Here is a 55,323-nt window from a genome sequence, read left to right as displayed (position 1 = left end):
CGGGTCGGGCCGTACCCCGGGGAGCCCCACGCCCCTGCGGCGTCCCCGCTCGGCACCCGCCTCGGCAGCACTCACGCGGCTCGGGACCGCGCCGTGAGCGAGTCGCCGAAGCACCCGCGCCGGCCGGCTCTCTTCACCCCGGCCGCCATCGAGGCTCACGCCGGTGGTCACGACCCGCTGAAGGAGATCGAGGCTGCTCACGAGACGGCAGCGGTGCTCGTGCACGCCGGTCGGTCGTCCCACGACCCCGTGCTGACGGCGCGGCTGGTCGCACTGGTGGAGGAGCTCGGTCTGTCGACCGTGGCCGACCTGTGGGCCCACCGCCCGGCCCGGAGCCTGCCGGGAGCGCTGTGGCGCCTCTACGTGCTCCGCGAGTGGGTACGCCGATCTCCCGAGGAAGCCAGCTCCGACTACTCCGCCGGGGTCCGTTTCACCGACGTCGACCACATCGTCGCCGGCGCCGCCGATCCCGTCGGCCCGCAGGAGGTCCGGGAGGTCGCCGACGCCATCCTCGCCGGCGTCTTCGCCGGGGATCTCGCCGTCGCCCTCGACCGGGCGGCGTCGTTCTGTCGGGTCGTCGCCGCGGGGCGGGGTGAGCGTACGGAGGGCGAGGAGTCGGCCGAGCGGGCGGCCCAGCTGCTGCTCACCGCTGACGACCTGGCCGCTGCCGCCGCCCTGTGGCGCCTCGACGACCTCATCTGATCCCGTCCGGGTTATCCTTGGGTGACGTCGGGCCGCGGATGCCCCGGGTCCCACATATAGCCGCTACGAGCGGCCTTGCACCGTGAGGTGCTCCCGGCCCGACGTCCCCCAACTGTCCCTGGGATGGTGGGATCAGCTGCGGTGGCACGCGAGCAGATGCCGGTCGAGGTCGGCCCGGGCCGATGCCCGGGCTCGTCGGCCCGGCCCGCGCCAGCTGCACTGGGTGCACCAGGCATGGTCGAAGGACCCGAGTGGTCCGATGCCCCTCGACGGGGTCGGGCTACGTTCCGGTGTCTCGTCGGCGACGATGTCGTTCGCGGTGCGAGCGTTGCTCGGGTACGTCGACATGTCCTCATCATGACTGCTTCCCGACCCGCGGGGGAAGGCATGACCCGTTGGGACCATTTCCTGCCCAGAACTGCTCAGGTGCCGGCGCACGGCCCCGTGAGGGCAGGTCCGCACCTAGAGTTGGGCCCTGTGAGCTCCCTTGACGACACCGAGCTGCGCGACGCCGCCTTGCTCGACGAGATCCACCTCGTCGGCGAGCTGATCATCGCGGCCAGCGTCTCGGACGGACCCCTGTCGGAGAGCCAGATCGACGAGGTCCTCGGCGTCCACGGCGCGGACGACGAGGATTCCTGAGCGGCTCAGCCGAAGCGACCGGAGATGTAGTCCTCAGTCGCGCTCTCGGTCGGGTTGTTGAAGATCTTGGTCGTGTCGCCGATCTCGACCAGCTTACCGGGCTTGCCGGTTGCCGCGAGGTTGAAGAAGGCCGTCCGGTCGGAGACCCGCGCCGCCTGCTGCATGTTGTGGGTGACGATGACGATCGTGAACTCCGACTTGAGCTCGTTGACGAGGTCCTCGATCGCGAGCGTCGAGATGGGGTCGAGGGCCGAGCACGGCTCGTCCATCAGCAGCACCTGCGGGCGGACGGCGATCGCCCGCGCGATGCACAGGCGCTGCTGCTGCCCGCCCGAGAGTCCGGCGCCCGGCTTCTTGAGCCGGTCCTTGACCTCGGTCCAGAGGTTGGCTCCCTTGAGGGAGGCCTCGACCGCCTCGTCGAGCTTGGCCCGGTTCTTCACGCCGTTGAGGCGCAGCCCGGCGATGACGTTGTCGTAGATCGACATCGTCGGGAACGGGTTGGGGCGCTGGAAGACCATGCCGACCGAGCGACGGACGGCGACCGGGTCGACCGACTTGGCGTAGAGGTCGATGTCGTCGAGCCGCACGCTGCCCTCCACGCGCCCACCGGGGATGACCTCGTGCATCCGGTTGAGGGTCCGCAGGAAGGTGGACTTGCCGCAACCCGACGGGCCGATGAAGGCGGTGACCGTGCGGGGCTCGACGGTCATGGTCACGCCCTCGACGGCCTTGAAGTCGCCGTAGTAGACGTTGAGGTCCTTGACGTCGATGCGCTTGCCCATGGGTGTTGCTCGCTTTCGTGGGGCCGCGGTCAGCGGCTGACCGAGCCGAACCGGGCGATGACCCGGCCGAGGAGGTTGAGGAGCAGGACGAGCAGGATGAGGGTGAGTGCTGTCGCCCACATGCGCTCGACGGCCGGGGCGATGCCGAGCTCGGTGCGATCCTGGTTGATCATCGTGGGCAGCGTCGGCATGTTGCCACTGAACAGGTTGGTCGCGATGCTCTTGGTGTAGGGCCCGAGGATCAGCAGGGGAGCGGTCTCACCCATGATGCGAGCGAGACCGAGCAGGACCCCGGTGATGATGCCAGAGAAGGCCGTGGGGAGCACGACCCTGGCGATCGTCCTCCACTTGGGCACGCCCAGAGCGAGCGACGCCTCACGCAGCTCGTTGGGCACGAGCTTGAGCATCTCCTCCGTGGACCGCACCACGACCGGGACCATGAGCAGCATGAGGGCGAGGGACACGGCGAGCCCGGTCCGCCCGAAGCCGAAGGTGGTAACCCACACGGCGTAGATGAAGAGGGCGGCGACGATGGACGGCACGCCGGTGAGGATGTCGACCATGAACGACGTCACCCGCGCCAGGGTGCCCCGGCCGTACTCCACGAGGTAGACCGCGGTGAGGATGCCGATCGGCACCGCCACGACCGCGGTGGCGGCGGCCTGGAGCAACGTTCCCTGGATGGCGTGCACCGCGCCACCACCGACGTCGATGGAGTTGATGTTGCGCTGAGACTGGGTCCACCAGCTCGAGGTGAGCAGGAGTGCGAGGCCCTTGCTGACCACCGTGTACAGGATCCAGACCAGGGGAACCATGGCGATGCCGAACGAGGCCCACATGACGACCCGAGCGATCGCGTCCTTGATGCCGCGAGCGGCAGACTTCTGTCCCAGGTCCAGCGGGTCACCCGTGAGCGTACGACCGGCCTGCGCAGCGTTGGCGCGAGCGGTCGATCCGCTGGTCTCTGCTGAGGCGGTCATTCGGTGAAGGCCTTCCTGCGTTCGATGACGACTCGGGCGATGGCGTTGACGATGAACGTCAGGAGGAACAGCACGAGGCCGGCCGCGATGTAGGCGCCCGTCTTGAGCGGGCTGTCGAACTCGGCCGCGTTGTTCGCGATACGCGAGGCGAAGGTCTCGCCGCCGTTGAAGATCGACCAGGTCCAGGCTCGGCCCGGCGCGAGGGTCGATACGAGGAAGGTGACGGCGATCGTCTCGCCGAGGGCGCGTCCCAGGGCCAGCATGGCTGCGGAGATCACGCCGGGACGGCCGAAGGGCAGGACCGAGGTGCGGATCATCTCCCACTTGGTCGCACCCAGGGCCAGCGCGCCCTCCTTGTGCGTGATGGGTGTCTGGTCGAACACCTCGCGTGAGAGCGCCGTGACGATGGGGAGCACCATGATGAAGAGCACGATGCCGATGAAGAAGATCGTGCCGCCGCTGATGTTGGTCTTGGCGAACAACGGGATCCAGCCGAGCACGCTCTGGATGGCGTCCTCGACCGGCTTGACCACTCCGCGGAAGGTCAGGGCCCCCCACAGCCCGTAGACGATCGAGGGGACGGCCGCGAGCAGGTCCACGAGGCTGGCGGCCGGCCGCTTCAGCCAAGCCGGGGCGTACTGCGTGATGAAGAGGGCGACGGCGATCCCGACGGGGACGGCGATGGCCATGGCGATGATGGAGGCCATCACCGTCGTCCACAGGAGCTCGACGATGCCGAACCGCGGGTTGTCGCCCCCGGGTGACCACTCCCTCGAGGTGAGGAAGTTGGCGTTGTTGGCCAGGAGGGCCGGGACCGCCTGGGCGACGAGGAAGACGCCGATCAGCGTGACCATCGCGATGACGATGAGGCCCGCTCCCTGGGCGGCGCCGAAGAAGAGGCGGTCTCCGAGCCGGCCGGTTGAGCCGAGCTCCCCGGCGGGGGATTCTCCGTCGGGGAGCTCGGCTACCGGCACGCCGGTCACTGATGTCACGCGATCAGTCTTCCCTTGCTGCCGGGTGATGTGGGGGGTCTGCGGGCTCTGATTGCTGGGTCAGCCGATGGCCGCGATGGCCGTCTTGACCTTGGTCGCCACCTCGGCGGGAAGGGGAGCATAGCCGAGCGCCGAGAGCGACTGCTGGGTGCTGTCGGAGGCGAAGCTCGTGAGGAACGACTTGACGTTCTTGCCCACTGCCGGGTCAGCGTACTTCGAGCACACGATCTCGTAGGTCACGAGGACGATGGGGTAAGCCCCCTCCACCTTGGTGGCGTAGTCGAGCTTGAGGGCGAGGTCATTGCCTTCGCCAGCCTGTGTCGCCACCGCGATCGCCTTGCCGGCCGACTCGCCGGTCAGCTCGACGGGGGCGCCGCTGCCGGTGTCGACCTGCGCCATGGAGAGCTTGTTCTGCTGGGCGTAGGAGAGCTCGGTGTAGGTGATGCCACCGTCGGTCTGGGCGACGGCGGTCGACACCCCGGCCGACTTCTCCTTGCCCTCACCCTTGCCGGCCCACTTCTTGGCCGGGTCCGCGGGCCAGGCGTCGGGGGCGACGGCCTTGAGGTACTTGGTGAAGTTCTCCGTGGTGCCCGAGTCGTCGGAGCGGAAGAACACCTTGATGGCGGTGGACGGAAGGGTCGCGCCGGAGTTGAGGGCCTTGATGGCCGGGTCGTCCCAGGTGGTGATGACGCCCTGGAAGATCTTGGCCATCACCTCGGCGTTGAGCACGAGCTTGTCGACGCCCTTGACGTTGTAGACCACGGCGATGGGGCCGGCGACCATGGGCAGGTCCCAGGCGGGCGAGCCGCAGGTGGCGGTGGCGGCGGTCTGCTCGGCGGGCTTGAGGGCCGAGTCGGAGCCGGCGAACTTGACGTTACCGGCGGTGAACTGCTTGATGCCGGAGCCGGAGCCGGTCGCGTTGTAGTTGATCGTCGCGTCGCTGCAGGCCTGCTGGTAGGTCTTGATGGCCTGCTCGATGGCGGTCTTCTGGGCGGTCGACCCCTCGGCGTCCAGGGTGCCCGAGAAGCAGTCACCGGCCGTGACGGACGCGGAGCCGTTGGAGCCGGACCCGCCGGTCGAGGTGTTGTCGCTGCCACAGGCCGAGAGCACGAGCGCTCCCACGATGGCGACGGCGCCGACGGCACTGGAACGGGTGATGCGCACGGGGGATCCCTCTCGAAAGACGATGTCTGGGCGGAGGCCGGGCGCCATGGCAGTCAGCGCGGCCTTCGCACAGAACATAAGGGAGCCCGGTGAAGGGTTCTGCCCGACGGGTTAACGCAAGGTGAACGGCCAGAGACATTCTGGGGTCCCGACCCGGTCCCCCGTCCTGGCTCGTCCCGGCCCCTCTCGGCTCAGGGCAGGTGCCGTTCCGCGGCGACCACCCTGGCCGCGCTCCCGGTCGATACGACGTGACACAGGAGCACCTCACCCTTGGCCATGGAGCCTCGGGCCGATGCGGCGAGCAGCTCGGCCGCCTGCTGCCCGGCCCCGCAGGCGGTGTCCACGTGCTCCTCGACCGTATGGAGCAGGGAAGGCAGCACCGGGCCGTGGCTGCAGATGGCCGACGGCCGCCCGCGCTCGAGGGTCCGGCGCAGGTGGTGGGGCGCCCGGTCGGGGCGCTCACGGAAGCCCTCCTCGGACAGGCCCTCCTTGACCTTGATCGTGGTCGCCGTGGCAGCCGCATACGGGGTGAGGGTGTCGAGGCAGCGGCGGGCCGGCGACGAGACCAGCCGCGTGACGCCGTAAGCCGCCAGCAGGGGCCCGGTCGCGGCCGCCTGCCGCACCCCGCGCGCGTCGAGCGGGCGCAGCTGGTCGGCCCCGGTCCAGCCTGCGCGGGGGCGGGCCTTGGCGTGCCGGACGAGAGCCAGGGGCCACGTGGTGAGGATGCCGTCGGCGTCGGCCCGCATCAGCGCCCGCAGCTGGTCGCGGTCGCGGGTGTAGTCGAGTCGGTGGTGGGCGGCGACGACGTCGAGCCAGACGACCTCGTCGATCTCGTGCTCGAGGGTCCCATCACCACCGACCACCTCGGCCGCCCAGTAGTGCACCTCCTTGGTGCACGGCAGGCCCTCGCGGTCGAGCACGGTGTAGGTCGCCGACGGCAGGGGCAGCCCGAGGTGCACCTCGAGCCCCGTCTCCTCGAGCGTCTCGCGCACGGCGGCCACCGGCGCGAGCTCACCGGGCTCGAGCTTGCCCTTGGCCCACGACCAGTCGTCGTACTTCGGGCGGTGGACCATGGCGACCTCGAGCTCGCCCCGGCGACGCCGCCAGGGCAGGGTCCCAGCTGCAGGGATGACCGGCATGATGGCGAACCTATCGGCGCCGGGCCTTGCGCCGTCGCTTGGTGGCCGTCTCGATGGTCTGCGACTGGATGTCGAGCAGCGGCTGCCCCTCCGGGCCGCGGTGCACGCGAGTCCACCGACCGTCTCCCGAGAGCTCCCAGCGCGAGCTGTCGGGGGCGAAGCCGAGGCGCAGCATGCCGCGGATCTCGTCGAGGTGACCCGGGTCGGTGATGCGGACGAGGGCCTCGACGCGGCGGTCGAGGTTGCGGTGCATCATGTCGGCGCTGCCGATGTAGACCTGCGGGTCGCCGTCGGCATAGAACCAGAAGACGCGAGAGTGCTCGAGGAACCGGCCGAGGGTCGAGCGCACGGTGATGTTCTCGCTCAGCCCCGGCACCCCGGGTCGGAGCGCGCAGATCCCGCGGACCCACACGTCGACCGTCACGCCCTCGCGCGAGGCGCGGTAGAGGGCGTCGATGATCCCCTCGTCGACGATCGAGTTGACCTTGATGACGATGTGCCCCCGCCCGGAGCGCTGCTGGCGCTCGGTCTCCTCCTCGATCAGCTCGACGAGCCCGGTGCGGACCGTGCGGGGAGCCACCAGCAGCCGCTTGAAGCGGCTGCGCGGAGCGATGCCCGACAGCTGGTTGAACAGCCGGGTGAGGTCCTCGCCGACCTGCGGGTCGCAGGTGAGCAGGCCGAGGTCCTCATACATCCGGGCGGTCTTGGGGTTGTAGTTGCCGGTGCCGATGTGGCAGTAGCGCACCAGCCCCTCGGACTCCTGCCGCACGACGAGGCAGAGCTTGGCGTGGGTCTTCAAGCCCACGATGCCGTAGACGACGTGCACGCCGGCCTGCTCGAGCTTGCGCGCCCAGCTGATGTTGTTGACCTCGTCGAAGCGGGCCTTGATCTCGACGACGGCGAGCACCTGCTTGCCCGCCTCGGCGGCGTCGATCAGGGCGTCGACGATCGGCGAGTCGCCGCTGGTGCGGTAGAGGGTCTGCTTGATCGCGAGCACCCGCGGGTCGGCTGCCGCCTGCTCGATGAAGGCCTGCACCGACGTCGAGAAGGAGTCGTACGGGTGGTGCAGGAGCACGTCCTTGCTGCGCACGGCGGCGAAGATGTCGCCGGGCTTGCTCGACTCGGTCGGCGCGAGGTCGGGCTGGGTCATGGGGACGAACGGCGGGTCCTTGAGGTCGGAGCGCTCGATGTCACCGACGATGAAGAGCGAGCGCAGGTCGAGGGGAGCCTGCATCCGGTAGATCTCGGACGGCACGACCTGCAGCTCGCGCGCGATGAGGTCGAGCACGTGGTCGTCGATGTCCTCCTCGACCTCGAGCCGCACCGGCGGGCCGAAACGCCGCCGCGTGAGCTCGCGCTCGAGGGCGGTCAGGAGGTTCTCGGTGTCGTCCTCCTCGACCTCGAGGTCCTCGTTGCGGGTGACCCGGAAGGTCGTGTGCTCGTGCACCTCCATGCCGGTGAAGAGCTGGTCGAGGTGGGCGGAGATGACGTCCTCGATCGGCACGAAGCGTACGGAGTAGGACTCGGCCTGCACGACCGGGCCGACCTGCAGCAGCCGGGGCAGCGACGGCGGCACCTTGACCCGCGCGAAGTGCTCGTTGCCGGTCTTGGGGTTGACCAGCGTCACCGCGAGGTTGAGCGACAGACCGGAGATGTAGGGGAAGGGGTGCGCGGGGTCGACCGACAGGGGGGTGAGCACCGGGAAGATGGTGTCGATGAAGAGCCGGTGCAGCGGCGCCTTGTCGTCGTCGCTGAGCTCGTCCCACCGCGAGATGGTGATGCCCTCGTCCTCGAGGGCCGGGCGCACCTGGTCGCGGAAGACCTGCGACTGCAGCTGGCTGAGCTGCTGGGCCACCTCGGAGATGCCCTCGAGCACCTCGCGGGGCTCGAGGCCCGCAGCCGAGCGCACGGCCAGCCCGGTCGCGATCCGGCGCTTGAGACCGGCGACGCGCACCATGAAGAACTCGTCGAGGTTGCTGGAGAAGATGGCCAGGAACTTCGCCCGCTCGAGCAGCGGCACGTCCTCGTCCATCGCCAGCTGCAGCACGCGCTCGTTGAACTGCAGCCACGAGACCTCGCGCTCGAGGAAGCGGTCGACCGGCAGCTCGGCCTCGTCGTCGCCGTCGAGGGTGCTGACGAAGCGCCCGTTGGCGGCGCGCGGCTGGAAGGGCCGGTGGGCCGGGATGGCGCTGGCCAGTGACCGGACGCGGCTGCCGCCCTCGTCGGGCGCGTCGCTCGCGTCAGCAGAGGTGAAGGCGGCGGGCGCCTCGGCGAGGTGCTCGGCGGAGACGGGGTCGGCACTCATGGGCTCATCGTCGCACCATCCGCACCCACCCTGCTGTCCGTGGCGTGCGTGCGCTCGTACATCCGGTCGACACCGAGAGTCCCGAAGCCGAGGGAGCGGTAGACCCGCAGCGCCGCCGGGTTGTCGCCGTCGACGTAGAGGATCACCGTGCGCAGTCCCGCCCGCTCGAGGTGGTGCAGCCCCAGCAGGGTCACGGGCCGCCCGAGCCCACGCCCCTGGTAGGCCGGGTCGACGGCCACGACGTAGACCTCGCCGACCGGTGCGGGGCCCTTGTCACCCGCGGGGTGCACTTTGGTCCAGTGCGACGCGGCGACGGGGTCATCGGAGCCGTCGGGGCAGACCAGCAGCAGCCCCGCCGGGTCGAACCAGTCCTGCGTCATCAGCTCGTCGAGGTCGGCCCGGGTCAGCCGCCCCTGCTCGGGGTGGTGGACGAAGGCGGCGGCGTTGACCCGCAGCCACTCCTGCTCGTCGCGTCCGGGCACGAAGGCCCGGGCGTGCAGCCCGTCGGGCAGCACGACCGGGGGCAGCGGTGCTCCGCCGGCGGCGCCGAGCGGGCGCTCGAGCACGAACAGCTCGCGGGCCACCGCCAGGCCGAGGGCCGCCGCGAAGGCCGCCGCCGGTGCGAGGTCGCCGTGCGCCCACACCCGGGCCTGCGGCGCGACCGTATGAAGACCCGCCAACAGCGCCGTCCCCACGCCCTGCCGGCGGTGCTCCGGGTCGACGACGAGCTCGGCCGCGTCGTCGCGGGCCTGGGCGTATCCGCGCAGCTGCTCCCCGGCATACGTCAGGAGGTGGCGGGGGCCGTGAGGGTGGCGCAGTGCGAGCAGGAACTGCTCCGAGAGCGGGGCCGCGCCATCGGTCGTGGTGGCGGCGGCCACCAGCGCCTCGACGTCGCGCAGCTGGGCGGAGGTGAGGGCGCGCGCGTCGGGGTCGACGACGGGGGGAAGCGGCGGCATGCGGGCATTCCACCACGGGGGTCCGACAGGGTGTCGACCGCAGGCTGGCGCGGGCTCCAGCCCGTTACCCAGTCGTTGCCCAGCATTCTCCCAGCGGGGCTAAGGTGCGTCCAGCCGCACCTCACCGCCACCCGTTGACGCCCGGTCCGGCGACCCCCACGTCGATCCTCGACCCCCCTTCAGGAGCCTCATGAAGCCCGTCACCCGTACCCGCGGCGGCCGACGCCGTCTCGTCGCCGTCGTGGGGGTCGCCGCCTGCGCGCTGGCCGCTGTCGCGGCCGCCGGCCCGACCCGCGCCGCCGGCCCGACCCCCGACCCGGCCCGGCCCGACAAGGACGGCAACGTCAAGATCCAGGTGCTGTCCTTCAACGACTTCCACGGCAACCTCGAGCCGCCCGCCGGCTCGAGCGGCCGGGTCGTGGTCGATCACCGGATCGACCCGGTCAGCGGGCTGCCGGTCGACGTGACCCAGGACGTGGGTGGGGCGGAGTACCTCGCGACCACGCTGAAGCAGGAGCGCGTGGGGCACCCCCTGTCACTGACGCTCGCCGCCGGCGACCTCATCGGGGCCTCGCCGCTGCTGTCCGCGGCCTTCCACGACGAGCCGACGATCGAGTCGATGAACCTCCTTGGTCTCGATGCCACCGCCGTGGGCAACCACGAGTTCGACGAGGGCTACCGCGAGCTGCAGCGGATGGCCGATGGTGGGTGCCTCAACGACGGTGCCGGCGCCAACAACCAGAACTCCTGCGCTGACCACACCTTCGCCGGGGCGAGCTTCGACTACCTCGCGGCCAACGTGAAGTACTCCTTCGACACCAAGGGCCACAGGGCCGGCGACACGATCCTGCCCGCCTACACGATCAAGCAGGTCGGTCCGGCCAGGATCGGCATCATCGGCATGACGCTCAAGGACACGCCGACCATCGTCACGGCGTCGGGCGTCAAGGGCCTGTCCTTCACCGACGAGGTCGACACCGCCAACGCGCTCGTGCCCGTGCTGAAGCGCCAGGGCGTGCAGGCCATCATCGTGCTCATCCACCAGGGCGGCGTGCCGTCCCCGCAGCAGTGGACCGACCCGGCGACGGGCACGGCCTACGCGGTCAACCCCACCTACGACTACACCTGCGGCGGGGGTGGGAGTCTCATCCCGGCCAGCTCGCCGATCCTGCCGATCGCCTCGAAGCTGTCCCCCGAGATCGACATGGTCATCTCCGGTCACACCCACCAGCCCTACGTGTGCTCGGTGAAGGACCCGGCCGGCAAGCCGCGCCTGCTCACGTCAGCGTCGTCGTTCGGCCGGCTCATCACCGACACGACGCTGACCTACAACACCAAGACCAACGACATCCTGCGCGGCTCGGTCGCCGGCTCCAACCTCACCGTCGACCGCACGCTGCCCAAGGACGCCGACCAGTCCTCGCTCATCGCGACCTACAAGACCCTGGTCACGCCCATCGCCAGCAAGGTGCTGGGGTCGGTCACCTCGGACGTCACGCGCGCCGGCAACCCCGCGGGCGAGTCGGCGCTGGGTGACCTCATCGCCGACGCGCAGCTCGCCGACCCGTCGACGACCACGGGCGGCGTCGCCCCGGTCATCGCCTTCATGAACCCCGGTGGCATCCGCGCCGACCTCACCTACGCCAGCTCTCCCTACGGTGAGGCGCCCGGCGCCATCACCTACGACGAGGCCTTCACGGTGCAGCCCTTCAACAACTACCTGGTCTCGATGACGCTGACCGGGCAGGACGTCTACGACCTGCTCACCCAGCAGGTGACCGGGCTCAACGCGGGCGCCGTCAAGACGCTCCAGGTGAGCACGGGCTTCAGCTACACCATGACGCCCACCGGGCCGGTCGACGGATCGGTCGCGATCAACGGCACCCCGATCAGCAGGACCGGGAGCTACCGCATCGTGACCAACAACTTCCTCGCCGGTGGCGGAGACAACTTCCCCTCCTTCCTCAAGGGCACGGGCACCTACTTCGGTGGCCTCGACATCGACGGCTTCGCGTCCTACCTGCCGACGATCTCGCCCTATGCCCCGACCGTGCCCAGCCGCATCGCCGGCACGGCCACGCCGTAGCCACGGTCGCAGTCCCCCGTAGGCAGTGAGCCCCCGTCCAGCGCTGCTGGACGGGGGCTCACTCCTCGACGGAGACGGCCTCCTGGTCGTGGGGCCGCTCCGAGACGAAGCGGTAGCCGACGTTGCGGATCGTGCCGATGAGGAACTCGTGCTCGTGGCCGAGCTTGGCCCGCAGCCGGCGCACGTGCACGTCGACGGTGCGGGTGCCGCCGAAGTAGTCGTATCCCCAGACCTCCTGCAGCAGCTGCGCCCGGCTGAAGACCCGGCCCGGGTGCTGCGCGATGAACTTCAGCAGCTCGAACTCCTTGTAGGTCAGGTCGAGCTGACGACCGCGCACCTTCGCGGAGTAGGTGGTCTCGTCGATGGTCAGGTCTCCGGCGCGAATCGGCCCGGACTCCTCGATCTCGACGACCTCGGTGCGGGTGACGGCCAGCCGCAGCCGCGCGTCGACCTCGGCCGGCCCGGCGCTGTCGAGGATGACGTCGTCGATGCCCCACTCACTGGTCAGCCCGGCGAGGCCCCCCTCGGTGAGCACGGCCAGCAGGGGGTTGGTGAGGCCGGTGGCCCGCAGCACCCGGCACAGCGACCGGGCCTGGGCCAGGTCGAAGCGGGCGTCGACGAGCACGACGTCGCCAGCGGGGGCGTCCACGAGGGCGGTGGGCTCGGCGGGGAGGATGCGCACGTGGTGGCTGAGCAACCCGAGGGCCGGCAGCACCTCGGCGCTGGGGGCCAGCGCGTTGGTGAGCAGGAGGAGTGCGGCCATGGGCCCGAGGATAGTCGCTGGCTGCCCACCCACCCCCCTGCGTCTGCGGGCTGGGAGCCCGTGACGAGTCCCTGGCCTCGACGTGGTGAGAGACTGATCCACCTGCGGCGCTGCTGGGCGCTCGCTCCATACCGTTGGCCGAAGGGAGCCCTCGTGTCCGTCACCGTGCGCTACTGGGCCGGAGCCCGAGCCGCCGCCGGCGTGGGTGAGGACACCGAGGTGCCGGGCGAGACCCTGCGCGAGGTGGTCGCCGAGGTCGTGCGCCGCCGCCCGGCGCTCGCCCCCGTGGTCGCGGTGGCCACGCTGCTGGTCGAGGGGGCCCGCGGGGTCCTCGACCAGCCGGTGGCCGCGGGGGTGGTCGTCGAGGTGCTCCCGCCCTTCGCCGGCGGGTGATGCGAGGATGCTGTCCGTGACGCAGGCCGACGGTGTCGACGACGTGCCGACGGTGACGCTGGCCGGGCCGCAGACCCGGGCGGCTGCCCGCGCGGCGCGCGAGGCGGCGGCTCGCGGCGAGGTCGCCAGACCGGCGTCCGAGCACCCCACCGGTCCCGGTGGGTCGAGCGACCCGGCCGTGGCGGTCACCTCGGTCACGACGGTCGGCGTGACCGCCGCGCTGGCCCTGCTCGTCGGGTCGAGCGCCGCATCCGGCCCCCTCATGACGGGGGTCGCGGTCGGTTTCGTCGGCCTGGTGCTGGCCTGGGGGTGGCCGCGGCTGCTCTCGGCACCGACCCCGCGCTGGTCGGCAGCCGTCGTCGGCGCCGGCTCGCTGGCCCTCGGTCTCACGGTCGGGCTGACCCGCGATGAGCCGATGCTCAGGTGGCTGCCCGCCACCATCGGCGTCAGCATCGTCCTCGCCTTCCTGCAGCAGCTGCTGCGCCGGGAGCGGTCCGGGCTGACGCTGGGCCTGTCCTCGAGCGTCGCCGGCCTCGCCCTGGCCACGGTCGGCGCCCCACTGGCGGCGCTGCCGGCCTACTCCCGCGGACCCGGTCACGTCGCCGTGGCGATGGGGGCGGTGGCGGTCGCCGCGCTCGCCGACCTCCTGGCCCACGTGCCGGCGCTGCGCCGCTGGGTCCTCGTGCCGGCCGCGGTGGCGGGGGTGCTCGGCGCCCTGCTCGTCGCCCGGCTCGTCGGGGTGGTCGACCCCGTGCCCGCAGCCGTCCTCGGGGTCGTCGCGGGCGTGGTGTCGCACATCGTGCGGCGAGTGCTCGCGCCCCTGCCCGGCGCCGGGAGCCTGCCCGCCCGGCTGTCGCAGGGGGCGGCCTCCGTGCTCGTCGTCGGGGTGCTGGTCTACCTCATCACCCGGCTCTACGTCGCCTGACCCGAGCCTGACCGCGGGTCTAGTAGACGAGGGCCTGCACGTCAGGGGCCAGGACCTCCTCGACGAAGGAGGCCGCACCGGCGATCCGCGCGCCCGGCAGCAGGTCGTCCTGCGTGAGGTCTCGTCGAGCCGCGCACTGGCTGCAGACCGACACGCACCCGGCGGCCAGCAGCGCGTCGCGCAGGTCGGCGAGTGGGGCGGCATGCGGCAGGGTGAAGTCCTCGGCCCGACCCCGGACGGCGAGCCACGTCGCCTCGCCGGTCAGCCACAGGCTGACCGACGCACCCGCCGCGAGGGCGGTCGCGGCGATGGTGACCCCCTGGGAGAAGCGCTCGGGAGCCTCGGCGCCGGCGGTGACCTTGACGACGAGCGGGCGGATGGCAGCGGGGGAGGGGCTCACGGGGTCAGGCTACGATCCGACGCGTGTTCATCCTCGATGCCGACCTGCCCGAGCGGCTGCGCCCCCTGGCCTGGATGGTCGGGCGCTGGGAAGGCGTCGGGGTCGTCGGCTACCCCACCATCGAGTCGGTCAACTTCGGCCAGGAGGTCGTCTGCTCCCACGACGGGCGTGGCTTCCTCGAGTGGAGCAGCCACACCTGGCTGCTCGAGCCCACGACGGGCGAGCGGGTGCGGCCCCTCGCGACCGAGCTCGGCTTCTGGCGGCCCGGTGAGGACGGCGCCGACGTCGAGCTGCTGCTCGCCCACCCGACCGGCGTCGTCGAGATGTACTACGGCTCCATCGAGCCAGCCAAGGTCTACCTGCGCACCGACTCGGTCGTGCGCAGCCCGTTGGCCAAGGAGTACAACGCCGGCAGCCGGATGTACGGCCTCGTCGACTCTCAGCTGATGTGGGTCATGGACATGGCCGCGGTCGACCAGCCGATGCAGAGCCACATCTCGGCCACGCTCACCCGGATGGAGTAGGACTCCCTCGGCGGTGCGAGGACGTCGTACGCTGGGGTCGTGCCCGACCTCGGAGACGCCCTGCGCGCCCAGGGCAAGCGGTTGACGCCCCAGCGGCGTCGGATCCTCGACGCCGTCAGCCACCTCGAGCACGCCACCCCCGACCTCATCGCCAAGGTCGTCGGCCAGGACGGCGGGGCCGAGCTGCCGCAGTCGACGATCTACCGCGGTCTCGAGGTGCTCGAGGAGCTCGGCTTCGTGGCGCACACGCACCTCGACCACCGGGCGCCGAGCTATCACCGGGCCGGCCACGCGACCCACATCCACCTCGTCTGCCTGGGCTGCGGGGTCGTCGGGGAGGCCCCGATCGAGACCGCTGCGGCGTTCATCGGGAATCTGCGGGCGGCCCACGGCTTTGAAGCAGACGTCACCCACATGGCGGTCCACGGGTGGTGCGCCGAGTGCGCGCGCGAGCCCGGCCGCCACCACGGCGGGACACCCGTTGTCACGTCGACCAGCGTCGGTGGGGCTCACGCATCCGCCGACACCCCAGCCGGCTCCGCGCCGGAGTCACGAGGACCGCATGAGCACCCCCACCCAGAGCACTGACCCCACCCCGAAGGCCTCGGGCCCCGGGTCGCCGCTGCTGCGCGCTCCCGGCGCCGTGGCGGGCGAGGGCCTCGACGCCCCGGTGGCCGCGCACTACGGCGACCCGCTGCGCGAGCAGCGCCTGCTCGCCGAGGGGCTCGCGGTGGTCGACCTGTCGCACCGTCCCGTGCTCACCGTGACCGGCCCCGACCGGCTGTCGTGGCTGCACTCGCTGACGACCCAGATGCTGCTCGGCCTCCCCGCGCGCGAGTCGCGCGAGACGCTCGTGCTCAGCCCCAAGGGTCACGTCGAGCACGACCTGCACGTGGTCGACGACGGCGAGACGACCTGGGTCACCACCGAGCCCGGCGCCGCCGGCCCGCTGCTCGCCTGGCTCGACTCGATGCGCTTCATGCTGCGGGTCGAGGTCGCCGACGTCAGCCACGAGCACGCCGTGCTCGGTGAGCCGTATGCCGCCGAGTCTCTCCCCGGTGAGCCCCTCGCCTGGCGTGACCCGTGGCCCGACCTCGTCGGTGCCACCGGTGACACGGCGGCTTACGGGCCGCTGGAGGGTCACCCCGGCACGGGACGAGCGTGGCGTGAGCTCATCGTGCCGCGGGCCGATCTCGTTGCTGCTGTTGGTGATCGGCCGCTGGCCGGGTCGTGGGCCGCAGAGGCGCTGCGGATCGCGGCGTGGCGGCCCCGTCTCGGGTACGAGACCGACCACCGCACCCTCGTGCACGAGGTCGACTGGCTGCGCAGCGCCGTGCACCTGCACAAGGGCTGTTACCGCGGGCAGGAGACCGTCGCCCGGGTGCACAACCTGGGGCGTCCGCCGCGTCGGCTGGTGTTCCTGCACCTCGACGGCTCCGGCCACCTGCTGCCCGACCGGGGGAGTGAGCTCACCCTCGACGGACGAGCCGTGGGCTTCCTGACCTCGGTGGCCCGCCACCACGAGGACGGCCCCATCGCCCTGGCCCTCATCAAGCGCAACACCCCGGTGGACGCGGTCCTCGTGGCCGGCGACGTCGCCGGCGCCCAGACGGTGGTCGTCACCCCCTGACCCCCTGGAACCTCCACTTGTTGCGGTGAGCGCTGCGTCTGACGCGAGTTCTGTCGCAGTTGTCCGGCGCTCACCGCAACAAGTGGGAGGGTTGGGGTCATGAGCAGCGCCGCCCACACCCTGATCACCGTCGCGCCGACCGGGGCCGAGGTCGCCAAGGCCGATGTGCCCCAGCTCCCCACGACCACGGACGAGCTCGTCGAGACCGCTGTGCGCTGCGAGGCGGCGGGGGCCTCGCTGATCCACCTGCACATCCGTGACGACGAGCACCGGCCGACCCTCGACGGTGCCCGCCTGCGCGAGGCGGTCGACGCCGTGCGCGAGGCGACCGACCTGATCGTGCAGCTCTCCACCGGCGGCAGCGTGCACGACCCGCTCGCGCAGCGGCTGACGGTGCTCGACGCCGAGCCCGACTCGTGCTCGCTCACCTGCGGCACGACGAACTTCGGTGACGACGTCTTCCTCAACCCCTGGCCCTTCGTGGTCGAGCTCTACCGGCAGAGCATCGCGCGCGAGGTCGTCCCCGAGTTCGAGCTCTTCGACCTCGGGCACGTCGCGTCGCTGCGTCGGCTGCTCGACCAGGAGGGGCTGCCCTACGGAGGGCGGGTGCACGTCGACCTGGTCACCGGCGTGCCCGGCGGTATGCCGGGCACCGCTGCCGCCGTCCTCGCCGCCGTCGCGGCCCTGCCGGCCGAGGTGACCACGTGGTCGGCCACCGGCATCGGCCGCTCGCACCTGCCCGTGCTCGCCACCGCGCTCGGCGCCGGTGGGCACCTGCGGGTGGGCATGGAGGACAACCTCGTCTACGCCCGGGGCCAAGAGGTGCGGCACAACGACGAGCTGGTGGCCCGCGCCGCCGAGATCGCCACGACGCTGCAGCGCCCGCCGATGACGACGACACAGGCCCGCGAGGAGCTCGGCGTCAAGCGCCGCTGACCGGCCAGCTCCCCTTTCGTCTGGTGGCGCCCGACACGACCTCTCTGCTGGCCCAGGAGGCCCACGAGCGACGGTATGAACCAACAAGCTGACGGTGGGGGTGTTCCCGAGGCGGCTGTGGGCTACCTCACGCTGCCTCTGGTTTGCACTTGCTAACCAGAGCAAGCATGATGGAGGCATGAGCAAGTTGTCACCGCACGAGCTGGGGGCGTTCCTGCGCGAGCAGCGCCAGAGCGCCCAGCTCTCGCTGCGTCAGCTCTCCGACCTGGCTGGAGTCTCCAACCCCTACCTCTCGCAGATCGAGCGGGGCCTGAAGAAGCCGAGTGCCGAGATCCTCCAGCAGCTCGCCCGCGGGCTGCAGGTCTCGGCGGAGTCGCTCTACGTCCAGGCCGGCATCCTCGATGCCGTGCCGTCGCCCCCCGGCTCGCCGGGGGTCCTCGAGGCCATCGCCGCCGACCCGGGGCTCACGCCCCGCCAGCGCGCCGTCCTCGTCGACGTCTACGCCTCGTTCGTCTCCGGAGGCAGCGTGCCCCCTGACGGCACTGACTCCACCGCCACCAGCCTGACCCAGCCCGGGGACGACACCCCGGCACCGCGCAGCGCACCGTCGCGCCGGCGTACCCCGCCCCAGAGCTAGACCACCACACCGTTCCAGGAGGAACCACCATGTCCTTGACCACTGACCTCAAGAAGACCGCCACCGGCACCGGAGAGGCCCTCGTCGGCATCGTCGACCTCGCCGTCGAGAAGGTCCGCGACGCCAGCGGCCAGGTCGTCGCCACCCGTCGCGCCCTGACCAACATCGACCCCAAGGGCCTGCAGAAGGAGCTCGTCAAGCAGGTGCAGGAGGCCCCTTCGCTGGCCATCCGCACCGGTAAGGAGCTCATCGGGAAGGTGCACAGCGACGTCGAGAGCACCGTCGGCGCCCTCGAGGCCCGGGGCGACTCGCTCCTGACCCGCCTGCGCACCCAGCGCGCCACCAAGGATCTCGTCAAGCAGGTCGACAGCACCATCGCCGTCGGCCGCGGCGCGGTCACCACTGCTCGCCACGCGGTCGACTCGACCACCTCCAGCGCCAAGGCGACCTTCACCACCGCCCGCAAGGAGGCGACCAGGACGGCCGACACGATCGCCGAGACCGCGGAGACCGTCAAGGCCGACGTCGCCGAGGCCACCCCCAAGGTCAAGGCCGCCGTCAAGCGCACCCGCACGGCAGCCAAGCGCACCACCACGACCGCCCGCAAGGGCGCCGAGCGCACCACGTCCCGGGCCAAGGCCACCCGCACCACCGCCAAGAAGGCGACTGCCGCTGCCGTCGTGGCGACCGAGGACGCCGCCGAGAAGATCGGCGACTGACGCCCGCGGCGTCCACCGTTCTGGAGACGCCGCACCTCACCACCTGCACGCGAGACGTCCGCGTGGACGACCGGCCCGGTCGGGTTGCCACGCGGACGTCTGCGTGGGGGGAGGGCCCGGGGTCAGGCCGGTGGGGAGTGGTAGACGCCGAGGAAGGACGCCCCGGCGGCGGCGGTCTGCCCCGCTCGTGTTGTCGAGCAGGTTGGGGGTGACCACCTGCAGGTGGCGGATGACCAGCCAGCTCGACCCCTGCACGTCGATGCTGTTGTCGAGCACCGGCTTCGCGCTGCCGAGGTGGTCGACCACGATGGGGGCCGATGCTGTCCCGTGGGCGGTGATGGTCATCAGGCCAGGCCGATGGCGAGGAGGGTCCGAAGGGTTGAGGGGGTCGCGAGGCCCACGTCGGGATCATCCCAGTGAGGAGGCGGGCCCGGGGCTGGAAGACTGTGCCGGTGAGCACTCTCGAGCCCCTGCCGGTGTCCCCCGCACTCTCCGAGGCACCCGTCCTCGTCCACGTCGTGAGATCGGGGGTGGTCGAGAGCGTGCACCGGGTGAGCGTCGTCGTGACGGGCCCCGACGGCGAGGTCGAGTGGCAGCTGGGCGATGCGTCCGGCCCGGTCTTCGCCCGGTCGTCCAACAAGCCGGTGCAGGCAGCCGCGATGGTGCGCGCCGGTCTCGACCTGCCCCCACGCCAGCTGGCCCTCGCCTGTGCGAGCCACTCGGGCGAGCCCTTCCACCTCGAGGCCGCTCAGCAGATCCTGGCCGGCGCGGGTCTGACGCAGGACGACCTGCGCAACACCCCTGACCGCCCCTACGACGAGCAGGAGCGCGAGGCGTGGATCCGTGACGGTCGCCCGGCCTCGTCGCTCGCGCAGAACTGCTCGGGCAAGCACGCGGCGATGGTGGCGACCTGCGTCGTCAACGGCTGGGACCTGGCGTCCTACCTCGACCCCGAGCACCCCCTCCAGCAGGGGGTGCTCGCGACGATCGAGGACCTGTCGGGCACGACGGTCAGCGCGATCGCTGTCGACGGGTGCGGGGCGCCGCTGCAGGCCTACCCGCTCGTCGGGCTGGCCCGGGCCTTCGGCCGCACCGCCTCGGCAGCCGACGGCACCGCGGAGCGACGGGTGGCCGACGCCATCTCGGCCTTCCCCGAGATGCTCGGCGGCACCCGGCGGGCGGTGACCGCCCTCATTCGCGAGGTGCCGGGCCTGGTCGCGAAGGACGGCGCCGAGTCGGTGTATGCCGTGGGGCTGCCCGACGGTCGCGGGGTCGCCGTCAAGGTGGCCGACGGATTCCACCGGGCGGCGCCGGTCGTGGTCGCGGCCGTGCTGCGGCGCATCGGGGTCGAGGCGCCGACGGCCTTCGCCCAGCTGGAGCACGCACCCGTGCTCGGGCACGGCGAGCCGGTCGGCGCGGTCGTCGCCGTTGGTCTCTGAGGCTGCGCGTGCGCACCGTCCTGCAGCGCGTGACCTCGGCCCGGGTCTCGGTGGCCGGCCAGGTCGTCGGCGAGGTCACGCGGCCCGGGCTGCTCGCCCTGGTCGGGGTCGGGGTCGGCGACGGGCCGGCCCAGGCGGACGCGACGGTGCGCAAGATCGCCGGGCTGCGGATCCTGCGCGACGAGCGGTCGGTGACCGACGTGGGCGCGCCCGTGCTGGTCGTCTCGCAGTTCACGCTGCTCGCCGACACCCGCAAGGGTCGACGGCCGTCGTGGGGGGCAGCAGCGCCCGGCTCGGTCGCCGGGCCGCTGGTCGAGGCGGTGGTCGCGGGGCTGCATGCGCTCGGGGTCGAGGTCGCGACGGGAACCTTCGGGGCCGACATGGAGGTTCACCTGGTGAACGACGGTCCGGTGACCGTCGTCCTGGACGTCTGATCTGCGGGCTTTGCGCCAGATCTGTCCAGCGGCTGCCCCGACGACCCTAGAGTGGACACCATGCAGATCTTCAGCAACGTGCAGAGCACCCTGCTGCTCGTGCTCGGCGTGCTCGCCCTCGGGTGCGAGGTCTTCGCGATCGTCGACGCGCTCCGCCACAGCTCGCAGTCCTACGTCGCGGCCGGCAAGCGCACGAAGACGTTCTGGCTCGCGGTCCTCGGGGTCGCGGTGGCCGTGGGGGTCATCACCTTCCAGTACGTCCTCGGCTTCGTCGGCATCATCGCCTTCGTCGCGGCGGCGGTCTACCTCACCGACGTGCGCCCGGCCCTGCGCCAGGTGTCCGGTCGTGGTGGTCGCACGAACCAGGGCCCCTACGGCCCCTGGTGACCTTGCTGGCTCTGGTGGCCCTTGTGACCGTGGTGCCAAACCGGTCCAGCTGACCCACCCCATGGGTCAGACTTGGCCCGACGCCAACCGACGTAAGGGGAACGGATGAGCCAGCATCAGGACGTCAGCACGACGCGAGACGGCCAGGAGGTCGAAGGGCGTGACCCCTCGCACGACATCTTCGTGGCCACACGTCCCTGGGGGCAGTTCCAGCAGTTCGTCTCCAACGAGCAGGTCACGGTCAAGATCATCACCGTCCAGCCCGGCCAGCGCCTGTCGCTGCAGCGTCATGAGCACCGGGGCGAGATGTGGACCGTCCTCGACGGGCCGATGGACATCACCGTCGGTGAGCGCGAGTGGACGGCCCAGCCGGGCGAGACCATCTGGGCCCCGCAGGGTGACCGCCACCGCATGGGCAACAGCGGGCCCGCGCCGACCCGCATTCTCGAGGTCGCCTTCGGTCACTTCGACGAGGACGACATCGAGCGTCTGCACGACGACTACACCCGCTGACCCCGTCGGCCGGGCTGACCGGCGTCAGGTCCTGCTCGACGGGGCAACCGCGCCCCAGGCGACGGTCACCTCGCCCAACCGCCAGCGGCCGGGCCCGTCGAGCAGCGGCCACCCCTGGTCGCGCAACGAGCCCACGGCGGCACCCCAGCGCTGACGCACACCGTACGACGCCATCGGCGCGCCGACGTCCCAGGCGCGGTCGAGGGCGGAGAGCAGGTCGTGCACGCGCTCGCCGGGCACGTTGCGGTGGATCAGGGCTTTCGGGAGCCGCTCGGCCACCTCGGAGGGCCGCCCGAGATCGGCCAGCCGCACCGAGAGGGTCAGGCTGAGCGGCCCGTTCTCGTCGAGCGCGACCCAGGTGCTGCGCCGGCCGAGCTCGTCGCAGGTGCCTTCGACGAGCAGGCCGCCCGGAGCGAGCCGCGCGCACACGCGGGCCCACGCGGCGGCCACCTGCGGCTCGTCGTACTGACGCAGCACGTTGAAGGCGCGCACGAGCGTCGGACGGGCGCCGGACTCGAGCGGGATCTCGAAGCCGCCGAGGGCGAACGTCAGGCCGGGGCGCTCCAGCGGCCTGGCGGCGGCGACGCGTGCCGGGTCGATCTCGATGCCGACGACCTCGACGTCGGGCCGCACCCGACGCAGGCGGTCGTGCAGCTCGACGGCGGTGACCGGCGACGCGCCGTAGCCGAGGTCGACGACGACCGGTGGCGTGGGTGACCGCCGCAGCCGCACGCCCTGCGGCCCCGCGATCCAGCGGTCGACGCGGCGCAGCCGGTTGGGGTTGGTCGTACCGCGGGTCACGACCCCGACGGGCTTGCTGCGCGGCACGCACCGAGCCTACGGGGGTGCACGCAGCGTCACGTGGCCCCCCGTGTGCCGCCCACGGGAATCAGGGACCGCGGGAGGGTGTTGGCGAGGGCGTGACGACCGGCCGCATCCACCGCGTGGCGATGCTCAGCGTGCACACCTCGCCGCTCGCTCAGCCGGGCACCGGTGACGCCGGCGGGCTCAACGTGTACGTCGCCGAGGTCGCCCGGCAGCTGGCCGCGCGCGGCACCGAGGTCGAGGTCTTCACGCGGGCCACGACCGGTGCCCTGCCGCCTGTGGTCGAGATGGTGCCCGGGGTGACGGTGCGGCACGTGGTCGCCGGCCCCTTCGAGGGCCTGTCGAAGCACGACCTGCCGGGCCAGCTCTGCGCCTTCGCCGCGGGGGTCATGCGAGCCGAGGCGGCGAGGCCCCCGGGCTGGTACGACGTGCTCCACTCCCACTACTGGCTCTCCGGCCAGGTCGGCTGGCTGGCATCCGACCGGTTCGACATCCCGCTCGTGCACACGATGCACACGATGGCGCGGGTCAAGAACCGGCACCTGGCCGAGGGTGACACGCCCGAGCCACCCGGTCGCGAGATCGGTGAGGTGCAGGTCGTCGAGGCCGCCGACCGGCTGGTGGCCAACACCGAGCCCGAGAAGCGCGAGCTGGTTGACCTCTACGATGCCGACCCCGTGCGGGTCGAGGTCGTGCCGCCCGGCGTCGACCTCGAGGTCTTCACGCCCGGCGACCAGCGGCGGGCCCGAGCGGCTGTGGGGGTGGCGGATGATGCGGTCATGCTGCTCTTCGTCGGGCGGATCCAGCCCCTCAAGGCCCCCGACGTGCTGCTGCGTCTCGCCGCCGAGCTCGTGCGCCGCGAACCCGTCCTGCGCGAGCGGCTGGTCGTCGCCGTCCTGGGTGGGCCGAGCGGCTCCGGCCTGACCCGCCCGGAGGCCCTCGTCGAGCTCGCTTCCGAGCTCGGCATCCTCGACCTGGTGCGCTTCGTGCCCCCGGTCGACCGGCCTACCCTCGCCACGTGGTTCCGCGCGGCCGACGTCGTGACCGTGCCGTCGCACAACGAGTCGTTCGGGCTGGTCGCCATCGAGGCGCTCGCGTGCGGCACCCCGGTCGTGGCGGCCGAGGTCGGCGGTCTGCCGGCTGCGGTGGGCGACGCCGGCGTCCTCGTCGCAGGCCACGACACCGGGCGGTGGGCCGACGCCGTGGGCGGGCTCCTGGCCGACCCGGCCCGTCGGCGCGAGCTGTCGAGGCGGGCCGTCCGCCACGCGGCCCGCTTCGGGTGGGGCGCGACGACCGACCGGCTGCTCGAGGTCTATGCCGCAGCCCGCGACAGCCGACGCCGTGAGGGCGGGGTGCTCGATCTCACCGACCTCGAGGCCCTCGTGCGGGCCACCGGCGCTGCGTTCCCCTGACCGCTGTGGTTCGCTGGCGAGGTGACCTCGCCGCCCGACCGCCCCAGCCCGCCGGGTGTCCCGGCCGGCGACCTGCCCGCTGACGCTCCCAACGACGCTCCTGACGAGGCGCCTGACGAGGCATCCGCCGGGGGTGGTCCGGTGGCGCAGGCTTCGGCGCGCCTGCTGGCCTACGTCGCCGACGCCGGGCTGGAGCACGAGCCCGGTGGCCGGCCCGGTGAGGCGGTCGTCACCCTGCCGGGCGAGAAGAAGCTGCGCACGGTCGTGTCGGTGGTCATCCGCAGGTCGACGACCTACCTGTCGGCCTTCGTCATCCGCCACCCCGACGAGAACGCCGGCGAGTTCTACCGCTTCCTGCTCCAGCGCAACCTGCGCATGCCGGTGCTCGCCTACGCGGTCGACTCGACCGGCGACGTCTACGTGCGCGGCGAGGTGCCGACCGCGGCGCTCGACGACGACACCCTCGACAAGGTCTTCGGCGTCGTCCTCCAGGCCGCCGACACGCCCTTCAACGACCTCCTCGTGCTCGGCTTCCTCACCTCGATGAAGAAGGAGTGGGCCTGGCGGGTCAGCCGCGGCGAGTCGACCTACAACCTCGAGGCCTTCCGCCACCTCCTCGAGGTCACCGCGGCCCCTTAGGTGGTCAAGGAATCACCCCCCCAGTGGGCTGGAGGGGTGATTCTCTGACCACTGAGGGGCCGGACACGCGGAGTGACCGGCCCCCTGTCGTAGGGAGCGGGTCAGCGCACGTCGTAACGGTCGGCGTCCATGACCGTGGTCCAGGCCGCGACGAAGTCGGCGACGAACTTGTCGGCGGCGTCGTCCAGCGCGTAGACCTCGGCGACCGCGCGCAGCTCGGAGTTGCTGCCGAAGACGAGGTCGTTGCGGGTGCCGGTCCACTTCGTGTCACCGGTGGCGACGTCGGTCGCCTCGAAGACCGCCTCGCCCTCACCGATGGCGTGCCACTCGACACCCATGTCGAGCAGGTTGACGAAGAAGTCGTTGCTCAGCGTGCCCGGTCGGTCGGTGAGCACGCCGTACGACGAGCCCTGGTAGGTGGCTCCGAGGACGCGTAGGCCACCGACGAGGACGGTGAGCTGCGGGGCGCTCAGGCCGAGCAGGTTGGCCCGGTCGACCAGGTGGTACTCCATCGGGAGCCGCGTGCCCTTGCCGAGGTAGTTGCGGAAGCCGTCGGAGGCCGGCTCGAGCCAGGAGAACGACTCGACGTCGGTCTGCTCCTGGGTCGCGTCGGTGCGCCCGGGGGTGACGGGCACGGTGACCGTACGGCCGGCGTCGCTGGCCGCCTTCTCGACCGCCGCGGCGCCACCGATGACGACGAGGTCGGCGAAGGAGACGCGCTTGCTGCCGGACTGCGCGGCGTTGAAGGCGCTCTGCACGCCCTCGAGGGCGGTGATGACGCCGGTCAGGCGACCGGGCTCGTTGGCCTCCCAGCTGCGCATCGGCTCGAGGCGGATGCGGCCACCGTTGGCGCCACCGCGCTTGTCGCTGATGCGGAACGACGCGGCCGAGGCCCACGCGGTCGACACGAGGTCGGCCACGCTCACACCGGTGGCGAGCACGTGCGCCTTGAGGTCGGCCACGTCGGCGTCGGAGACCAGCTCGTGGTCGACGGCCGGCACCGGGTCCTGCCAGAGCAGCTCCTCCGACGGCACCTCGGGTCCGAGATAACGGTTCTTCGGGCCCATGTCGCGGTGGGTGAGCTTGAACCAGGCGCGGGCGAACGCATCGGCGAACTCGGCCGGGTTCTCGTGGAAGTGGCGGGAGACCTGCTCGTAGGCCGGGTCGACGCGCAGGGCGATGTCGGTCGTGAGCATGGTCGGCACGCGGCGGGGGGACTCGGGGGCGGGCCCGGGCACCGTGCCCGCACCGCCGCCGTCCTTGGGCTGCCACTGGTGCGCGCCCGCGGGGCTCTTGGTCAGCTCCCACTCGTAGCCGAAGAGGTTGTCGAAGTAGCCGTTGGACCACTGGGTGGGCGTGGAGGTCCAGGTGACCTCGAGCCCGCTGGTGATCGCGTCGGCCCCCTTGCCGGTGCCGTAGCCGTTCTTCCAGCCGAGACCCAGCTGCTCGATGGGCGCACCCTCGGGCTCGGGCCCGACGTGCGGGTTAGGGTCGGCCGCGCCGTGTGTCTTGCCGAAGGTGTGACCGCCGGCGATGAGGGCGACGGTCTCGTAGTCGTTCATCGCCATCCGCCCGAAGGTCTCGCGGATGTCGTGGGCCGAGGCGAGCGGGTCGGGGCGGCCGTTGGGCCCTTCGGGGTTGACGTAGATCAGACCCATCTGGACCGCGGCGAGGGGGTTGTCGAGGGTGCGCTCACCGGTGTAGCGCTCGTCGCCGAGCCACTCGCGCTCGGGGCCCCAGTAGATGTCCTGGTCGGGCTCGTAGACGTCGGCGCGGCCACCGGCGAAGCCGAAGGTGTCGAAGCCCATCGACTCGAGCGCGACGTTGCCGGTGAGCACGATGAGGTCGGCCCACGAGATCGACTGGCCGTACTTCCTCTTGATCGGCCACAGCAGACGGCGGGCCTTGTCGAGGTTGCCGTTGTCGGGCCAGGAGTTGAGGGGGGCGAAGCGCTGCATACCGGCGCTGGCGCCACCGCGGCCGTCCTGCACGCGGTAGGTGCCCGCACTGTGCCACGCCATGCGGATCATCAGGCCGCCGTAGTGACCGAAGTCGGCGGGCCACCAGTCCTGCGAGGTGGTGAGCATCTGCTCGATGTCGGTCTTGACCGCACCCAGGTCGAGGGCGTTGAAGGCCGCGCGGTAGTCGAAGTCGCCGCCCATCGGGTTGGCCACGGATGGGTGCTTGCGCAGGATCGCGAGGTTGAGCTGCTCGGGCCACCACTCGTGGTTGCTGCCGCCGGCGACCGGCTCGGGCAGCTGGCCGTGCGCGACGGGGCAGCCGCCGGGCGCGTTGTTGCTCGAGTCGTTGTCGTTCATGTGCTGCTCGCGGGTGTCGTGGTCAGTCACGCGGTGGTCCTTATCTGAGAGGGATCGGGCAGGGAGGAGCGGGACGGGCTGGAGGTGGCGCAGGCAGGGCACAGGCCCCAGTAGATGACCTCGGCCTCGTCGACGACGAAGCCCGGGTCGGTGGTCGCGGGCGAGGGGGTGAGGCAGGGCGCCTCGCCCACGGCGCAGTCGATGTCGGTGATCGCGCCGCAGCCGCGGCACACGGCGTGGTGGTGGTTGTCGGCGACCCGCGCCTCGTAGCGCGCGAGGTGGCCGAGCGGCTGGATGCGGCGCACGAGCCCGGCGGTGCTCAGCGCGCGGAGCACGTCGTAGACGGCCTGGTGCGAGACCTGCCCCAGCTCGACCCGCACGTCGCGCAGGATGGTGTCGGTGTCGCTGTGGGGTCGCGCGTGCACAGCGCCCAGCACAGCCATCCGCGGCCGGGTCACCCGCAGGTGCGATCCGCGCAACAGGTGCTCGAGGGTCTCGAGCGGGGGGGCGGCGGGCATGCCCCCACCCTCCCCCCTTTTCTTGAATCAGTCAAGACCAGTCCCGCATGGAGGGACGCACCGACCGTTTTGACCGTTAGGCGTAGAGTTGTGAATCGTGACGGCGCGACCTGGGCCGGTCTCGACCACATCGCCACGGCCGCCGGCCTCGCGCTCGCGGGTGTCGGTGTACTCGCCGGGCTGTGGCGGAACCTGCGGTCCGAGGGCCGCTTTCCGTGGGCCTCGGTGCTCGCCGGGTCGGGGTGGTACCGGCGCGGCCGGCACCGGGCCTGAGGGGGTTGTCAGCGGTCCGGGACCTCGGGCAGCTCCCGCGGTATCGACCGACCGACGACTCTTGCCTCAGGCTAAGAACCGCTATCGAGGGCAAAGCCACCCAGCCAGCGTGGGCAATGGCCGCAGGTCGGCCGGCCTGCCGGCCGGGCAGGATCAGGGGACGGGGGTCATCGCGAGCACGTGGAACGAGGTGCGGCAGGTGCCGCGGGCGAAGGTGCTGCCGATGTCGGGCAGGGTCAGGCCGGCGACGGGCAGGTCGAGGAAGTTCGGGTTGACCGGGACGGTCACGTGGTAGATCCAGGGCCTCGTCGTCGGGGAGGGCGTGGTCCCGAGGTCGGCGTAGGGCAGCCGCCAGGCGGAGACGAGCCGCGGGGTGGCCAGCTCGAACGGGTCGGTGGGCGTCGGGTAGGTCACGTGGGTCGCGGTCGTCGAGGCCGGGGTCAGCAGGTCGGGGATGGTGGGGACGGTCGGCGTCGTCGTCACGCTGTCGTCCGGGAGCACCTGGTTGAGCGAGAACGTGGTCCGTGGGTAGTCGTGCGTGACGTCGGGAGGCGGCGCGACGTCGCCGCAGGCCGCGGCGACGAGGAGGTCGACGGATTGCAGCACCCGCGGCGTGGGGCCGATGGGGATGGTCTGGCCCATGGCCACGACGTTGTCGGCGGCCCCCCGGGCCGAACCCTTCGGGGTGGGCAGCTGGAAGGGCACGCCGTCGATCATCACGGGTGCCGACCGTCGCAGCCGGGCACCGGAGAGCCCGAGGGCCCGCAGGGAGAGGTTGACCCGCTCGGGCGTGCCACCGAGGTCGGTGGCGAGGCCGACGGGGGCGGTGCTCCCGTCGGTGCTGACGATGCCGTGGTTGTTAAGGGCGTCCGCGAAGGACGTCGTGGTGAAACCGTTCACGGGGGAGCCGGTCAGCAGGTCGAGGCCCACGGCATACCCCTGGTCGTCCCGGCCGGTGACCGGGTCGAGGTAGCCGGTCGCGGTGTGGCCGCGCAGGGTGAGGGTGAGGCGGTGGGTGCCGCGGGTGAGGCGGCTCCCGCCCAGGTCGACCCACGCCTGCCCCGGGGCACTGGCGAAGCCGTCGAAGACCGTGGGGCCGACGGGCTGTCCGTCGAGGATGAAGTCGACCTTCGCGTGGTGCGGGCCCGTCGCCATGAGCGCGTTGACCGCGTAGCTGCCGTCGACGCCGACCACGAAGGTCGTGGTCACGCTCTGGCCCACCGGGCTGGTGGTGCCCCGGGCGGGCACGATGTGCAGCTGCGCGCCCGCGGAGGCCGAGGGCGCGAACTCGACGTAGGTCGCCGCGGTGCTGCGGCCCACGGGCAGACCCTCACCCTCGAGCCGGGTGGGCAGGACCCCTGAGCCGTTGCTGATGGTGGGGGCGACGTAGAACGTGTAGGCGGTGGTGCCGCTCGCGTTATGGGCACCGTCGAAGGCCGAGGTCCAGAGCGTGTGCCGGCCCGGCGGCAGGTCGGCCGGCACGGTGAACGTGGAATCGGTCTGGTAGCCGGTCCGGGCGCGGGGGTCGGACGCGTAGGTGCACGTGCCGGAGGCGAGGCTCGGCGGGGTCACGTCCCAGCCGAACGCGTACCCGGCTGCTGTCTGCGTGGACGACGCGGAGGTAGACGCGATGGTCTTGCCGACCGTGCCGCCGTACAGGTCGGGCGGGTAGTCGACGCTGGCCGACACCGGCGCGCCCGGCGCGCTCGTGTCGAGGACGAAGCGCTGCGTGGGTGACCAGGCGGAGACCTGGCGGGTGGTGCCCGTGCCGGTGACCCCGCGCACCCGCCAGGCGTACGTCCCGTCTCGGCCGAGCGTCGCGGTCCACGACACGGGGATCCCGTCCGCAGCGCCGGCCACCTCGTGGCGCGTCGGGACGCCGGTGCTGTCGCTGATCTCGAACTCCAGCGTGGGCCGGTGGTCGACGGGGTCGGTGGTCTCGGCCGTGAAGGTGGGGGTCGCCGTGGTGACGAAGGTCGGGGCGTTCGCGCACGCGACCCGCGCGTACTGCAGGCCCGTGGGCACGGGCAGGGGCGCCGCTGCGTCCTGGGGCCGGGAGCGATCAGGAACGTAGCACCGTGACGACCGCGGGCGCAGGCGTCTGGGCGAGACCGCCCTCGATAGGCTCACGCCCATGACCTCCACCCTCGTGCTGCTCCGCCACGGCGAGAGCGTCTGGAACGCCAAGAACCTCTTCACCGGCTGGGTCGACGTCGACCTGTCCGACAAGGGCCGCGCCGAGGCAGTCGCAGGCGGGCGGATGCTCACCGACGCCGGCGTGCTGCCCGACGTCGTCCACACCTCGGTCCTGCGTCGCGCGATCACCACGGCCAACCTCGCGCTCGACGCGGCCGACCGTCACTGGATCCCCGTCAAGCGCGACTGGCGCCTCAACGAACGGCACTACGGCGACCTGCAGGGCAAGGACAAGAAGCAGACGATGGAGCAGTTCGGCGAGGAGCAGTTCATGCTCTGGCGCCGCTCCTACGACACCCCGCCGCCGGCCATCTCCGCCGACAACGCCAACGGACAGGCCGGCGACCCGCGGTATGCCGGGCTCGGCGACGCGATGCCGTCCACCGAGTGCCTCAAGGACGTCGTCACGAGACTGATCCCTTACTGGGAGAACGAGATCCAGCCCGACCTGCGCGCCGGCAAGGTCGTCCTCGTCGTGGCCCACGGCAACTCGCTGCGGGCCCTGGTCAAGCACCTCGACGGCATCGGCGACGACGACATCGCCGCGCTCAACATCCCGACCGGCATGCCGCTGGTCTACGAGCTCGACGAGGTCGAGGGTGGCTTCGCCCCCGTCACGCCCGGCGGGCGCTACCTCGACCCGGAGGCGGCCGCAGCCGCCGCGGCGGCCGTCGCGAACCAGGGCCGCTGACTCCATACGGGCACGGCGGATGAAGCCACCCCCACTGGACCTTGTTGCGCCGGATCTGCTCGTCGAGCGCGTTCTGGGCCCAGAGACGGGCGCGTCCGGCGCACCAGGGCGACGTCAGGCGATGGGCTCGTCCTCCTGGTCCTCGCGGTCGAGCTCCTCAGGCTGGAACGCGCCCGTGACGAGGAAGACGACCCGGCGGGCGACCGAGACGGCGTGGTCGGCGAAGCGCTCGTAGTAGCGCCCCAGCAGGGTGAGGTCGACGATCATCTCGGGGGTGTAGGCCCCCCGCTCGGACAGCAGCGCCGCGAAGAGGTTGCGGTGCAGCTCGTCCATCTCGTCGTCGTCCCGCGCGAGGCTGAGGGCGGCCTCGGTGTCCTTCGAGGAGATGATCGAGCCGGCCTTGGCGACGATGCGCTCGGCGACCTGACCCATCTCGAGCACGTGCGACGTGAGGGTCGGCGGCACGGCCTTGTCGGGGTAGCGCAGGCGCGCGACCTTCGCCACGTGGCGGGCGAGGTCACCCATCCGCTCGAGGTCCGAGCTCATCCGCATCGACGTGACCACGATGCGCAGGTCGGTGGCCACGGGCTGCTGGCGCGCGAGCAGGTTGATCGAGAGCTCGTCGAGCTCCTCGCGGATCCTGTCGAGCTGCTCGTCGGCGGCGATGACGCTCTCGGCGAGGTGGACGTCGGCGTCGAGCAGCGCGGTCGTGGCCCGGGCCATCGCCGATCCGGCGAAGCGCGTCATCTCGACGAGCTGGTCGGTGATGGTGTCGAGGTCCTCGTGGTACGCGTCGCGCATGGCGGTGTCCTTGTCCCGAGATGTCGGCCGGGGGCGACCGGTGGTGAGCGGAGTGCGTGGTGCGGCGGGTGAGCCTACTGCGAGGTGGTGACCCGGGCACCAGCAGGCCCGACGGTGCCACCCCGGGGTGAACGGTTCGTGCCGGGAAGGTGAACTTCGCGCTGCCGGCCCTTCTCGGAGCGGCGCGACGGCCACGGCGGGGTGACACTCGGTCCTAGTCTTGTCGGGTGGACCCGTCGACTGCTGCCGTGCTCGGCTCCCTCGTCGGGGTCCTGGGAGGTGGTGGCGCCGCCCTCGCGCTGAGGACGACCCTGCACCGACGACCGGAGGACCCGAGCCACATGAAGACGACCGCGGCGCCCCTGCCGCCCGGCGTCGGCGACGTGCTCGCTGTCCTGCGCTCGAGCGGGGTGGTGCTCGACGCCTCTGACGCGGTGGTCACCAGCTCGCCCTCCGCCCTCACGATGGGGATCGTGCGCTCCGGCGAGCTCGGGCACCCCGAGCTGCTCGCGATGGTGCGGGCGGTGCGCCGCGACGGGGTCATCCGCGAGCACGAGCTCGTCCTGCCCCGGGGCCCGCTGGGTGAGGCGAGCATGGTGGTGGACGCTCGCGTCGCGCCGCTGGGTGACTCTCACGTGCTGCTGCTCGTCGACGACCGGAGCCAGGCCCTGCGGGTCGAGGAGACGCGGCGCGACTTCGTCGCCAACGTCTCGCACGAGCTGAAGACGCCCGTAGGCGGTCTGGCCCTGCTCGCTGAGGCCGTGCTCGAGGCGCACGACGACCCCGAGGCCGTGGCCCGCTTCGCCCGGCGCATGCAGGTCGAGTCGACCCGGCTCACCCGGCTGGTGCAGGAGATCGTCGACCTCTCGCGCATCCAGGTGGCCGACACCCTCAGCGACCCCGACCGCATCGACCTGCTCGGCGTCGCGAAGGAGGCCGTCGACATCTCGCGGCTGTCGGCCGAGACCAAGAAGATCGCCCTCGTGGTGGCGCACGACAGCGGACGGCACGAGGTCTGGGGCGAGCACGACCTGCTGACGACCGCCATCAGCAACCTCGTCGGCAACGCGATCGCCTACTCTGAGAACGGCACTCGCGTGACGGTCAAGGTCGCGACCGGCGGCGGCCTGGTCACGGTGGCCGTGACCGACCAGGGGCAGGGCATCCCGCTGAGCGACCAGGAGCGCATCTTCGAGCGCTTCTACCGCGTCGACGGCGCCCGGTCGCGCGCGACCGGCGGCACCGGCCTCGGGCTGGCCATCGTCAAGCACGTCTGCGCCAACCACGGTGGTGAGGTGACCGTGTGGAGCGAGCCCGGCCACGGATCGACCTTCACGATGCGACTGCCCGCTGCCGGCGACCACCCACCCACCCCGACCGAGCACCACGACCAGAGCGCGCCGGCCGATCCGGGCACCCTGGCCCACTCGGTCGTCGCCGAGCTAGACACGATCCCCCAGTCGCGCTCCGGTGCGCGAGCGGGCAACCGAACAGAGGTCTCATGAGCCGCATCCTGGTCGTCGAGGACGAGGAGTCCTACTCCGACCCGCTGTCCTACCTGCTGCGCAAGGAGGGCTACGACGTCGTCGTGACCGAGACCGGCCCCGACGGGCTGGCCGAGTTCGACCAGAACGGCGCCGACCTGGTGCTGCTCGACCTGATGCTGCCGGGGCTGCCGGGCGTCGACGTCTGTCGGGCCCTGCGCCAGCGCTCGACGGTGCCGATCATCATGCTGACGGCCAAGGACAGCGAGATCGACAAGGTCGTCGGCCTCGAGATGGGGGCCGACGACTACGTGACCAAGCCCTACTCCTCACGCGAGCTGCTCGCCCGGGTCAAGGCGGTGCTGCGCCGGCTCAGCGAGCCCGAGGACCTGCTGCCCCCGACCCTCGAGGCGGGGCCGGTGCGCATGGACATCGAGCGGCACGTGGTCACTGTCGGGGGGGAGCCGACGTCGCTGCCGCTGAAGGAGTTCGAGCTGCTCGAGATCCTGCTGCGCAACGCGGGTCGTGTGCTGACCCGCATGCAGCTGATCGACCGGGTCTGGGGCAGCGACTACGTCGGCGACACCAAGACCCTCGACGTGCACGTCAAGCGCCTGCGGGCCAAGATCGAGCCCGACCCGGGGCATCCGCGGCACATCATCACCGTGCGCGGCCTCGGCTACAAGTTCGAAGCCGTCTGACCGCTGGATCCGCCGGTGTCGGCGCCCTCAGCGCTGGCCTCGCGGGCCGGGGCGGCTCAGCCCGCGGTCGTCGGGGTCGTCGAGGGGGGTGTCGTCGGCGTGAGCGTGCTGTAGTACTCGGTCGGCAGCAGCACCGGCACCGAGGCCACGGCGGTGCCGTCGGAGGTCGTCATGCTCAGGGGCGTCAGGGCGCCCGGAGCGGCGGCCACCGACGGGATCTCCACGGTCGAGATCCGTAGCTGCTGGCGCGGCCGCAGCGTGATCGTCGTTGTCGTCGTCGGCAGGGCCGGCTCTGCGGCGGCGGCACCCGCGGCGGCGGCACCGGCGAATCTCACGGTGACGTTCTCGGTGCCGGTGTTGATCACCGACCCGGACAGCACTCCGGTCGCACCCTTGGCCGAGGCCACGATGAGCAGGTCGCGCGCCTTCACCGTGCCGACGTCGAGGGCGACGCCGTCGGCCGGCTGGTAGGGCACCAGCGTCTGGGACGGCGAGGTGGCGGTGCACCCCGCCACGAGGGCGAGGCCGGCGGCGGCCACGGTCACGGTGACGGCTCGGCTTGCCCGTCCCAGCCGGCGCGGGCCGGTGCTGCGGGGCGGTGCGCCCAGGCGCAGGTCGGCGGGGGTGCTGTCGAGGGATGCGGGCCGGGTCACGCGGGAGAGCCTACCGGGACAGGCTTGGCGAGCGTCGATCCGCGCTCGCGACAGGGGCCGTTCGGAGGGTGGGCGGCGACCGTTCCGGGCTTGTCCCGGGCCCGGTGGCCGGCCGCTCGTCGTCGACCTCTTGCACGCCGACCCGCCCTTTGTCAAGGGTTCACCTTGCGTCGGTATCGCTGCCGTCAAGGCTCTGACCTGCATAAACGTAGCCCTGACGGTTCCGCCGGGCGGCCAGGGCGTGGTACTCTGAAGGTCGCGAAAGGGGAAAACAGCACATGGTTTTCAAGGTCGGCGAAACGGTCGTGTACCCCCACCACGGGGCGGCACTCATCGAAGAAATCAGGACTCGTACCGTCAGGGGCGAGGACAAGCTCTACCTCAAGCTGAAGGTCGCTCAAGGCGATCTCACCATCGAGGTCCCCGCCGAGAACTGCGATCTCGTGGGTGTCCGCGACGTCGTGGGCCAGGAGGGGCTCGACAAGGTGTTCGAGGTGCTGCGGGCTCCGCACACCGAAGAGCCGACCAACTGGTCGCGCCGTTACAAGGCCAATCTCGAGAAGCTTGCCTCGGGCGACGTGATCAAGGTCGCCGAGGTCGTGCGTGACCTGTGGCGTCGTGAGAAGGACCGCGGACTGTCCGCCGGTGAGAAGCGGATGCTGGCCAAGGCGCGGCAGATCCTCGTCTCCGAGCTGGCGCTCGCCGAGAAGACGAACGAGGACAAGGCCGAGGCCATCCTCGACGAGGTCCTCGCGTCCTGATCAGTTCTCCGCCACTCCAGCCAGAGCCGCCGCCCCTCGGGCCGGCGGCTCTGGCTGTGGTGGTGGTGGCCGCGGGCTCGGGCTCGCGCCTGGGCGCGGGGGTGCCCAAGGCCTTCGTGTCGGTCGGTGGCGCGACCCTGCTCGAGCACGCCCTGCGACGGGTCCTCGGATGCCCTGCGGTGCAGCTGGTGACAGTCGTGGCCCCCGCGGGCCACCTCGTCGCCGCGCGTGAGGCGGTGGCCGCCGCGTCGGCTCCCACCGGCGTCCGCATCGTCGTCGTCTCCGGGGGTGTCGACCGCCGCGACTCGGTCGCCGCGGGTCTCGCGACAGTGAGCCCCGACTTCGACGTGGTGCTCGTCCACGACGCAGCACGCGCCCTGGCCCCGTCGTCGCTCTTCGCGTCGGTCGCGGCAGCGGTCCGCGCCGGCCACCCCGCAGTGGTGCCGGGCCTACCCGTCGTCGACACCGTCAAGGAGGTCGACGACGACGGCGTGGTCGTCTCCACCCCGGACCGGGCGCGGCTGCGCGCGATCCAGACCCCGCAGGGCTTCTCCCGCGCGGTGCTCGAGCGGGCGCACGCGCAGCTCGGCGCGGCGGTCACCGACGACGCCGCCCTCGTCGAGCGACTGGGCCTGCCGGTGCTCGTGGTGCCGGGCGACCCTCTCGCCGAGAAGGTCACCACCCCCCGCGACCTCGCGCACGCCGAGGCCGCCCTGCGCGCGACCTCCTCCTGACCCCTTCCCGACGCCCACCCGACCTCGTCGGGTACCCCTCACCACCAGGCGTGGTTGGATGATGACGCCTCGATCCCGGCCCTCCGCGTGCGCCGGGCCCTTGCCCAGGAGCCGCCCCATGAGCCCAGTCGCCGTCGTCACCGGGGGCGGCACCGGCATCGGTGCCGCCACCGCCACCCGGCTGGCGGCCGACGGCTTCGAGGTCATCGTCCTCGGCCGCCGTCTGGGGCCGCTGCAGGAGGTTGCCGCCCGGGTGCCGGGCGTGCGGGCGATGGTGCTCGACGTCACCGACAGCGTCGCCGTCGCCGTCGCGGCCGCCGAGATCGGCGTGTGCGACGTGCTCGTCAACAACGCCGGCGGGGCTCTCGGCGCCGATCCCGTCGCGACCGGCTCGGCCGAGCAGTGGCGGGCGATGTTCGAGGTCAACACCATCGGCACCCTCCTGGTCACCCAGGCCCTGCTGCCAGCGCTGCGCCGCTCGTCGGGGGCGACGATCGTCAACCTCAGCTCGACGGCGGGCCTGGGCACCTACGAGGGCGGCGGCGGCTACACCGCAGCCAAGCACGGGCTCAGCGCGCTGACCGAGACCCTGCGTCTCGAGCTCAACGGCACCCAGGTGCGGGTCGTCGAGGTGTGCCCCGGCATGGTCCGCACCGACGACTTCGCGCTCACGCGCTTCCAGGGTGATCAGGCCAAGGCTGACAAGGTCTACGAGGGCGTCGACCGCCCGCTGGTGGCCGACGACGTCGCCGCCTGCGTGGCGTTCTGCGTCGCGCTGCCGCAGCACGTCAACGTCGACCGCCTCGTCGTCAAGCCCGTCGCGCAGGCGGCTCAGCACAAGGTCTGGCGCCAGCCGATCCCGTGGGACGGCGCGGGTGACTGACGCCGGCCCGGCGGCCTACGGTATGCCGCGGGTGGGCGTGGGGGTCGACGTGCACGCCCTCGCCCCCGAGGGGTCGCCGCGCGAGCTCTGGGTGGCGGGGCTGTGCTGGCCGGGGGAGCGCGGGCTCGACGGCCACTCCGACGCCGACGTCGCGGCCCACGCGTGCTGCGACGCGCTCTTCTCGGCGGCCGGCATCGGTGACCTGGGGGCGCACTTCGGCACCGGTCGACCCGAGCTCGCGGGAGCCTCAGGCGTCACGCTGCTGACCGAGGCTGCGCGGCTGGTCCGGGAGGCGGGCTACGAGATCGGCAACATCGCCGTGCAGGTCGTCGGCAACCGACCCCAGGTCGGCACGCGGCGGGGCGAGGCCCAGACGGCCCTGAGCAACGCCGCCGGCGCACCGGTCTCTGTCGGCGGCACGACGACCGACGCCCTCGGCCTGACCGGTCGCGGCGAGGGCGTCGCGGCGATCGCCAGCGCGCTCGTCGTCCCGCGCACCCCGCCCCCGCCCCCGCCCTGACGTTCCGAACTAGGGAAACCCGTGGTTCTGGGGGTTCCCTGAGCCCAGAACGACGGGTTTCCCTAGTTCGGAGCGGGGGTCAGGGGGTGAGGGTGGCGGCCCAGGCTCGCACCAGGGGGAGCCAGGCGGTCTGCAGGGCGGGCTCGGCCTCCTTGACGGCGCGGACCACCTCGTCGACGTCGACCCCGCGGTCGCGGGCGGTCGCTCGGTCGATGTCGGCCCAGTGGAGCAGGATGTCGGCGCCGGCCTCGGGGTGCCACTGCACACCCCACGCGGCGGGGGCGAAGCGGGCGGCCTGCAGCTCGCCGTACGCGTTGCGGGCCAGTGCGGTCGCCCCGCTGGGCAGGCCGGTCACGATGTCGGCGTTCCACTGCACCGCGAGGCTGCCCCCCGCGTGCAGCACGGGGTCGCGGCTGCGCTCCGGCAGCCACCCGACCTGGGTGAGGCCGATGCGTGGGCCGAGCGGGTTGGTCACGACCTCACCCCCGAGGGCGACCGCCATCAGCTGGTGCCCGAGACACACCCCCAGTGCCGGTATGCCGCCGGCCGCCGCCTCGCGCAGCCTCGCCTTCGTCGTGGCGAGCCACCCGTGGCGGGCGTCGTCGTGCGCGCCCATGTGTCCGCCGAGCACGACGAGGCCGGCGTGGTCGGCGAGCGAGCCGGGGAGGCCGTCGCCGGCATACGGCCGGCGCACGTCGAGGAGCACCCCCTGCTCGCCGAGCCAGTCGCCGACCCAGCCGGGCGGGCACTCCTGCTGGTGCTCGACGACCAGGACCGGCCGCGTCGGGTGGGCCTCGCGCATGCGGACAGGCTACGGGGCTGGACCACCTGAAGGGGGGCGGATGTGATGTGCTGAGACCCGCACCCCACCCCGCTCTACCACCCCAAGGAGAAGGCAACATGCCGCAGACCGTCAAGGGCGTCGTCGCGATGACCAAGGGCGCCCCCGTCGAGCTCGTCGACATCGTCGTGCCCGACCCCGGGCCCGGCGAGGCCGTCGTCAAGATCGACGCGTGCGGGGTGTGCCACACCGACCTGCACTACCGCGAGGGCGGCATCAACGACGACTTCCCCTTCCTGCTCGGGCACGAGGCGGCCGGGGTCGTCGAAGCCGTCGGTGAGGGCGTGACCGAGGTGGCCCCCGGCGACTTCGTCATCCTCAACTGGCGTGCCGTCTGCGGGACGTGCCGCGCCTGCGCGAAGGGCAAGCCGTGGTACTGCTTCGCGACGCGCAACGCGACCCAGAAGATGACGCTCACCGACGGCACCGAGCTCAGCCCGGCCCTCGGCATCGGCGCCTTCGCCGAGAAGACCCTCGTCGCAGCCGGGCAGTGCACCAAGGTCGACGCTCAGGTCGATGCCGCTGCGGCGGGCCTCCTGGGCTGCGGGATCATGGCCGGCTTCGGCGCGGCGGTCAACACCGGCCAGGTCGGCCGCGGCGACACCGTCGCCGTCATCGGCTGCGGCGGGGTCGGCTCGGCAGCCGTCGCGGGGGCTGCCCTCGCCGGTGCCACGACCGTCATCGGGGTCGATGTCGACCCGCGCAAGCTGGAGTGGGCAACGAAGTTCGGCGCCACCCACACCGTCGACGCTTCCCAGGAAGATGTGGTCGAGCGCATCCGCGAGCTCACCGGTGGCTTCGGTGCCGACGTGGTCGTCGATGCGGTCGGCCGCCCCGAGACCTACGAGCAGGCTTTCTACGCACGGGATCTCGCGGGCACCGTTGTGCTGGTCGGCGTTCCGACCCCCGACCAGAAAGTCACCCTGCCCCTGATCGAGCTCTTCGGTCGCGGTGGCTCGCTCAAGTCGAGCTGGTACGGCGACTGCCTGCCGTCGCGCGACTTCCCGATGCTCGTCGACCTCTACCGCCAGGGCCGCTTCGACCTCGGCGCCTTCGTCACCGAGACCGTGGGTCTGGGCGACGTCGAGGCAGCCTTCGCCAAGATGGGTGAGGGCACGGTGCTGCGCTCCGTGGTCCAGCTGTGAGTGAGGCCGGGCTCGACCTGCCGGTGTCGGCCGGCGGGGTGCGCGTCGCCCACACCGTCACCTCAGGCACCTTCAGCCTCGACGGCGGCACGTGGGACGTCGACAACAACGTCTGGGTGCTCGGCGACGACGCGGAGTGCGTCGTCATCGACGCCCCGCACCAGGCCGGCCCGATCGTCGAGCTCGTGGGGGACCGGGCCGTGCGTGCCGTGCTCCTGACCCACGCGCACGACGACCACGTCACCGCGGTCGGTGACCTGACCCGCGCGACGGGCGCCCCGGCCTACCTGCACCCTCAGGAGGAGGTGCTGTGGGGGCTCAGCCGCGGCGCGGAGCCGCTGCCGGCGCCCCTCGCCGACGGCGACGTGATCACCGTCGGTGACGTCGAGGTGCACGTGCTGCACACACCCGGCCACGCCCCTGGCGCCTGCTGCTTCTACATCCCGGCGCTGGGGCTCGTCTTCACCGGTGACACCCTCTTTGCCGGCGGGCCCGGCGCGACCGGCCGCTCGCTCAGCGACTTCGGCGTCATCGTCGAGTCGATCCGCGACCGGCTGCTGACCCTGCCGCCCGAGACGGTGGTCCTCACCGGCCACGGTGACCCGACGACGATCGGCCAGGAGGCTCCGCACCTGCAGGAGTGGATCGACCGAGGTCACTGAGCGTGAGCGACCACGTGGCGCACGACGATCCGGGTCTGGCGACCCGCACCATGCCCTTCACGTCGGTCGACGACGTGCTGCGTCGCCTCGGCGAGGTGGGCTACCTCGCCTCCGAGGCGGTCGCCACGACCGTCTACCTGGCCAGCGAGCTCGGCAAGCCGCTGCTGGTCGAGGGCCCGGCGGGCGTCGGAAAGACCGACCTCTCGCGGGCGGTGGCGCAGACGTGCGACGCGCGCCTCGTGCGGCTGCAGTGCTACGAGGGGGTCGACGAGGCCCGGGCGCTCTACGAGTGGAACCACGCCAAGCAGCTGCTGCGCATCACCGCCGGCCGCGACGAGTCGTGGGACGACGCCCGCACCGACGTCTTCTCGGAGGAGTTCCTGCTCGAGCGGCCGCTGCTGACGGCGATCCGCGGCGACGGGCCGACGGTGCTGCTCGTTGACGAGACCGACAAGGCCGATGTCGAGATCGAGGGCCTGCTGCTCGAGGTGCTCGGCGACTTCCAGGTGACCGTGCCCGAGCTGGGCACCATCAGGGCGACCCGTCGCCCCTTCGTGGTGCTCACCTCCAATGCCACCCGCGAGCTGTCGGAGGCGCTGCGCCGTCGCTGCCTCTACCTGCACCTCGACTTCCCGGAGCCCGACCTCGAGGAACAGATCGTGCGCCTCAAGGTGCCCGGCCTCGAGGCGACGCTCGCGGCCTCCGTCGTCCGGGTCGTCGGCGCGCTGCGCGGTATGCCGCTGCGCAAGGCGCCGTCGGTGTCGGAGTCGATCGACTGGGCCCGCACGCTGCTCGCGCTCGGGGCCAGTCAGCTCGACGCGGCGGTCGTCGAAGCGACGCTGGGGGCGGTGCTGAAGCACCAGGACGACATCGTCAAGGCGCGGGCCGGGCTCGACCTCGACGCGGCTCTCACGGCTCCGCGGCACTGAGGACCCCGGCATGGAGGGGGTCGGGGCCAATGCGGGTGTCGGGGCCAGTCAGGGTGTCAGAGGCGCTGAGGGGGTCGGCGCGCGGCTGGTCGAGATGGTCGGCGCCCTGCGCAGCAAGGGCCTGCCGTGCGGCACGAGCGAGACGGTCGACGCGGGCCACGTGATGCAGGTGCTGGGCCTCGACGACCGCGAGCGGCTGCGTGAGGGGATGGCCTCTGCGCTGGTGCGCCGCGGCGGGCAGCGCGCGGTCTTCGACGCGGTCTTCGACCTCTACTTCCCGGCAGGCGTCGGTGCGCGGCAGTCGTCGCGCGACGAGAGCCCGTCCGACGCCGGTCCCCCCATCGGCATCGACGAGCTGCGGGCGCTCCTGGCCACGGCTCTCGCAGAGCAGGATCGGCAGAGCCTGGCCGAGCTGGCCGAGCTGGCCGTCGACGCGTTGGGCCGGGTGGGCTCGAGCGCCGCCGGCACCGCGTCGTGGTCGGCCCTGCAGACCATGGAGCGACTGCGCCCACAGACCCTCGTCGCCGGGGCCGTCGCGGCGCGACGAGCGGCCCGCGCGGGTGGTGGCAGCGGCGACCGACGTGAGGGCGGTCCCGGAGGTGACGGGGTCTCGGACGACACGGAGTTCACCGACCGTCTGGTGCGTGACGAGGTGCGTCGTGACCTCGAGCGGCTGCGGCGGCTCGTCGGTGCGGCAGCCCGCCGGCGCGCAGCCGAGATCCGGGGTCGCGACCGGATGACGCGCTACGCCGTGCCCGACAGCGCGGAGCGCACCGACTTCCTCACGGCCAACCTCCAGCAGTTCGCGGCCCTGCGCTCGGCGGTCCGGCCCCTCTCGCGCAAGCTCGCGACCCGGCTGGCGGCCAAGCGGCGACGGGCCCGTCGCGGCGCCATCGACGTGCGCCGCACCATGCGCAGCTCGATGTCGACCGGTGGCGTGCCGGTGCGGCCGGCCTATCGCCGACCCCGCCCCTCGCGGCCCGAGCTCGTGCTGCTGTGCGACGTGTCGGGCAGCGTCGCCGGCTTCTCGGGTTTCACCATGCTCCTGGTGCGCGCGCTGGCCGACCAGTTCACCCGGGTACGGGTCTTCGCCTTCGTCAACGCGATGGACGAGGTGACCGACCTCGTGCAGCAGGGCCGTCCCGACCTGACGACCGCCATCGTGCGCGAGGCCCGGGTCACGTCGTGGCACGGCAGCAGCGACTACGGCGAGGCACTGGGCGACTTCGCCGAGCTGCACCTCGACGCCGTCGGCCCCCGCACCTCGGTGCTCGTGCTCGGCGACGGACGCAACAACTTCGGTGACCCCAATCTCATCGCCCTGCAACAGATCCGAGATCGTTCGCGGCGCACGTTCTGGCTCAACCCCGAGGCGCGCGGGCGATGGGGCAGCGGTGACTCCTGCGCCGACGACTACGCCGCGGTCGTCGACATGCACGAGTGCCGCACCATCGAGCAGCTCTCGACCTTCATCACCCGGCTGCTCCCGGTCTGACCAGCCCCGGGCGAGCGGCGCGGCCCCGCCGCGCACTAGCGTTGACGCGTGACCAGTGCTGCGCTCCCACGACCCGATCTCACCGCCTTCATCGCCGGCCTGCCCAAGGCTGAGCTGCACGTGCACCAGGTCGGGGCGGCGTCGCCCACGATCGTCGCCGAGCTCGCCTCCCGGCACGAGGGCTCGACCCCCGTGCCGACGGACCCGCAGGCGTTGGCCGACTACTTCGTCTTCACCGACTTCGGCCACTTCATCGAGGTCTACCTCTCGGTGGTCGACCTGGTCCGCACCGCCGACGACGTGCGCGCCCTGACGATGGGGGTCGGGCGCGACCTGGCCGCGCAGGGCATCCGGTACGCCGAGCTGACCCTCACGCCCTACACCTCCATCGTGCGAGGCATCGCGGCACAGGCGTACGCCGAGGCGGTGGAGGACGCCCGCCTCACCCTCGAGCGGGAGGGTGGGCCGATTCTGCGGTGGGTCGTCGACATTCCCGGTGAGTCAGGGGTGCCGGCCGCCGACGTCACCCGCGACTTCGCGCTCCAGCAGCGGCCCGACGGGCTCGTCGCCTTCGGGCTCGGTGGCCCCGAGGTCGGGGTGCCCCGGCCGCAGTTCGCACCCCACTTCGCCGCTGCGCGGGCGGCGGGGCTGCACAGCGTCCCGCACGCGGGGGAGTCCACCGGCCCGCAGACGGTGTGGGATGCCCTGCACCACCTGGGCGCCGAGCGCATCGGCCACGGGATCTCCTCGGCGCAGGACCCTGCCCTGCTGGCCCACCTCGCCGAGCGGGGGATCCCGCTCGAGATCTGCCCGACCTCCAACGTGTGCACCCGCTCGGTGCCGTCGCTGGCCGAGCACCCGCTGCCGGCGATCGCCGCCGCCGGCGTGCCCTTCAGCATCGCCTCCGACGACCCGCCGATGTTTGCCACCGACCTGTGCCGCGAGTATGCCGTCGCTGCCGACCTGCTGCGCCTCGACGAGACCGGCGTCGCCGACCTGGCGCGGGCCTCCGTCCGTCAGTCGTTCCTGGAGGACGGGGGAAAAGCCCTGCTCCTGCAGGAGATCGACGACTACGTCACCCGTGGGACGCGGGGCGAAGCAGGCTGATCTTCGGCCAGATCTTGCGGCTCATGCCGTTCGTGAGGTTCTCGATCTCGCTCACCGTCTCGAGGACGACGGGGTCGGTCGATGCCTCGGCGCAGAGGGCGGCCACCTTCGAGACGAGGCTGAGCAGCTCGGAGCAGTGGTCGCAGTAGGGGGCGAGGTCGGCCCGGCTCATCCGGTGCCCCCGGGGTCACGGCCGCCCTCGCCGAGCGGGAGCAGCGAGACGGCGCACCATGCGGTCGGGCACCGAGCGCAGGAAGAAGATGGCCAGCCCGGCCAGGGACGCCGGATGGCGGCCTCGGCCGCTCAGCCCCCTCGACTGGGGCTCAGCGGCGGCCGAACAGGCGAGCGAGGATCGAGCCGCCGGGGCTGGTGCCGGCCTCACCCTGGTGGCCGGGGCAGCGCCGGCTCTGGGGGACGCCGGCCATGACCTGGTCGATGTGCTGGCCGCAGCCGGCCCAGGTGGTCTTGCCGCAGGTCTTGCAGGTGATGGGACGACACATGGTCGAGCTCTCCTCAGGTGGTGGTCGGGGTGGTGGTCGGGGTGGCGGTGAGGGGTAACCTGCGCAGGCGGCGTGCTCGCCGTAGCTGTCGTCGACGGCGACCACGTGGCTGCGCGAGGTGCGGGCGGCCAGGACCGAGGTCCCGATGGAGGCCCGGTAGCCTCCGGCGCAGTGGACCCAGACCTCTCAGGGCGGGACCTCCCCGAGCCGGGTCAGCAGCTCGTGCAGCGGGATGTGAGGCGGCGGTGACGCCGGTCGGTCCCGAGCCAGCGGAGCAGAAGGACCCGAAACCGTGGGTGGGCAGGACGGGGGTGTGGCCCGGTAGCTCGTGCGCGAGACGGTGGGCCGAGGCGTACTGGTGACGCACCAGGAGGTCGGTGTGCTCCTGCCCGAGCAGGTCGGGCCGGCCGGTGGCCCCGACGAGCAGTGACCCCCCGGTGAAGACGGCCACGGCATCGCTGGCGGTGCCCCCCGGGGTCTCGAGGACGTAGGACAGGTGGGTGTAGGTGTGCCCCGGGGTCGAGATCACCCGCACCTGCATCAGCGGTGAGACCTCGACGACGTCGGCGTCGCGCACCGCGTGCCGGGTGAAGGTGACCGGGTCGTCGGCGTTGACGTGATAGGTCGCTCCGGTGGCCTGCGCAAGGGCCAGGCCGCCGGTGACGTAGTCGTTGTGGATGTGGGTCTCGAGGACGTCGGTGATCCGCACCCCGTGCCGGGCCGCGAGATCGAGCACCCGGTCGATGTCACGCTGCGGGTCGATCACGACGGCCACCGTGCCGTCGTGGGCGAGGTAGGACCGATCACCGAGCGACGGCGTGTCGAGGACGAGCACGGCTGCGTCTTGCCTGAGGTCATGCCGGTCTCCTACTGTCGTCCTTGGATACCCAAGGGGGTATCTTTGTCTGCAACAATAATACCCCGGTGGGCATCTCACAAACGATCGTCCCCTCCCTATCGAAGGGTGCCCCCAGGGGTATACTGCGACTCACTTGCTCGAGCTACCGAAGGACACTCATGGTCACCCTGAACGACGACGACATGACCCCGGTCGTCAACCGCCTGCGCCGTGCCCAGGGCCAGCTCGGCGGCGTCATCCGACTCATCGAGGAGGGTCGCGACTGCAAGGACGTGGTCATGCAGCTGGCCGCGGTCAACCGCGCGCTCGACCGCGCGGGCTTCGCGATCGTCTCCTCCGGGATGCGCACGTGCCTCACCTCGCCCGAGGGGCTGTGCGACGAGGACAAGGCCACCATGGAGAAGCTCTTCCTCACCCTCGCCTGATGCTCGTGGTGGTGCTCGCGGCCGCAGGAGGCCCCGACGGCGTCGCTGGTGATCGTCGGGTTCGCGGCGGTCACCGCAGCCGTGGGGCACGCCCGGGCCGGCCGCGGCAGATGGACGGCGGCGGGCACCTTCGGGGCCCTCGGGCTCGCCGCGTCCATCGCCGGCTCTGCGGTCAACCGGCTGGTCGACCCCCAGGTGCCGCGCTGCTCGTCGGCTTCCTTACCGGATTCCTCGGCGTCGGCGGCGGTTTCCTCATCGTGCCGGCCCTCGTGCTGGCCCTGGGTTTCGCGATGCCCGTCGCGGTGGGCACGTCCCTCGTCGTCCCCTTCATCCTCGCCGCCGTCGTCGGGTCGCTCGTGGGCAAGCGGGTCGCCGACCGGGTCACGGGCGCGGCTCTCACGCGGGTCTTCGCCACCCTGCTCGTACTCGTGGCCGCCTACGTCACGGTCAGGGCGGGGAGCACGGCCCGAGCCGGTGCGGGGCTCCGTACGCGACGCGGTGAGCGCCACCGCCTCCCGCCGGTAACCTTGGGCGGGTGAGCCTCCGCCTGTACGACTCCGCCGCGCGCGAGCTGCGCGACTTCGTCCCCCTGCAGGACGGCAAGGTCGGCATCTACCTCTGTGGCCTGACCACCCAGGGGCCGCCGCACATCGGGCACGTGCGCTTCGCCGTCGCCTTCGACGTGCTGCGGCGCTGGCTCGAGGTCGGCCACGGCTACGACGTCACCCTCGTGCGCAACGTCACCGATATCGACGACAAGATCCTGCGCAAGGCCGCCGATGCCGGGGAGGACTGGTTCGCCCTGTCCTACCGCAACGAGCGCGCCACCGCCGAGGCGCTCGAGCTGCTCGGCGTGCTGCCCGCCACCTACGAGCCGCGCGCCACCGGCCACGTGCCCGAGATGGTCGAGCTGATGCAGACCCTCGTCAGCCGCGGCCACGCGTATGCCGCGCCCGACAGCAGCGGTGACGTCTACTTCGACGTCGGGTCCTGGAAGGACTACGGCTCCCTCAGCAACCAGTCGCCCGCCGACATGGAGGCCGCGGAGGACGCCGACCCGCGCGGGAAGAAGGACCCCCGCGACTTCGCGCTCTGGAAGGGCCGCAAGGACGACGAGCCGCAGACCGCCTCCTGGCCCACGCCCTTCGGCCGCGGCCGCCCCGGCTGGCACCTCGAGTGCTCGGCGATGGCCCGCAAGTACCTCGGTGACACCTTCGACATCCACGGCGGCGGCATCGACCTGCGCTTCCCGCACCACGAGAACGAGCAGGCGCAGAGCCACGCCGCCGGCCTCGGCTTCGTGGGCTACTGGCTGCACAACGCCTGGGTCACCGTGCGCGGCCAGAAGATGGGCAAGTCCCTCGGCAACGCGCTCGAGGTGGCGAACGTCGTCACGATCGAGGGCCCGCTCGCAGTGCGCTACTACCTGACGGCGGCCCACTACCGCTCGATGATCGAATACCACGAGGGCTCGCTGCACGAGGCCGCCGCGACGGTCGACCGGCTCACCGGCTTCCTCGAGCGGGTCGACCGGATGCGCAGCCTCGACGGGGTCGCCGGTGAGATCCCCGCCGACTTCCGCGAGGCGATGGACGACGACCTCAACGTCTCGGGCGCGCTCGCGGTGGTGCACGACACCGTGCGCGCCGGCAACACCGCCCTCGACGACGGTGACGACGACGTCGCCCACGCCGCCGCGGCCTCCGTGGTCGCGATGACCGAGGTCCTCGGCGTCAACCCGTTCTCCCCGCTGTGGCGCACCGACTCGGGGGCAGGCGCAGGCGAGGCACAGGAGGCTCTCGACGCCCTCGTGGCCGACCGCCTCGAGGCCCGGCAGGCGGCCAGGGCCACCCGCGACTTCGCCACCGCCGACGCTGTCCGCGACCAGCTCGCGGCCGTCGGCATCTCCATCGAGGACACCCCGTCAGGTGCGCGCTGGTCGCTCACCCGACGCACCGACGACGCGTCCACCGACGCCTCCGACCCCACCGCCTGAGAGGCGATCACATGCCAGGCAACTCCCAACGGCGCGGCGCGGTCCGCAAGACCGGCAAGGGCCCCAGCGTCGGCTCCGGCGGCCAGCGCCGCCGTGGCCTCGAGGGCAAGGGCCCCACGCCCAAGGCCACCGAGCGCGACTACCACCCCGCCGCGAAGCGGGCCAAGCGGGCCGGCAAGGCCGACGACGGCAGGACGACGTCCGGGGGTGGCGGTGGCTCGGCCCGCTCCACCACCCGCCGCTCCAAGGCCTCGTCCGAGATCGTCGCCGGGCGCAACTCGGTCGTGGAGGCGCTGCGAGCGGACATCCCGGCCACGACGCTCTACCTCGCGAGCCGCATCGACTCCGACGACCGGGTGCGCGAGGCGCTCAAGCTCGCGACCTCACGCGGCCTGCCCATCCTCGAGACCCCCCGCGGCGAGCTCGACCGGCTCACCGACGGCGCCAGCCACCAGGGGCTGGCCCTTCAGGTGCCGGCCTACGAGTATGCCGAGGTCCGTGACCTGATCAACCCGCTGGCCCCCGGCATCCCGCTCCTCGTCGCGCTCGACGGGGTCACCGACCCGCGCAACCTCGGGGCCGTGGTGCGGTCGGTCGCGGCGTTCGGCGGGCACGGGGTGCTCGTGCCCGAGCGCCGCTCGGCCGGGATGACCGCGAGCGCCTGGAAGGTCTCGGCCGGGGCGGCGGCGCGGCTGCCGGTCGCCCGCGCCACCAACCTGACCCGGGCCCTCGAAGAGCTGCAGAAGGCGGGCTTCTTCGTGCTCGGTCTCGACATGGAGGGGGACGTCGAGCTGCCCGGGCTGGCGCTCGCGACCGAGCCGGTCGTGATCGTCGTCGGCTCCGAGGGCAAGGGGCTGTCACGGCTGGTGCGCGAGACCTGCGACCAGATCGTGTCGATCCCCATGAGCTCGGCCGTCGAGTCGCTCAACGCCGGTGTCGCCGCGGGCGTCACGCTGTACGAGATCGCCCGCCAGCGAGCCGCGCACCGCTGACCGTCGGCGGCGGCACGGCCGTCTGGGCCCCCGGACACCGGGGCCACAGGGAGGCACAGGATTCATGGTCTAGCGTTCCTGGGGGTCCGACCCCACTGGTCCCTCACCACTTTCCCCCACGATTTCGCAGACGACACGAAGGAGACGACCAGGTGGCGAAGGGTCCACGGGCCGACAGCGCCCGGCTCAAGGAGCTGAAGGCGGCGCAGGCTGCGGCGGAGCGCAAGCGCCGCCTGAGCATCGCCGCTGCGGCGACGGCGGTCGTGGTGCTCGTCATCGGCGCGGTGGTCTTTGCCGCGCTCAAGGCGCCCAAGGGGGCGGTGACCAGCGCGAAGACCTCCGGCACCATCTCGGACACCCTCGCCAAGGCCCTCTCGAGCGTCCCGGCCACCGCCTTCGACACCGTCGGTCTCGGCACCGCCCAGGGCAACGTCATCAAGGCCAAGACCGGAGACGTCGCCCTCAAGGACGGCAAGCCGCGCATCGTCTACGTCGGGGCCGAGTTCTGCCCCTACTGCGCGAGCGAGCGGTGGGCGCTGGTCACCGCGCTCAGCCGGTTCGGCACCTTCACCGGCCTCGACTACGCGGTCTCGTCGGCGAACGACACCCCGGCCAACGTGCCGACCCTCAGCTTCAAGGACGCGAAGTACACCAGCGACTACCTCACCTTCGAGTCCTACGAGGTCTCGGACCGCGACCAGAAGCCCCTGCAGAAGCTGCCCGACGACGTCGCGGCCCTGCAGAAGGCCGACGACCCGCAAGGCAGCATCCCCTACATCTTCTATGCCGGCAAGGCCTTCCAGTCCGGGTCGGCCTACGACGGCTCGGTGCTCGCCGACAGCCCGCAGGACACCATCGGGACTCAGGTCGGCGACCCGACGACGGCCATCTCCAAGGGCGTGCTGGGCGCAGCCAACCTCAGTAGCGCCAAGCTGTGCGCACTGACGGGCGACAAGCCGGCCGCCGTCTGCACGTCGGCGGGCGTCAAGGCAGCGGCCGCGGCCGGCACGGGTCAGTGATCTCGCGGTGAGCCAGCAGCGCCAGCGCACCGAGGCCGATCGTCACTCGGCCCGGACCCGGGTCCTGCCCCGGTGGCTGGCCCCCGCCTCGCTGAGCCTGTCGGTCCTCGGGCTGCTCGTGTCGGCCTACCTGACCTTCGAGCACGTCACCCAGAACTCCACGCTGGCCTGCAGCGCGACGGCGACGGTCAACTGTCAGAAGGTGACCGAGAGCCAGTGGGCCAGCTTCGTCGGCATACCGGTCGCCGTGCTGGGGCTGGTGTTCTTCGGCTCGATGGTGGCGCTGTGCCTGCCCTCGACCTACCGCCGCAGTGCTGGCGTGCTCGACCTGGTGCGGGTCGCCTGGTGCGCCATCGGGCTGGCGTTCGCGCTCTACCTCGTCTTTGCCGAGCTCTACCACATCCACGCGATCTGCCTGTGGTGCACCGGAGTTCACGTGATCACCTTCGTGTTGCTCGTCACGCTGATCTTCGGTCAGCTGCTGGCCGAGCCCGCTCCGGCCGACGACTGACGTCGGCCCGACGGGGGTCAGCGGCTCGGCGCGACCCGGATCACGACGGTGGTGCAGATCTTGTCGGCAAAGGTCTGACGCTTGGCGTCCCACAGCGGCCAGAGACAGCCGAGGTAGGCGAATCCGTCGAGCACGTGGCAGAGCTCGCGACCGAAAGCCAGACCGGCTCCGACGGGCTTGCCGCTCTGCTCGCCGACCAGGCAGATGTTGGTGATCTTCTTGCCCCACGACTGCCCGGTGCGGCCCTCATGGAAGATCCGGTTCCACAGGTTCAGGCCGAAGGCCAGCAGGTAGCCGGCGAGCGTGATGAGCAGCCAGCCGCGCCGTAGGCAGGAGCCTGCCCGTAGGCGGGGGGGCGGTGGGTAGGGCCGCTGCCCGTAGGCGGGCGGTCGCGCGGGCCCGTCCGGTGGTCGTCACGATGTGTCCCTCGAGTCGTGCTGGTCGGGCAGTGGTGGCCACCACGGTAGGCCCTGCATGCGACCGGGCGAGGCGGATCCGCGCACCCCGCTCCCGGGGACCCGTGCGGGACCGGTCAGTCGTCGGCCCCGGTGAGGACCGGCATCGACACGGTGTCGACCCCGAGCACCGAGGCCTCGTCCGGCTTGGCCGGCAGGACCGACGTCACGTAGTCGCCGACCGCGGTGGCGACGGTGACGTCCCGGCCCGCGCGCTCCGACATGTACCACCGGTGCTCGAGCACCTCGTGGAAGACCTCGGCTGGCTCGAGCTTGCCCGCGAGCTCACGTGGCACCGCGCGCACCGTGGGCTCGTAGACCCGGGCCAGCCAGTCGTGCGCGACGATCTCCTCGTCGTCGTTCTGGCGGTCGGTGGCCGCCTGGAAGGAGTCGAGGTCGTTGAGCAGCCGCCGGGCCTGGTTCTCCTCGGCGTCGAGGCCGGTCAGGCGCAGCAGGCGGCGGGAGTGGTGGCCGGCGTCGACGACCTTGGGCTGGATCGAGATGCTCGTGCCGTCGAGGTCGGTCGACATGGACAGCTCGTCGATGTCGAAGCCGAGCTCGTTGAGCCGGCGGATCCGCTCCTCCACCCGCCACCGGTCGCCGGTCTCGAAGCGCTCCACCTGGGTCAGCTCGGTCCACAGGGAGTGGTATCGCTCGAGGATGCGGTTCGAGACCTCGACCGGCTCGGCGCGCTCCTCGAGCAGCCCGCCGGCCTCGAGGTCCATCAGCTCGCCGGCGATGTTGACCCGGGCGATGTCGAGGTCGTGCTCACGCTGCCCGTCGGTCAGCCGACGGTGCAGCTCGCCGGTCTCGGCGTCGACGAGATAGGCCGCGAACGCTCCGGCGTCGCGGCGGAAGAGGGTGTTCGACAGCGAGACGTCGCCCCACCAGAACCCGGTGAGGTGCAGCCGCACGAGCAACACGGCGAGGGCGTCGATCAGCCGTGCCGCCGTGTCGGGGCGCAGCGACTGGCTGTAGAGCGCGCGGTAGGGCAGGGAGTACTGCAGGTGGCGGGTGAGCAGGCAGGCGTCGAGCGGCTGCCCGTCGGCGTCGACGCGACCGGTGACGACCGCGAAGGGCTCGACCGAGGGCACGTCGAGCCGGGCGAGGTTGCGCAGCATATCGTACTCGCGCTGGGCCAGCTCGGCCTTGATCTCCTTGACGGCGATGACCCTGCCCTGGAACTTCACGAACCGCACCACGTGGCGCGAGATGCCGCGGGGAAGGGCCGCGAGCGTGTCAGCCGGCCACTCCTCGAGCGGGGTCGACCACGGCAGGTCGAGCAGGGCCGGCGCAGGCCGGGCAGTCGTGAAGTCCAGTGCCACGCGCCCATCCTGCCACCTGCGCGCGGGTCCAGGGGCGGGGGCAGGACAGCACTGAGCGGCCCGGGGACGACGACGCCCCCGGCCGGGTGGCCGGGGGCGTCGTCGTGCGCAGGGATGAGGTCAGGCGCCGATGCGCAGACCCGTCTCGCTGCTGAAGACGTGCAGGTGACCCTCGCTGGGGATCAGGTGGATGGTCGAGCCCTTCTCCGGGGGGCGACGACCGTCGACGCGGGCGATGAAGGGCTTGACCGCACCCTCGTTGTCGGCCGAGGCGATGGCCTGCTTCTCGCTGGTCGTGCCGTAGATGTAGGCGTCGGCGCCGAGCTCCTCGACCACGTCGACGCTGACCGCGATACCGCCGCTCTCGGAGATGGTCATGTCCTCGGGGCGCACGCCGACAGTGACGGTCTTGCCGGCCTTGGCGAGGTCCTCGCGTGAGATCGGCACGATCGAGTCGCCGAACTTCACGCCACCGTCGGTGACGGGCACCTCGAGGAGGTTCATGGCCGGGGAGCCGATGAAGCCCGCGACGAAGACGTTCTGCGGCCGGTCGTACATGTTGCGGGGCGTGTCGCACTGCATGAGCAGCCCGTCCTTGAGCACGGCGACCCGGTCGCCCATGGTCATGGCCTCGACCTGGTCGTGCGTGACGTAGACCGTCGTGACGCCGAGACGGCGCTGGAGCGAGGCGATCTGGGTGCGGGTCTGCACCCGCAGCTTGGCGTCGAGGTTGGAGAGCGGCTCGTCCATGAGGAAGACCTGGGGGGAGCGCACGATGGCTCGACCCATGGCGACGCGCTGGCGCTGGCCACCGGAGAGGGCCTTCGGCTTGCGCTCGAGGTAGGCGTCGAGGTCGAGGATCTTGGCCGCCTCCTTGACCCGCTTGGCGATCTCGTCCTTGGAGACGCCGGCGATCTTGAGTGCGAAGCCCATGTTGTCGGCGACGGTCATGTGCGGGTAGAGCGCGTAGTTCTGGAAGACCATCGCGACGTCGCGGTCCTTGGGGGACAGGTTGGTCACGTCGCGGTCACCGATGAGGATGCGGCCGCCGTTGACCTCCTCGAGACCCGCGAGCATGCGCAGGGAGGTGGACTTGCCGCAGCCGGAGGGGCCGACGAGGACGAGGAACTCACCGTCCGCGATGTCGATGTTGAGCTTGTCGACCGAGGGGGTGGGGTTGCCCGGGTACTGCCGGGTGGCCTCGTCGAAGGTGACTGTTGCCATGTTGAGTGCTCCTTCACCGGCAGGAACGTGCCGGACGATCCGTCGTAAAGGTGGACGCGCGACGTCGTCGTCGGGCTGCCGCTGATCATGCCCCGGATCTGTGACGAGCGCCACCCCCCGGGTGCGGGGCCCGCCGTCGACGGGCCGCGGGGCGTGCCCTAGAACTGGTGCGTGACCTCATCAGACCCGCACGAGCCGGACGACCCGCAGGGCGGGAGCGTGCTCACGGTCGTCGTGGCCCTCGTCGCCAACGGGCTGGTCGCGATCGCCAAGACCGTGGCTGCGCTGCTCAGCGGCTCGGCGTCGATGGTCGCCGAGGCCGCCCACTCCTGGGCCGACACCGGCAACGAGGTCTTCCTCCTCGTGGCCGAGCGGCGCGGCGCGAAGCCCCGCGATGCCGAGCACCCCCGCGGGTACGGGCGGGCGACCTACGTCTGGTCGCTCTTCGCCGCCTTCGGCCTGTTCATGGTGGGGGCAGCCGTGTCGGTCGTCCACGGCATACAGCAGCTGTCGGCCGCCCCGGAGCAGACCGACTACCTGGTGAACTACCTCGTGCTCGGCGTCGCCTTCGTCCTCGAGGGCGCGTCCTTCGCCCAGGCCCTCCGCCAGGCCCGCGGGAGCGCCCGGAAGTGGGGTCTGCACCCGCTGTCCTACATCAACCGCACCTCCGACCCGACGCTGCGGGCGGTCTTCGTCGAGGACCTCTCGGCCCTGGTCGGCCTGGTGCTCGCAGCGGCGGGCGTGCTGCTGCACGAGGTCACCGGCAACGCGGTCTGGGACGCGGTCGGCTCGATCGCCGTCGGTCTGCTGCTCGGGGGCGTGGCCATCTTCCTCATCCGCCGCAACAGCCAGTACCTCCTCGGCGAGGAGGTGAGCCCCGTGCTGCGCGACCGCGTCCTCGGCGTGCTGCTGGGGCTCGACGAGATCGACCGGGTCACCTACCTGCACCTGGAGTACGTCGGGCCGCTGCGCTTCTTCGTCGTCGCGGCCGTCGACCTGACGGGTGACGACCCGGAGAGGGCTCTCGCGGTGCGGCTGCGCGCGCTGGAGGCCCGCATCGAGGGCCACGACTCGATCGAGGACGCCGTGCTCACGCTCTCGACACCCGACGAGCCGAGCCTGACGGTGGGGGCGGCCCGCTAGCCGAGCGGCGTGCTCCGGGCGCGAGAGTGGCGGTTTCTTGCACTGACTGGTCAGATCCTGCAATTTTTTGCTAAAGTCCGCATCGCGATGGCGGCTGACCCGGCCGCCGGTTTCAAAGGAGAAACGATGCACAGACGTGCGTATGCCGCCATGGTCGCCGGATCCGGCGCAGTGGCCCTGATCGTCAGCGGCTGCGGGGGCTCCACCCCCACGACGGCCTCGACGGGCGCGGCCCCGGCCACCACCTCGGCCACCGCCCCGGCTCCCGCCGCCGCCGCCACCAGCGCTGCGCCGGTGCGCGACGCCAACGTCGACCTGGTCATCTGGTCGGACGCCGACCGCGCCCCGGCGCTGACGAAGTTCGCCACCGCGTTCGGCCAGGAGAACGGCATCAAGGTCGCGGTGCAGATCGCCCCCGACACCCGCCAGCAGTTCAAGGACGCCACCAAGGTGGGCCAGGGGCCCGACGTGCTCGTCGGAGCCCACGACTGGCTCGGTGAGCTCGTGCAGAACGCCACCGTGGCGCCGATCAACCTCGCGCCCGACGTCGTCGCCAAGCTCCAGCCCAACGCCGTGGCCGCCACCAAGTTCAACGGGCAGACCTACGGCGTGCCCTACGCGATCGAGAACATCGCGCTCATGCGCAACACGGCGCTGGCTCCGACCGCGCCGACGTCGATGGACCAGCTGATCACCGAGGGCACCAAGATCAAGGCGGCCAGTGGCGGCAAGGTCACCAACGTCCTGATCCAGCAGGTCGGCAAGACCGGCAACGCCTACTACACCTACCCCTACTTCACCGCCTACGGCGGCGGCATCTTCGGCACCAAGGCCAACGGCGACTACGACCCCACCAAGCTGCTCGTCGACAGTGCCGCCTCGCTGAAGGGAGCGGCCGAGCTCGCCAAGCTCGGCAAGGCGAAGATCCTCACCACCAACATCGGTGACGACAACGCCGAGGCCCTCTTCGACGCCGGCAAGGCGCCCTTCTTCATCACCGGGCCCTGGGCCCAGACCAACGCCAAGAAGGCTGGCATCAAGTACGCCGTCAGCAACCTGCCCACGCTCCCCGGCGGCGGGCAGATGCAGCCCTTCCTCGGGGTGCAGATGTTCTACGTCTCGGCCAAGGCGAAGAACGCTGCGCTGGCGCAGGAGTTCGTCACCAACTACGTCACGCGCGACGACGTGCAGACCGCGCTCTTCAAGGCCACCGGCCGACCCCCGGCCCTCAAGAGCGCGTACGACGCCGCGGCCGCGGCCGACCCGATGGTCAAGGCCTTCTTCGAGGCCGGCAAGGCGGCCAAGCCGATGCCCAACATCCCCGCCATGAACTCGGTCTGGGGACCCCTGGGCCAGGCCTCGGCCGACATCGTCTCCGGTCAGGACCCGGCCACGCGGCTGAAGGCGGCCTCGGCCGAGATCGCCGCCAACATCGCCAAGGGCTGACCTCCGAAGCACCTGCTGGTCCACCCCTCCCGCGCGCCGAGCGCCGCGGGAGGGAGTGGGCCGTCCTCTCCTTGTCGTCTGCCCGCCCTGTGGAGGGAACCCCATGAGCACGAGAACGCCGACCGCACCCCGCCCTGCGCCCGTCGGACCCCGTGACGGTCGTCGCGGGCGGCCCGGCTCCGTCACCCGCCCCCCGCTGTGGGCCACCGTCGTGAAGTGGGTCGCGCTCGCCCTCGTCGTCCTGCTCGGCGCCTACCTCGTGCAGCGGACCATCTCCGCCGGCTACGCCTTCGGCGTCGTCCTGGTCGCCTTCGTGGTGCTCGCCGTGCTCGCCGTCTACTCCACGCGCCGGGCCGTCGCCATGAAGTACCTGCTGCCCGGGCTGCTGCTGC

Annotated in this window: 62 protein-coding genes (1 of these 62 running past the window's edge); 39 read left to right on the top strand and 23 right to left on the bottom strand. The window is 71.8% G+C overall.

From position 1 onward, the window contains the following. Window positions 1–93: 93 nt before the first annotated feature. Both V3N99_07940 and V3N99_07935 read left to right on the top strand, forming a co-directional pair. Window positions 94–702: a hypothetical protein gene (locus V3N99_07940; protein ID MEO3936679.1), complete on the top strand. Its 609-nt coding sequence runs from the start codon at window positions 94–96 to the stop codon at window positions 700–702. Window positions 703–1,179: 477 nt separating this feature from the next. Further along, window positions 1,180–1,344 (top strand): hypothetical protein, encoded by a 165-nt coding sequence (locus V3N99_07935; GenBank protein MEO3936678.1) that lies wholly within the window; start codon window positions 1,180–1,182, stop codon window positions 1,342–1,344. A 5-nt stretch (window positions 1,345–1,349) separates the two neighbouring features. On the opposite strand, the gene pstB is transcribed toward V3N99_07935, so the two are convergent. The 7 genes from pstB to mshD all read right to left on the bottom strand — a co-directional run bounded on the left by pstB (window position 1,350) and on the right by mshD (window position 9,662). Continuing rightward, complete coding sequence (pstB, locus tag V3N99_07930) at window positions 1,350–2,126, bottom strand: phosphate ABC transporter ATP-binding protein PstB (GenBank protein ID MEO3936677.1); 777 nt, start codon at window positions 2,124–2,126, stop codon at window positions 1,350–1,352. A 29-nt stretch (window positions 2,127–2,155) separates the two neighbouring features. Beyond that, window positions 2,156–3,106, bottom strand: coding sequence for a phosphate ABC transporter permease PstA (gene pstA / locus V3N99_07925; GenBank protein ID MEO3936676.1), 951 nt, complete (start codon window positions 3,104–3,106; stop codon window positions 2,156–2,158). Next, window positions 3,103–4,098, bottom strand: a complete 996-nt coding sequence (pstC, locus tag V3N99_07920) for a phosphate ABC transporter permease subunit PstC (protein MEO3936675.1) — start codon at window positions 4,096–4,098, stop codon at window positions 3,103–3,105. Before pstC ends, pstA begins: the two co-directional genes overlap by 4 nt. A 60-nt stretch (window positions 4,099–4,158) precedes the next feature. Continuing rightward, window positions 4,159–5,262: a phosphate ABC transporter substrate-binding protein PstS gene (pstS, locus tag V3N99_07915; protein MEO3936674.1), complete on the bottom strand. Its 1,104-nt coding sequence runs from the start codon at window positions 5,260–5,262 to the stop codon at window positions 4,159–4,161. Window positions 5,263–5,453: 191 nt separating this feature from the next. After that, window positions 5,454–6,401 (bottom strand): NUDIX hydrolase, encoded by a 948-nt coding sequence (locus V3N99_07910; GenBank protein ID MEO3936673.1) that lies wholly within the window; start codon window positions 6,399–6,401, stop codon window positions 5,454–5,456. Window positions 6,402–6,411: 10 nt separating this feature from the next. Next, a complete protein-coding gene (locus V3N99_07905) occupies window positions 6,412–8,706 on the bottom strand; it encodes an RNA degradosome polyphosphate kinase (protein MEO3936672.1) in 2,295 nt (764 codons plus the stop codon). Further along, window positions 8,703–9,662, bottom strand: coding sequence for a mycothiol synthase (gene mshD / locus V3N99_07900; GenBank protein ID MEO3936671.1), 960 nt, complete (start codon window positions 9,660–9,662; stop codon window positions 8,703–8,705). The genes V3N99_07905 and mshD overlap by 4 nt, the downstream gene beginning before the upstream one ends. A gap of 190 nt (window positions 9,663–9,852) precedes the next feature. Here mshD and V3N99_07895 point away from each other — a divergent pair, with 190 nt between their 5' ends. Beyond that, window positions 9,853–11,748, top strand: coding sequence for a bifunctional metallophosphatase/5'-nucleotidase (locus tag V3N99_07895; GenBank protein ID MEO3936670.1), 1,896 nt, complete (start codon window positions 9,853–9,855; stop codon window positions 11,746–11,748). A 58-nt stretch (window positions 11,749–11,806) separates the two neighbouring features. On the opposite strand, the gene V3N99_07890 is transcribed toward V3N99_07895, so the two are convergent. Then, window positions 11,807–12,511, bottom strand: coding sequence for a response regulator transcription factor (locus V3N99_07890; protein ID MEO3936669.1), 705 nt, complete (start codon window positions 12,509–12,511; stop codon window positions 11,807–11,809). 153 nt (window positions 12,512–12,664) lie between these two features. Here V3N99_07890 and V3N99_07885 point away from each other — a divergent pair, with 153 nt between their 5' ends. Beyond that, a complete protein-coding gene (locus tag V3N99_07885; protein ID MEO3936668.1) occupies window positions 12,665–12,904 on the top strand; it encodes a MoaD/ThiS family protein in 240 nt (79 codons plus the stop codon). A gap of 16 nt (window positions 12,905–12,920) precedes the next feature. Beyond that, window positions 12,921–13,829 (top strand): hypothetical protein, encoded by a 909-nt coding sequence (locus V3N99_07880; protein MEO3936667.1) that lies wholly within the window; start codon window positions 12,921–12,923, stop codon window positions 13,827–13,829. Window positions 13,830–13,848: 19 nt separating this feature from the next. On the opposite strand, the gene V3N99_07875 is transcribed toward V3N99_07880, so the two are convergent. Then, window positions 13,849–14,229 carry a DsrE family protein gene (locus tag V3N99_07875; GenBank protein ID MEO3936666.1) on the bottom strand — a complete coding sequence of 127 codons (381 nt, stop codon included), beginning with the start codon at window positions 14,227–14,229 and terminating at the stop codon, window positions 13,849–13,851. 23 nt (window positions 14,230–14,252) lie between these two features. Between V3N99_07875 and V3N99_07870 the strand changes: the two genes are divergently transcribed. The 6 genes from V3N99_07870 (at window position 14,253) to V3N99_07845 (ending at window position 18,675) form a co-directional block, all read left to right on the top strand. Further along, entirely contained in the window at window positions 14,253–14,753 is a 501-nt protein-coding gene (locus tag V3N99_07870; protein ID MEO3936665.1) for an FABP family protein, read from the top strand. A 39-nt stretch (window positions 14,754–14,792) separates the two neighbouring features. Continuing rightward, window positions 14,793–15,341, top strand: a complete 549-nt coding sequence (locus tag V3N99_07865; GenBank protein MEO3936664.1) for a transcriptional repressor — start codon at window positions 14,793–14,795, stop codon at window positions 15,339–15,341. Next, complete coding sequence (locus V3N99_07860) at window positions 15,316–16,383, top strand: folate-binding protein (GenBank protein ID MEO3936663.1); 1,068 nt, start codon at window positions 15,316–15,318, stop codon at window positions 16,381–16,383. Before V3N99_07865 ends, V3N99_07860 begins: the two co-directional genes overlap by 26 nt. Before the next feature lie 99 nt (window positions 16,384–16,482). Beyond that, the gene (locus V3N99_07855) at window positions 16,483–17,319 is read left to right on the top strand and encodes a 3-keto-5-aminohexanoate cleavage protein (GenBank protein ID MEO3936662.1); all 837 of its coding nucleotides are present in this window, start codon (window positions 16,483–16,485) and stop codon (window positions 17,317–17,319) included. 178 nt (window positions 17,320–17,497) lie between these two features. Next, complete coding sequence (locus V3N99_07850; protein MEO3936661.1) at window positions 17,498–17,956, top strand: helix-turn-helix transcriptional regulator; 459 nt, start codon at window positions 17,498–17,500, stop codon at window positions 17,954–17,956. Between the two features lie 29 nt (window positions 17,957–17,985). Then, window positions 17,986–18,675, top strand: coding sequence for a hypothetical protein (locus tag V3N99_07845; protein ID MEO3936660.1), 690 nt, complete (start codon window positions 17,986–17,988; stop codon window positions 18,673–18,675). A 36-nt stretch (window positions 18,676–18,711) separates the two neighbouring features. Here the strand turns inward: V3N99_07845 and V3N99_07840 are convergent, their stop codons facing one another. Then, the gene (locus V3N99_07840) at window positions 18,712–19,020 is read right to left on the bottom strand and encodes a hypothetical protein (protein MEO3936659.1); all 309 of its coding nucleotides are present in this window, start codon (window positions 19,018–19,020) and stop codon (window positions 18,712–18,714) included. A 107-nt stretch (window positions 19,021–19,127) separates the two neighbouring features. On the opposite strand from V3N99_07840, the gene V3N99_07835 reads away from it, so the two are divergent. From V3N99_07835 to V3N99_07820, 4 genes are all read left to right on the top strand, one after another. Then, window positions 19,128–20,114 carry an asparaginase gene (locus tag V3N99_07835; protein ID MEO3936658.1) on the top strand — a complete coding sequence of 329 codons (987 nt, stop codon included), beginning with the start codon at window positions 19,128–19,130 and terminating at the stop codon, window positions 20,112–20,114. Between the two features lie 8 nt (window positions 20,115–20,122). Continuing rightward, window positions 20,123–20,548: a D-aminoacyl-tRNA deacylase gene (dtd, locus tag V3N99_07830; GenBank protein ID MEO3936657.1), complete on the top strand. Its 426-nt coding sequence runs from the start codon at window positions 20,123–20,125 to the stop codon at window positions 20,546–20,548. 60 nt (window positions 20,549–20,608) lie between these two features. Beyond that, the gene (locus V3N99_07825) at window positions 20,609–20,935 is read left to right on the top strand and encodes a DUF2516 family protein (protein ID MEO3936656.1); all 327 of its coding nucleotides are present in this window, start codon (window positions 20,609–20,611) and stop codon (window positions 20,933–20,935) included. A 105-nt stretch (window positions 20,936–21,040) separates the two neighbouring features. After that, window positions 21,041–21,448: a phosphomannose isomerase type II C-terminal cupin domain gene (locus V3N99_07820; GenBank protein ID MEO3936655.1), complete on the top strand. Its 408-nt coding sequence runs from the start codon at window positions 21,041–21,043 to the stop codon at window positions 21,446–21,448. Window positions 21,449–21,472: 24 nt separating this feature from the next. On the opposite strand, the gene V3N99_07815 is transcribed toward V3N99_07820, so the two are convergent. Then, window positions 21,473–22,276 carry a class I SAM-dependent methyltransferase gene (locus tag V3N99_07815; GenBank protein MEO3936654.1) on the bottom strand — a complete coding sequence of 268 codons (804 nt, stop codon included), beginning with the start codon at window positions 22,274–22,276 and terminating at the stop codon, window positions 21,473–21,475. A gap of 122 nt (window positions 22,277–22,398) precedes the next feature. Here V3N99_07815 and mshA point away from each other — a divergent pair, with 122 nt between their 5' ends. Both mshA and V3N99_07805 read left to right on the top strand, forming a co-directional pair. Beyond that, on the top strand, window positions 22,399–23,685 hold the full coding sequence (mshA, locus tag V3N99_07810) for a D-inositol-3-phosphate glycosyltransferase (protein ID MEO3936653.1): 1,287 nt from the start codon (window positions 22,399–22,401) through the stop codon (window positions 23,683–23,685). A 141-nt stretch (window positions 23,686–23,826) separates the two neighbouring features. Next, a complete protein-coding gene (locus V3N99_07805) occupies window positions 23,827–24,324 on the top strand; it encodes a YbjN domain-containing protein (protein MEO3936652.1) in 498 nt (165 codons plus the stop codon). A gap of 101 nt (window positions 24,325–24,425) precedes the next feature. Here the strand turns inward: V3N99_07805 and katG are convergent, their stop codons facing one another. Then, window positions 24,426–26,642 carry a catalase/peroxidase HPI gene (katG, locus tag V3N99_07800; protein MEO3936651.1) on the bottom strand — a complete coding sequence of 739 codons (2,217 nt, stop codon included), beginning with the start codon at window positions 26,640–26,642 and terminating at the stop codon, window positions 24,426–24,428. A gap of 26 nt (window positions 26,643–26,668) precedes the next feature. After that, window positions 26,669–27,160: a Fur family transcriptional regulator gene (locus V3N99_07795; GenBank protein MEO3936650.1), complete on the bottom strand. Its 492-nt coding sequence runs from the start codon at window positions 27,158–27,160 to the stop codon at window positions 26,669–26,671. A gap of 90 nt (window positions 27,161–27,250) precedes the next feature. On the opposite strand from V3N99_07795, the gene V3N99_07790 reads away from it, so the two are divergent. Beyond that, window positions 27,251–27,433 carry a hypothetical protein gene (locus V3N99_07790; protein ID MEO3936649.1) on the top strand — a complete coding sequence of 61 codons (183 nt, stop codon included), beginning with the start codon at window positions 27,251–27,253 and terminating at the stop codon, window positions 27,431–27,433. 153 nt (window positions 27,434–27,586) lie between these two features. Here V3N99_07790 and V3N99_07785 read toward each other — a convergent pair whose 3' ends face one another. Next, window positions 27,587–29,458, bottom strand: a complete 1,872-nt coding sequence (locus V3N99_07785) for a hypothetical protein (GenBank protein MEO3936648.1) — start codon at window positions 29,456–29,458, stop codon at window positions 27,587–27,589. 109 nt (window positions 29,459–29,567) lie between these two features. On the opposite strand from V3N99_07785, the gene V3N99_07780 reads away from it, so the two are divergent. Then, complete coding sequence (locus tag V3N99_07780) at window positions 29,568–30,320, top strand: phosphoglyceromutase (GenBank protein MEO3936647.1); 753 nt, start codon at window positions 29,568–29,570, stop codon at window positions 30,318–30,320. A 114-nt stretch (window positions 30,321–30,434) separates the two neighbouring features. Here the strand turns inward: V3N99_07780 and phoU are convergent, their stop codons facing one another. Beyond that, window positions 30,435–31,121 (bottom strand): phosphate signaling complex protein PhoU, encoded by a 687-nt coding sequence (gene phoU, locus V3N99_07775; GenBank protein MEO3936646.1) that lies wholly within the window; start codon window positions 31,119–31,121, stop codon window positions 30,435–30,437. A 227-nt stretch (window positions 31,122–31,348) separates the two neighbouring features. Here phoU and V3N99_07770 point away from each other — a divergent pair, with 227 nt between their 5' ends. Next, a complete protein-coding gene (locus tag V3N99_07770; GenBank protein ID MEO3936645.1) occupies window positions 31,349–32,626 on the top strand; it encodes an ATP-binding protein in 1,278 nt (425 codons plus the stop codon). Beyond that, window positions 32,623–33,306 (top strand): response regulator transcription factor, encoded by a 684-nt coding sequence (locus tag V3N99_07765; protein MEO3936644.1) that lies wholly within the window; start codon window positions 32,623–32,625, stop codon window positions 33,304–33,306. The genes V3N99_07770 and V3N99_07765 overlap by 4 nt, the downstream gene beginning before the upstream one ends. A gap of 56 nt (window positions 33,307–33,362) precedes the next feature. Here V3N99_07765 and V3N99_07760 read toward each other — a convergent pair whose 3' ends face one another. Then, on the bottom strand, window positions 33,363–33,959 hold the full coding sequence (locus V3N99_07760; GenBank protein ID MEO3936643.1) for a hypothetical protein: 597 nt from the start codon (window positions 33,957–33,959) through the stop codon (window positions 33,363–33,365). A 278-nt stretch (window positions 33,960–34,237) separates the two neighbouring features. Here V3N99_07760 and V3N99_07755 point away from each other — a divergent pair, with 278 nt between their 5' ends. From V3N99_07755 to ispF, 4 genes are all read left to right on the top strand, one after another. After that, on the top strand, window positions 34,238–34,720 hold the full coding sequence (locus V3N99_07755; protein MEO3936642.1) for a CarD family transcriptional regulator: 483 nt from the start codon (window positions 34,238–34,240) through the stop codon (window positions 34,718–34,720). 56 nt (window positions 34,721–34,776) lie between these two features. After that, a complete protein-coding gene (gene ispD / locus V3N99_07750; GenBank protein ID MEO3936641.1) occupies window positions 34,777–35,454 on the top strand; it encodes a 2-C-methyl-D-erythritol 4-phosphate cytidylyltransferase in 678 nt (225 codons plus the stop codon). A 118-nt stretch (window positions 35,455–35,572) separates the two neighbouring features. Beyond that, window positions 35,573–36,337 carry an SDR family NAD(P)-dependent oxidoreductase gene (locus V3N99_07745; protein MEO3936640.1) on the top strand — a complete coding sequence of 255 codons (765 nt, stop codon included), beginning with the start codon at window positions 35,573–35,575 and terminating at the stop codon, window positions 36,335–36,337. A 22-nt stretch (window positions 36,338–36,359) separates the two neighbouring features. Continuing rightward, window positions 36,360–36,857 (top strand): 2-C-methyl-D-erythritol 2,4-cyclodiphosphate synthase, encoded by a 498-nt coding sequence (gene ispF / locus V3N99_07740; protein ID MEO3936639.1) that lies wholly within the window; start codon window positions 36,360–36,362, stop codon window positions 36,855–36,857. Between the two features lie 79 nt (window positions 36,858–36,936). Here ispF and V3N99_07735 read toward each other — a convergent pair whose 3' ends face one another. Continuing rightward, complete coding sequence (locus tag V3N99_07735; GenBank protein ID MEO3936638.1) at window positions 36,937–37,659, bottom strand: type 1 glutamine amidotransferase; 723 nt, start codon at window positions 37,657–37,659, stop codon at window positions 36,937–36,939. 98 nt (window positions 37,660–37,757) lie between these two features. Between V3N99_07735 and V3N99_07730 the strand changes: the two genes are divergently transcribed. Genes V3N99_07730 through V3N99_07710 form a run of 5 tightly spaced genes read left to right on the top strand, consistent with a single transcriptional unit; the run spans window position 37,758 to window position 43,036 of the window. After that, window positions 37,758–38,843 (top strand): S-(hydroxymethyl)mycothiol dehydrogenase, encoded by a 1,086-nt coding sequence (locus tag V3N99_07730; GenBank protein MEO3936637.1) that lies wholly within the window; start codon window positions 37,758–37,760, stop codon window positions 38,841–38,843. After that, window positions 38,840–39,505, top strand: a complete 666-nt coding sequence (locus V3N99_07725) for an MBL fold metallo-hydrolase (protein ID MEO3936636.1) — start codon at window positions 38,840–38,842, stop codon at window positions 39,503–39,505. Before V3N99_07730 ends, V3N99_07725 begins: the two co-directional genes overlap by 4 nt. A 50-nt stretch (window positions 39,506–39,555) precedes the next feature. Beyond that, a complete protein-coding gene (locus V3N99_07720) occupies window positions 39,556–40,434 on the top strand; it encodes a MoxR family ATPase (GenBank protein ID MEO3936635.1) in 879 nt (292 codons plus the stop codon). A gap of 10 nt (window positions 40,435–40,444) precedes the next feature. Then, window positions 40,445–41,929, top strand: a complete 1,485-nt coding sequence (locus tag V3N99_07715) for a VWA domain-containing protein (GenBank protein MEO3936634.1) — start codon at window positions 40,445–40,447, stop codon at window positions 41,927–41,929. 48 nt (window positions 41,930–41,977) lie between these two features. Beyond that, window positions 41,978–43,036: an adenosine deaminase gene (locus V3N99_07710; GenBank protein MEO3936633.1), complete on the top strand. Its 1,059-nt coding sequence runs from the start codon at window positions 41,978–41,980 to the stop codon at window positions 43,034–43,036. Here the strand turns inward: V3N99_07710 and V3N99_07705 are convergent. From V3N99_07705 to V3N99_07695, 3 genes are all read right to left on the bottom strand, one after another. After that, a complete protein-coding gene (locus V3N99_07705; GenBank protein ID MEO3936632.1) occupies window positions 43,005–43,208 on the bottom strand; it encodes a hypothetical protein in 204 nt (67 codons plus the stop codon). The genes V3N99_07710 and V3N99_07705 overlap by 32 nt on opposite strands. A gap of 151 nt (window positions 43,209–43,359) precedes the next feature. Next, window positions 43,360–43,536: a hypothetical protein gene (locus V3N99_07700; protein ID MEO3936631.1), complete on the bottom strand. Its 177-nt coding sequence runs from the start codon at window positions 43,534–43,536 to the stop codon at window positions 43,360–43,362. A 13-nt stretch (window positions 43,537–43,549) separates the two neighbouring features. Further along, a complete protein-coding gene (locus V3N99_07695; protein MEO3936630.1) occupies window positions 43,550–44,371 on the bottom strand; it encodes an MBL fold metallo-hydrolase in 822 nt (273 codons plus the stop codon). Between the two features lie 182 nt (window positions 44,372–44,553). On the opposite strand from V3N99_07695, the gene V3N99_07690 reads away from it, so the two are divergent. From V3N99_07690 to V3N99_07665, 6 genes are all read left to right on the top strand, one after another. Further along, window positions 44,554–44,820: a metal-sensitive transcriptional regulator gene (locus V3N99_07690; protein ID MEO3936629.1), complete on the top strand. Its 267-nt coding sequence runs from the start codon at window positions 44,554–44,556 to the stop codon at window positions 44,818–44,820. Further along, on the top strand, window positions 44,820–45,359 hold the full coding sequence (locus V3N99_07685) for a TSUP family transporter (protein MEO3936628.1): 540 nt from the start codon (window positions 44,820–44,822) through the stop codon (window positions 45,357–45,359). Before V3N99_07690 ends, V3N99_07685 begins: the two co-directional genes overlap by 1 nt. Then, the gene (gene cysS / locus V3N99_07680; protein MEO3936627.1) at window positions 45,356–46,816 is read left to right on the top strand and encodes a cysteine--tRNA ligase; all 1,461 of its coding nucleotides are present in this window, start codon (window positions 45,356–45,358) and stop codon (window positions 46,814–46,816) included. The genes V3N99_07685 and cysS overlap by 4 nt, the downstream gene beginning before the upstream one ends. 11 nt (window positions 46,817–46,827) lie before the next feature. Continuing rightward, window positions 46,828–47,808: a 23S rRNA (guanosine(2251)-2'-O)-methyltransferase RlmB gene (rlmB, locus tag V3N99_07675; protein ID MEO3936626.1), complete on the top strand. Its 981-nt coding sequence runs from the start codon at window positions 46,828–46,830 to the stop codon at window positions 47,806–47,808. Window positions 47,809–47,960: 152 nt separating this feature from the next. Beyond that, window positions 47,961–48,827, top strand: a complete 867-nt coding sequence (locus V3N99_07670; GenBank protein ID MEO3936625.1) for a DUF929 family protein — start codon at window positions 47,961–47,963, stop codon at window positions 48,825–48,827. Window positions 48,828–48,834: 7 nt separating this feature from the next. Beyond that, window positions 48,835–49,338, top strand: a complete 504-nt coding sequence (locus tag V3N99_07665; GenBank protein MEO3936624.1) for a vitamin K epoxide reductase family protein — start codon at window positions 48,835–48,837, stop codon at window positions 49,336–49,338. Between the two features lie 17 nt (window positions 49,339–49,355). Here V3N99_07665 and V3N99_07660 read toward each other — a convergent pair whose 3' ends face one another. The 3 genes from V3N99_07660 to ugpC all read right to left on the bottom strand — a co-directional run bounded on the left by V3N99_07660 (window position 49,356) and on the right by ugpC (window position 52,342). Continuing rightward, window positions 49,356–49,595: an RDD family protein gene (locus tag V3N99_07660; GenBank protein MEO3936623.1), complete on the bottom strand. Its 240-nt coding sequence runs from the start codon at window positions 49,593–49,595 to the stop codon at window positions 49,356–49,358. Between the two features lie 275 nt (window positions 49,596–49,870). Then, window positions 49,871–51,118 (bottom strand): DUF4032 domain-containing protein, encoded by a 1,248-nt coding sequence (locus V3N99_07655; GenBank protein ID MEO3936622.1) that lies wholly within the window; start codon window positions 51,116–51,118, stop codon window positions 49,871–49,873. A 120-nt stretch (window positions 51,119–51,238) separates the two neighbouring features. Further along, window positions 51,239–52,342: a sn-glycerol-3-phosphate ABC transporter ATP-binding protein UgpC gene (ugpC, locus tag V3N99_07650; protein ID MEO3936621.1), complete on the bottom strand. Its 1,104-nt coding sequence runs from the start codon at window positions 52,340–52,342 to the stop codon at window positions 51,239–51,241. A gap of 171 nt (window positions 52,343–52,513) precedes the next feature. Here ugpC and V3N99_07645 point away from each other — a divergent pair, with 171 nt between their 5' ends. The 3 genes from V3N99_07645 to V3N99_07635 all read left to right on the top strand — a co-directional run. Beyond that, window positions 52,514–53,485 (top strand): cation diffusion facilitator family transporter, encoded by a 972-nt coding sequence (locus V3N99_07645; protein MEO3936620.1) that lies wholly within the window; start codon window positions 52,514–52,516, stop codon window positions 53,483–53,485. 126 nt (window positions 53,486–53,611) lie between these two features. Then, the gene (locus V3N99_07640) at window positions 53,612–54,931 is read left to right on the top strand and encodes a maltose ABC transporter substrate-binding protein (protein ID MEO3936619.1); all 1,320 of its coding nucleotides are present in this window, start codon (window positions 53,612–53,614) and stop codon (window positions 54,929–54,931) included. A gap of 103 nt (window positions 54,932–55,034) precedes the next feature. Continuing rightward, on the top strand, window positions 55,035–55,323 hold the beginning of the coding sequence (locus V3N99_07635) for an ABC transporter permease subunit (GenBank protein ID MEO3936618.1). 1,334 nt of this gene lie beyond the right edge of the window; 289 of the gene's 1,623 nt are visible here — the first part of the coding sequence; its start codon is at window positions 55,035–55,037; the stop codon falls past the right edge of the window.

The sequence above is a fragment of the Dermatophilaceae bacterium Soc4.6 genome, assembly GCA_039889245.1.
GTDB lineage: Bacteria > Actinomycetota > Actinomycetes > Actinomycetales > Dermatophilaceae > Lapillicoccus.
The sequence above is the reverse complement of the archived record's forward strand: the minus strand, read 5'-3'. Positions and strand labels throughout refer to the sequence as shown.

Coding starts and splice junctions, on each gene's coding strand:
- V3N99_07745 (MEO3936640.1), top strand. CDS start 35,573: ATGAGCCCAGTCGCCGTCGTCACCGGGGGCGGCACCGGCATCGGTGCC.
- V3N99_07685 (MEO3936628.1), top strand. CDS start 44,820: ATGCTCGTGGTGGTGCTCGCGGCCGCAGGAGGCCCCGACGGCGTCGCT.
- V3N99_07905 (MEO3936672.1), bottom strand. CDS start 8,706: ATGAGTGCCGACCCCGTCTCCGCCGAGCACCTCGCCGAGGCGCCCGCC.
- V3N99_07855 (MEO3936662.1), top strand. CDS start 16,483: ATGAGCAGCGCCGCCCACACCCTGATCACCGTCGCGCCGACCGGGGCC.
- V3N99_07690 (MEO3936629.1), top strand. CDS start 44,554: ATGGTCACCCTGAACGACGACGACATGACCCCGGTCGTCAACCGCCTG.
- V3N99_07755 (MEO3936642.1), top strand. CDS start 34,238: ATGGTTTTCAAGGTCGGCGAAACGGTCGTGTACCCCCACCACGGGGCG.
- V3N99_07720 (MEO3936635.1), top strand. CDS start 39,556: ATGCCCTTCACGTCGGTCGACGACGTGCTGCGTCGCCTCGGCGAGGTG.
- V3N99_07780 (MEO3936647.1), top strand. CDS start 29,568: ATGACCTCCACCCTCGTGCTGCTCCGCCACGGCGAGAGCGTCTGGAAC.
- V3N99_07910 (MEO3936673.1), bottom strand. CDS start 6,401: ATGCCGGTCATCCCTGCAGCTGGGACCCTGCCCTGGCGGCGTCGCCGG.
- V3N99_07820 (MEO3936655.1), top strand. CDS start 21,041: ATGAGCCAGCATCAGGACGTCAGCACGACGCGAGACGGCCAGGAGGTC.
- mshA (MEO3936653.1), top strand. CDS start 22,399: ATGCTCAGCGTGCACACCTCGCCGCTCGCTCAGCCGGGCACCGGTGAC.
- V3N99_07705 (MEO3936632.1), bottom strand. CDS start 43,208: ATGAGCCGGGCCGACCTCGCCCCCTACTGCGACCACTGCTCCGAGCTG.
- pstB (MEO3936677.1), bottom strand. CDS start 2,126: ATGGGCAAGCGCATCGACGTCAAGGACCTCAACGTCTACTACGGCGAC.
- V3N99_07765 (MEO3936644.1), top strand. CDS start 32,623: ATGAGCCGCATCCTGGTCGTCGAGGACGAGGAGTCCTACTCCGACCCG.
- V3N99_07735 (MEO3936638.1), bottom strand. CDS start 37,659: ATGCGCGAGGCCCACCCGACGCGGCCGGTCCTGGTCGTCGAGCACCAG.
- V3N99_07825 (MEO3936656.1), top strand. CDS start 20,609: ATGCAGATCTTCAGCAACGTGCAGAGCACCCTGCTGCTCGTGCTCGGC.
- ispF (MEO3936639.1), top strand. CDS start 36,360: ATGCCGCGGGTGGGCGTGGGGGTCGACGTGCACGCCCTCGCCCCCGAG.
- V3N99_07850 (MEO3936661.1), top strand. CDS start 17,498: ATGAGCAAGTTGTCACCGCACGAGCTGGGGGCGTTCCTGCGCGAGCAG.
- V3N99_07715 (MEO3936634.1), top strand. CDS start 40,445: ATGGAGGGGGTCGGGGCCAATGCGGGTGTCGGGGCCAGTCAGGGTGTC.
- mshD (MEO3936671.1), bottom strand. CDS start 9,662: ATGCCGCCGCTTCCCCCCGTCGTCGACCCCGACGCGCGCGCCCTCACC.
- V3N99_07860 (MEO3936663.1), top strand. CDS start 15,316: ATGAGCACCCCCACCCAGAGCACTGACCCCACCCCGAAGGCCTCGGGC.
- V3N99_07845 (MEO3936660.1), top strand. CDS start 17,986: ATGTCCTTGACCACTGACCTCAAGAAGACCGCCACCGGCACCGGAGAG.
- rlmB (MEO3936626.1), top strand. CDS start 46,828: ATGCCAGGCAACTCCCAACGGCGCGGCGCGGTCCGCAAGACCGGCAAG.
- pstA (MEO3936676.1), bottom strand. CDS start 3,106: ATGACCGCCTCAGCAGAGACCAGCGGATCGACCGCTCGCGCCAACGCT.
- ugpC (MEO3936621.1), bottom strand. CDS start 52,342: ATGGCAACAGTCACCTTCGACGAGGCCACCCGGCAGTACCCGGGCAAC.
- phoU (MEO3936646.1), bottom strand. CDS start 31,121: ATGCGCGACGCGTACCACGAGGACCTCGACACCATCACCGACCAGCTC.
- V3N99_07730 (MEO3936637.1), top strand. CDS start 37,758: ATGCCGCAGACCGTCAAGGGCGTCGTCGCGATGACCAAGGGCGCCCCC.
- V3N99_07795 (MEO3936650.1), bottom strand. CDS start 27,160: ATGCCCGCCGCCCCCCCGCTCGAGACCCTCGAGCACCTGTTGCGCGGA.
- V3N99_07890 (MEO3936669.1), bottom strand. CDS start 12,511: ATGGCCGCACTCCTCCTGCTCACCAACGCGCTGGCCCCCAGCGCCGAG.
- V3N99_07700 (MEO3936631.1), bottom strand. CDS start 43,536: ATGTGTCGTCCCATCACCTGCAAGACCTGCGGCAAGACCACCTGGGCC.
- V3N99_07895 (MEO3936670.1), top strand. CDS start 9,853: ATGAAGCCCGTCACCCGTACCCGCGGCGGCCGACGCCGTCTCGTCGCC.
- V3N99_07640 (MEO3936619.1), top strand. CDS start 53,612: ATGCACAGACGTGCGTATGCCGCCATGGTCGCCGGATCCGGCGCAGTG.
- V3N99_07840 (MEO3936659.1), bottom strand. CDS start 19,020: ATGACCATCACCGCCCACGGGACAGCATCGGCCCCCATCGTGGTCGAC.
- katG (MEO3936651.1), bottom strand. CDS start 26,642: ATGAACGACAACGACTCGAGCAACAACGCGCCCGGCGGCTGCCCCGTC.